Consider the following 48,936-nt stretch of genomic DNA (forward strand, 5'->3'; position numbering starts at 1 on the left):
ATTCGGCTGCAATGTGAGCGCATCGCTCATCGAGCAGACCGCGCTTGCTATGCACAACAACGGAATGCAGGCAGCGGGATACAATTATGTCAATATCGACGACTGTTGGATGAACGGTCGTAACGTGTCGGGTTCGGCCGCGAAGCTCGCCGCCGGACGGGTCAACGGGCACCTCATCGCCGACCCGACCTTCTTCCCGCCCAGCGCGCCCGGCCTGAACGACGGCATCAAGATAGTCGCCGACTACGTGCACTCGCTGGGCATGAAGCTCGGCATCTACGAGGACACCGGCACCGCCACCTGCCAGGGTCTCGCCGGAACATACCAGGGCCCCAACGGTGCCACCTACGACACCGTTGACGCGCAGGACTTCGCCAGCTGGGGCGTCGACTACCTCAAGGACGACTGGTGCAACGTGCCGCTCGGGGACGTACCGGGTGCCACCCGGGACGACAAGGCGGCATACCTGTACACCCAGATGAGCCAGGCGCTGAAGGCCACCGGCCGGCCCATCGTGTTCGAGTCGGCGACGCTCGGCGACACCGGGCTGAAGACGTACACCTGGGCGCCGGCCATCTCCAACCTGTGGCGCACCACCTCCGACATCAGCGCCAGCTTCTCCAGCATGCTGCGCAACTTCACCACCAACTCGGCGCTGGCGGCCTACGCCGGTCCCGGGCACTGGAACGACCCGGACATGCTGGAGATCGGCACCGGCAGCTCCACCACGCTGGCCGGCGCGGTGGCACCGGGCGACACCAACGTCAAGGTGAACAGCGTCTCCGGCGCGGTCGTCGGTGGCGTACTGCGGATCGGCACCGCCGCGGCCGGTGACGTCGAGGGCGGCGTGATCACCTCCGTCGGTACCGCGGCGGGGTCCACCACGCTGCTGGCCGCGGCGGCGGCCGGTGACAACAACGTCAAGGTGGGCAGCGTCGGTGCCTTCGCGGCCGGCCAGCAAATCACCATCGACACCGGCGCGAACGCGCAGACCGCCACGATCACCTCGGTCGGCACCGCGGGGACCAGCACCACCCTGGCGGCGGCCACCGCCGCCGGCGCCACCACCATCCCGGTGGCCAGCGTGGCGAACCTCGCCGTGGGCGACACCCTCGCCGTGGACAACGGCGCCAACGCGGAGACCGTCACCATCACCGCGGTGGGCACGGCCGGAGCCACCGGTACGGGTGTCACGGTGTCCCCCGCCCTCACGCTCGCGCACGCCAACCGGGCGGCGGTCAACGACGCCAGCCAGCCCGGCACCGGAGTCAGCTTCGCACCGCCGCTGACCGCGGCGCACCCGGCGGGTACGACCGCGGCGGGCGCCGGTACCGGCATCACGATCAGCGCGCCGTTGGCCAAATCGCACCCGATCGGCGAATCGGCGGGCAAGAGCGGGCTCACCCTGGCGGAGAGCCAGACCGAGTTCGGGCTGTGGGCGATGGAGGCGGCTCCGCTGATCGCGGGTACCGACATCGTCAACATCGCGCCGCAGAACCTGGCCGTGTACAACAACGCCGGGGTCGTCGCCATCGACCAGGACCCGCTGGGCGCGCAGGCCACCGTGGTCACCGGCTCCAGCACCAACCCCGACTGGACGTTGACCAAGCCATTGGCGAACGGCGACACCGCGGTGGCGCTGTTCAACGCGGGCAGCACTCCGTGGACCAACGTCAGCGCGTCGCTCGCCTCGCTGGGGCTCGACCCGACCCGGGCGTACGCCGCGACCGACCAGTGGTCACACGACACCACGACCGTGGCCGGCGCGATCACGCTGGACTCGATCCCGGCGCACGGCACCGTGCTGCTGCGCCTGGCCCCGGGTCCGCGCGTCGACGCCTCCGCCAGCGCGCTCGGCCGCGACTCGGCGCACGCGAGGTTGACGGCACCGGCGGGCGACCTGATCGTCGCGTACGTGGCGGCCGACTCCCCGGACCGCGCTCACGGCCAGACGACGAAGGTCACCGGTGGCGGTCTGGACTGGCGGCTCGCCGGCCGGGCCAACGGCGTACACGGTGACGCCGAGGTCTGGACCGCGAAGGCAGCCTCCGATCTGAACAACGCGGTCATCAATGTGACCGGTAACGTCCGGGGCTACAACGAGTCGGTCACGGTGACCGCCTACCGGGCCAGCGGCATCGGCGCGGTCACCACGGCCAGTTCCTCGAAGGGCGCGCCGACGGCGAGCCTGAAGACCACCGCCGCCAACTCGTGGGTGTTCGCCAGCGGCGACGACTGGCTGGCCTCGGTCGACCGGACCGTCGGTGCCGGCCAGACCCTGGTGCACCAGGCCACCGACTCGGTGGGCGACACCTACTGGGTGCAGTCGACCACGGGGCCCACCAGTGCCTCGGGTACCCGGGTGACCATCAACGACACGGCGCCTCGCAAGGATCCGTACAACCTGGTCCTCGTCGAGATTCTCTGGTAACTGACAGACGGGTGGTGGGGAGGGTCGCCGCGGCGGCCCTCCCCGTGGTCGCGCACGGGCGCCGAACACGGCGGCCCCAAACACGGCGGCCCCAAACACGGGCGCCCCCGAACAGAACGTCGGCTGGAGACAACGGCCGGATTCGGCTAACGGTTCATCGGGCGAACCATGCGAATCATCACTACTCCGCGGGCCGCCGATCGCTGGAATACGGGCCGGGGTCGCGGCTACCGTATTGCCGCCGGGACAGTACCGGCACCCCGACGGATCGGCGGAGAGTTCGCCGATCGATATCGGTTACAAGAACGAACATTGCGGATTGAAAAATGAGCATACCATTAGCTGGCCTGACGACCGATCCTCGGTATACGACGCGGGGCGGCCTGCACATTCCCGCCAACGAGGGCGTCACCAAATGGTTTTCCGGTGATGTGTACACCGTCCGGTTGCAGGCGTCGGCCGCCAACGGCGCGATCGGGATCGTGGAGGCCAGCGTTCCGCCCGGCAGCGGGCCGGTCGCGCACACCCATGCCAGCGAGGAGGAGACGTTCTACATGCTCTCCGGCGAGCTGGAGTTCCTCGACGGGGACCGGCTCTTTACCGCCGGTCCGGGCGACATAGTCTTCGTCCCGCGCGGGATCCGTCACCGCTTCAAGAATGTCGGAGTGCACGCCGCGAAGGTGCTCTTCTTCTACGCCCCGGGCGGGGCGGAGGGGCTGTTCGTGGAGGGCGGCGACGAGCCGCAACCGGGCGTACAGGTGCAGCCGTGGGGGCCGGAGCGTTTCGACGAGCGCATGCTGGGGATGTTCGCCAAGTATGGCGTCGGGGCGCTTCCCGAGGAATAGCGATGCGAGGGCGCGGCAGCGGACGAGAATTTCCCGCTGCCGCGCCGTCGTCGGCGCCGCGTGTGCCCCGGCGGCCACCGCCGGCAAAACCCGTCCCCGGCATTCAGCGACGCCGGTTCGGAAACCCCCGAGAGTTCATGGCTATTGCGTAAGTCGGATTTCAACTTCGTCAATGTCATTTCGCACCGGACGGCAAGTGAATGCTGGCCGCGCAGGACCCGCCGCGAGCCGGTGAGGCCGCGCAGGACCCGCCGCCGCCCGTTGGGCTCGCGAACGCCCCGTCGCGGGCCGCCCGCGCTCCGGATCTGCCGCGGGCCGTGCGAACCTCCAGACCGCGCCGCAAGGCCCCGCGGCCTCCCAGATCGCGCCGCGGGCCGCGCCGCGTCTCAGACCGGCCGCGGGCCGGCGGCCGTCCAGACCCCGGCCGCTGGTCGGCGGCCTCGGGAAGCCGGCCGCGGGCCGGTGCCGATGAACCGGACGCCTGAGTTCGGCGCACCGGCGCCGGACCCGCGGCCGGCCAGCGTTCATGTCCCGACTGGTTGCCTGGACACGGCCCGCTGTTGGGGGCTCTCCGGTCCGGCCGACCGAATGCCTGGACTAGCTCTACCCGGGGTGAGCCGATCCGGCGCTGACGGTAAGGCCGGTTGTCTTTCGTGGTCAAGAGTCACCGGCGGCCCGCCCGTGACCACCGGGCCGGTGGGTGGGGCCGGATCGGCAGGTCGCCACGTGTACGGGCGTCGATGGGCCGGCGCGCACGTTGCGGAAATGTTACCGCTGACAACATTCGCAAACGTAAGTCTTGCGCACGTCGACAAGAAGGAATATGTTCCGTCACACAACAAAGCCTTCGGCGATCTCCGGCCAGATCGGTGAGGGCGCCAGCGGCGCGATGTACCTGCCGGGCGGCACCGCCGGGCAGGTCGCCTGATCCGCCGCCGGCACACGTCGCCGGGTGCCAGCGCACCCGGATGAGTCATTGCCAGCGCCGTTCCTCACGCCCTGCCGCCCCACGCCCGCACTGACCCACCGCGCCGTGGCGGCGCCGGGCGGAGTCACGCGCCTGGCCGTTCCTGAAGCGAAGCCGCCTGACTCCACGACGTCTCCAGGAGGAACCTCTCGTGTTCCCATCCCGTGCACAGCTACCTCAAGCTTCCAGAAAGGGCAGACGCTGGCGCGTCGCCGCGGTCGCCGCGACCGGCCTGCTCGTCGCCTCGATCCTGCCCACCACCGGCGACGCGGCCACCACCGCCGCGAAGAGCGGGTGGGGGCAGGGCACCCTCACCAGCAGCCAACTGCTGTCCCTCGTCGGCCAGATGACCCTGTCCGAGGAGATCGGCATGGTGCACGGCGAAGGCGACCCGCCCAACAGCGCGGCCGCGACGGCCAGCTGCACCGCCTCCGCGGTCGGGTGCGTCGGTGAGGCCGGCTGGATTCCCGGCGTCGCGCGCCTGGGCATTCCCCCGCTGCGGATGACCGACGGCCCGGCCGGCGTCCGGCTCGCGCACGTGGAGACCGAGATGCCCGCTCCCGTCGGGCTCGCCGCCTCGTTCGACTCGGCCGCCGCGCAGCAGTACGGCGAGACGGTCGGCCAGGCCGGGCGCGCCACCGACCAGGATGTGTGGCTCGGCCCGATGGTCAACGAGGTCAACTACCCCACTGGCGGTCGCAACTTCGAGACCCTCGGCGAGGACCCGTACCTGGCCGGGCAGATCGCGGCCGGCGAGGTGACCGGCGCGCAGAGCCAGGGGCTGATCACCGAACTCAAGCATTTCATCGAGAACGACTTCGAGAACGGTCGCAGCTCGACCAACGTGCTCATCGACGACCAGACCCTGCACGAGACCGAGGCGCTGGCGTTCCAGTCCGCCATCCAGGCCGGGGCCGGCTCGGTCATGTGCTCGTACAACCGCGTCAACTACGTGTACGGCTGCGGCAACAGCACCACGCTCGGCGAGGTGCTGCGCGAGCAGTTGGCCTTCGGCGGGTTCGTGCAGTCCGACTGGGGCGCCGTGCACAAGACGACCGACCTGGTCAACGGCGACGACATCGAGCAGTCCAGCGGCTCGAACTTCAGCGTCACCGCACTGACCAACGCGGTGCAGAACGGCACCCCGGCCGTGGCGGCCACCGCCGACTACCCGGCGTACCCGGCGATCAGCGGCGCCCAGTGGAAGCAGGCCCTCGACACCGCCGTGTATCAGATCCTGACCACGATGAACAAGGCCGACCTGTTGGAGGGCACCCAGTACGGCTCGCACTTCACCGGCGCGCCGACCCCGTGGGTGCCGGCCCGAGCGGACCTGGCAAGCCTGCAGGCCGGCGACGCGAAGGCCGCCGAGTCCATCGCCGAGGACGGCGCGACGCTGCTGAAGAACGACGACACGGTGCTGCCGCTGGCAAAGGCCGACGCGAAGAAGGGCGGCCTGTTGGTGATGGGCCCGACCGCGGTCGCCTCGTACTACGGCGGCGGCGGTAGCGCCCACGTCACCCCGTACGACGGCTCGGTCAGCCCGCTGACCGCTATCCAGGCCACCGCCGGCGCGGCGAACCCGGTGTCCTACGTGCCCGGGTACGACCTGGACGGTCAGCTGGTACCGGCCTCGGCCCTGTCCGCACCCGATCCGGCCGCTGGGTATCCTAACTGGACACTCACCTCGACCGACACCGGATTCGCCGGCAAGCCGGGCCTACTGCGCCAGGAGATCACCACCGCGAGCGTGGCCTCGGGCGCCCAGCCGGTGCTCGATCTGGATCCTGGTGCCACGCCGGATCAGCTGGACGGCACCGTCAACTACACCGGCGCGTCGACCATCCCGGCGAACACCGCGTTCCGCTGGTCCGGTCTGCTCACCGCGCCGGCCAACCCGGGCGGCACCAACTGGCAGCTGAAGGTGTTCGTCGGCAACCAGACCAGCTCCCAGCTGTTCGTGGACGGACTCGCCACCGCGCAGCGCCGCGTCAGCATCGGCGCGTACCCGAAGGCACCATCCTCCTCGTACGCCGGGCTGTCCGAGACCGCGCGGTCACACGACCCGGCCAACCCGGCGCTGCAGCAGGCGAGTTACTCGACCACGCTGACCGCTGGCCAGCAGATCCACCTGGACCTGCGGGTGGTCGCCGGTGCGTCGCCCGCGCAGATCCAACTGCGCTGGGTGCCGCCGGACAACCAGGCCGCCGCGATCAACCAGGCCGTCGCGGCCGCGAAGACGGCCAAGAAGGTCGTGCTGTTCGCGTACGACGACGGGCAGGAAGGCTCGGACCGGGGCGGTTCGGACCAGGCGGCCGGGCTGCAACTTCCGGGGTACCAGAACGACCTGATCGGCGCGGTGGCGGCGGCCAACCCGAACACCGTGGTCGTGCTCAACACCGGTGACGCGGTGCTCATGCCGTGGGCGTCGGCCGTGAAGGGCATCCTGGAGATGTGGTACCCGGGCCAGGAGGGTGGCACCGCGACCGCCAACGTACTGTTCGGCAAGGTGAACCCGGGCGGCAAGCTGCCCATCACCTTCCCGGCCAGCGCCACCCAGCAGCCGATGTACGACCCGAACTGCACGGACACCTCGGCCACCGGCAACTGTCCGATGTACCCGGGTGTGGTCGGACCCAGCCCGTACGTGGCCGGAGCGACGACCAGCTACCGGACCATCACCGGCATGTCCGTCAACGGCATCTACGAGGGCTACCGCTGGTACGACGAGCACGGCGTACAGCCGCTGTTCCCGTTCGGGTACGGCCTGTCGTACACCAGCTTCAGCTACTCCAAGCTGTCGATCAAGGGTAGCGCCTCGGCGAGCGGGGTGGACGTGACCTTCACGGTGACCAACACCGGTTCCGTGAAGGGCTCCGCGACTCCGCAGGTCTACATTGGACCGTCGCCGGACCTGCCGGGAAGCGTCCAGCAGGCGCTGCGGAAACTGGTCGGGTTCAGCCGGATCACCCTCGCCGCGGGCGCCTCGCAGGCGGTGACGCTGCACATCAACCAGCAGCAGCTGTCCTCCTGGGCGGATGCCGCCAACAACTGGATCGTGGGCACCGGGGACCGGACCGTCTACGTGGGTTCTGACTCGCGCGATCCGCGCGTGCAAAAAGGCTTCACCCTCAAGAGCTGACCGCATCGAGCCGGCGGCTGCCGTGGCGAGACAAAGCCACGGCAGCCGCCGCGGTCGTGGCGCGGCAGTCGTGGCGCGGGCAGTCGTGGCGCGGCAGTCGTGGCGCGGCGCCCTCAACCAGCGTCGGCCCGCCGGCGAGTCGATGGCTGGCGAGTCCTCCGCTGACCGGTCGTTGGCCCGCCGGTCGATGATTAATCGGTTGAGGGCCCGTCGGTTGACGGGTCGTCGGTTGACGATGGCGCGGGCATTGTCGCCAGGGTCTGGAAGCAGGGGCGGAGCAGGTCGATGATCTGCTCCGGCGAGGCGTCGGCGAGCTGGCCGAACCGGAGCAGGTAGCGCTCGATGATCACGCCGTGGACGATCGCGCTGAGCAGGTTGGCGCGCAGCTCGGCGTCCGGGGTGGGGATCGCGGCAGCGATCTGGCTGAGCTGGGGTTGCCCCGCGGCCCGGTACCGATCGGCGGCGTCGGCGTTGGTGAGCATGGAACGCAGAACGGCCAGCGAGGCCGCCGGCTCGCTGACGAGGCGCTTGGCGACGCTGTCGAGCAACGCCTCGGCCAGCTGGTCGGCGCTTCCGGTGGGCAACTCATCGGCGGGCAGCATGGCGGCGCGGGAGAACAGCTCGTCCTTCGTGCCGAAGTAGTGCATGACAAGGCCGGCGTCAACGCCGGCCGCCCTGGCGACTGCCCGGATGGTGGTGCGCTCGTAGCCGAGTTCGGCGAACAGCTGGCGGGCCTCGGTGAGGATGCGGGCCTCGGTCTGGCGGCGTTGCTGCGCTCGGGTCGGGCGGGCGCTCGGATCGGTCACCCATTCATTCTACGGGCGTTGACAGGGGCCGACCTTTCGTTCTACGGTCGTTCAATCAACGAGCGTTCAACGAAAGGTCTGGGCGATGACTGTCACCTCACGCGAGATCGTCGAGCGGATGCTGCGGGTGGGCCGCGAAGTGGATGTCGAGGCATTCGTGGAATTGATGGCTCCCGATGGATACATCGAGTGGCCGTATCGGCCCGCCGGCGTGCCCGCGCGGTTGCGGGGACGCGAGGAGATCCACAGGTTCCTCACCGAGACGGGCAAGTCGTTCGTCAGGTTCGACGAATTCCAGGATGTGGTGCTGCACGAGACCACCGATCCGGAGGTGATCATCGTGGAGTACGAGGCGAGGGGAACCGTCATCGCGACCGGCGCGCCGTTCCACCAGACCGTCATCGCCGTGTTCCGGGTCCGGGACGGTCAGATCCAGTCCTACCGCGACTACATCAACCCACTGCCCCTGATGGAGGCGCTCGCCAGTGTCGCGGACTCCACCGCGGCGGCGCCCACCAGGGGCATCTAGCCCGGAGGCGGGGGCATCTAGCCCGGAGGCGGGGGCTTTAGCGCGGGGGCGGGGCCCTAGCGCGGGGGCGGGGGCTTTAGCGCGGGGGCGGGGGCTTTAGCGCGGGGGCGGGGCCCTAGCGCCGGAGGCGGAGGGATTGAGCCCGGAGGCGGGCGCTTGGCCCGGCGCCTGGAGTCGGGATCAGGCGGGTTTTCGAGCATCTCATTTCCTCCGCCATGTCCATCATATCGGCCAGTCAAGTCGCCCGAATCGGCCCGGATACTGATTTTGCGCTCCCGACCGACACATATTCTCGACAAGCCCGCGAGCGGTCGTGCCGGCAGAGGGAGCCCCACGTGTCCGAGACAGAACAGCAGATCGCCTTCGAACAGCAGCTCGCCATCGAGCAACAGGTGGTCGACAAGGTCTACGAGCGCCTGAATTTCATGCGCGCGCAGGCGAGGGAGTTGACGGCGGAGGGGCACAACCGCGCGACGTCCGGCCCGGTCACCGGGCTGGTCGAGCGCGACGCCATGGTCCTGCGCGCCGCCGCCAAACTGTCCGATCTGGACAGTCAGGAAGAAGGCATCGTCTTCGGCAGGCTGGACTTCGACGACGGCGACGTGTACCGCATCGGCCGTCTCGGGGTCCGCGACGAGAACCGGGAGCCGCTGGTGGTGGACTGGCGTACGCCCGCCGCCGCGCCGTTCTATCGGGCGACTCCCGGCGACCCGCTCGGCGTGGATCGCCGGCGCGTCATCGTGTGCGAGGGCCCCTCGGTGGTCGGGCTCGATGACGAAGTCCTCTCCCAGAAGGACGTCGACGGCGTGGTCGGCGAGGGCGCCCTGCTCAGGTCGTTGACCAGGAGACGCGGCGAGCACATGCGTGACATCGTCGCCACTATCCAGCGCGAGCAGGACGAGGCGATCCGCGCCCCCGCCCACGGCGTCACCCTGATCACCGGCGGCCCCGGCACGGGCAAGACGCAGGTGGCGCTGCACCGGGCGGCCTATCTGCTCTACACCGATCGCGGCAGGTTCTCCGACGGCCGGGTGCTGGTGGTCGGACCGTCGACGGTGTTCACCGAATACATCGGCCGGGTGCTGCCCGGGCTCGGCGAGGACAGTGTCCACTTGCGAGCGATCGGCGAACTGTTCGAGGGTGTCACCGCCACGCGCCGCGACCCGGCCGAGGTGGCCCGCGTGAAGGGCGACCTGCGCATGGTGCGGGTACTCGCCGATTTGGCGTGGGACACCCCACCGAACGCGCCGGACCGCCTGCGCAGCCTCGACGCCGACGACCTGGCGAGGGCACGCATCGAGGTCAGGAAGCGCTGCGAGGCGCTCGGAATCAGGCTCAACGGCGGCCGCGCCATTGCGGCGAAGGTGCTGTCCGGAATGCTGGACGGCAAGGAGATCCCGGACGCCTTCCTGAACGCGTGGTGGCCGCCGCTGACCCCGCAGGATGTCCTCCCCGCACAGAATGGGGAGTGGACGGTGGACGACGTTCCGCTGCTCGACGAGCTCGCCGAGATCCTCGGCCGGCCGGAGACGCCGAAGAAGGCGGTGCCGGAGTGGAAGCTGCGGGAGCTGAGCAGCGGCGCCCGCCTGGCCGAGACCTTCGTGGTGAGCTGGAGCCTCAACGACGGCTGGCAGCTGTTCGCGCCCGGCCTGGCCACCCCGATGGCGATGTCCGGACAGTCCATGGACAGCAACGACTACTGGGGCGCGCAGCGCTGGGCGGCCGCGATCATTTTGCGCGAGGGCCACAAGGTGACCGGCTGGAGCGAGGGCTTCGACCCGTACGGCGAGGAGGGCTACGTGCCGGTGCTGGCCGAGCCCCTGCCGGTCGCCGAGGCCGAGGAGCCCGTCGAGGACGTGTACCTGCACGTGATCCTCGACGAGGCGCAGGACCTGTCGCCGATGGAGTGCCGGATGATCGCCCGGCACGCGGCTCACGCCTCGATGACCGTCGTGGGCGACCTCGGTCAGGCGACCCATCCGCTGGCCGTGGAGTCCTGGCCGGAACTGGTGCGGCGGCTGGGCAAGCACGAGGTCAGGACGCTCGACCTGCCCACCGGGTACCGGGTGCCGCAGGTCATCGCCGACTTCGCCGCCCGGGCCCTGGCACCGGGGATCGAACCCACCCGGTCCTTCCGCCCCGGCGGCACCCTGGAGATCCGCCGGGTGGACGACCTGGCCGCGGCGGTCGCCGGGGAGAGCGGTGCGGTGATCGCACCCGATCGGCTCGCCATGTCGTTGAACGCGATCCCGGTCAGCCAGGTCAAGGGTCTGGAGTATGACCGGGTGGTGCTGGTGGAGCCGGCCGACATCGTCGCCGCCGAGCCCCGCGGCATGAACCGGCTCTACGTCGCCCTGACCCGGGCCGTCGGCGAGCTGGTCATCCTTCACACCAAACCGTTGCCGGCCGGCCTCACGCACTGAGCACCGGCGACGCGTCGGGGGCGCGCCGATCTAGTCGATCGTCGCTCGTAGTTGCCAATTCTGCGGCGTCAACGGGGGTGCGAGAGGATGTTCATCACGTGCCCAGCCGGATCGCGGACAAAGAACCGGCGAACTCCCCACGGCTCGTCGGTCAACTCATGGACAATTTCCGCTCCCGCGGCGCGTGCGGCCCGGTAAGCCGCGTCCACGTCGTCGACCTCGACCGAGGCGACCGGAACCACGCCTGCCGACACGTCGTGCGTCATCAGGCTCAGTTGCACCTCTGGCCTGTCAGGATCGGCGAGGGTGACGATCCACCCGTGGTCCATCACGATCTCCATGCCGAGCACCTGCACGTAGAACGTGGTGGCCGCACGCAGGTCGGTTGACTGTAGGTCCGGCACGACGCGACTGACTGCCATCCTCGAATACTAACGGTGGTGGCCTCAGGAGGACGCCACCCGGCGGGCGGACTCCACCGCCGCGCGCATGCACTGGGCCAGACCCACCGCCTGCACGATCGACAACACCGGAGCCACCAACTCGAACGCGAAGCTGTCGGCCCGCAGGGCGAAGACGCCGCTGGTCGTCGCGATGCGGGCGACCGGCAGGCCGGACTGGTCGGTGATGGCGAACCTGCGTCCCGACCAGTTGCCGTTGGCGGAGAGGACCCTGCCGTCGGGCAGCGTCACGGTGGTGCGCCGGGCCGCGCTGAACAGACCCAGTTTGAGGTGGAGCAGCGGTTCCTCGCGCGGGCCGAGCACCTGGTACCGGCGCATCCCCTGCCGGCCGCCGTGCGCCAACTCCACCGCCCCAGCCCCGTCGAGGATCTCGAAGCGGGCCCGCATCGACCAGTTGTGCCACCGGATGTGCGCCACCGGCAGCCCATCGGGCAGCGTCACCGGCGACACCGTCCCGAACGGCGCCCGCCCCGGCATCAACAGAACGCCCTGGAATGGCTGGTACGGCTGCATGGGGTACCTCCGGCGGTCGGTCAGCCCGCCCATTGTGCGCGCCGCGCGCAAGGGGCGGCGCGCACCGTCACGCGCGCGGGTGAACGATCGCGACCGGCCGGTCGGCGTGGCTCAGCAGGGCGCGCCCGACCGAGCCGAGCAGCAGCCCGGCGAACCCGCCCCGGCCACGCGAGCCGACCGTCACCAGGCTCGCCTCCTCCTGCCGACCGACGCGCAGGAGCGCCTCGGTCGGGTTGGACGCCTCCACCACCAACCGCCGCACCCGAACCGGCGGGGACCCACCGAGCCGGTCCGCCAACGCGGCCTCCAGCGCCTCCTCGGCCTGCTCCCTGGTGCGTCGCGGAACCTCGAACACCCGCAGGGCGAGCAGCGGCTCGCCGCGGCTCGCGGCCTCGTCGCACGCGAACCCGATCGCCTCCGCCGACGAGTCCGACCCGTCGACCCCCACCAGGACGGGCCCGGATCGCACCGCGGGCCGCGACTCGACGCGCCCGGGCATCACGATGACGGGGGCGTGCGCGTGGGTCGCGACCTGCTCGGACACCGACCCGCTGAGCAGGCTGCTGAGCCGGCCGAGGCCCCGTGAGCCGAGCACCAGCAGGCTCGCCGAGTTCGACTCGTCGACCAGCACCCCGCTGGCGTCCCCCGACCGCATCACACACTCCACCCGCAGCCCGTGATGGCGGCCGCGCAGGTCGGCGGCGAGCCGGTCGAGATTCGCCTCGGCGTCCCCGGACCCGCCCTCCTCCCCCGCGTCGGCCGGCCCGGTCCCCTCGATGACGTCGGAGGGCAGCACCGGTCGCCGCCCGGCGCCGTACCGCCCGGCACCCTGCTGCCCGTCACCGTCCCGCTCGCCGTCGTGCCGCTCGCCGTCGTGCCGTTCATCGCTGTGGACCAGCCGCAGCCACAGGCCCCGCCGCTCGGCCTCGGCCGCGGCGAACTCGGCCGCCGCCCGGCTGTCCGGGGAGCCGTCGATCCCGGCAACGACCGGGGCGCCCTCCCGCATCTGCACAGCCCTCCGCTTCCGGTACCCGATCGGCACCGTCCGATCCGATCCACCGTCCGATCCCCGGCGGGACAGCAGCCCGCCACGGCGGCGATGCCCGTGACGGACCGCGTTAATCACCGATCGGCCGGGCGAGTGTCGATCGCCATCCGGCCGGCCGATCCGGAGTGATCCACATCGTGGCCGGCGCCGTCACGCGCGCCGGCCGGGCCCCACACGTCGCCGCGTTGCTGGCCAACGACAGCACCGGCCGGCATGGACGATCCTGCGGGCGACGTGCCACCCTGATCCGGGGTTACCGCGCGAAGGAGGATCCCACCGGTGAATCTCGTCAAGCGCCTGCTGTTCGGCACCGGGCAGCTGCCCATCGACCTGCGTGCCGCCCTCGCCGCCGACCAGCCCGCCATCATCGCCGAGGGGCTGAGCGGCACGGTCACCCTCCGGCACTACCGGGCCCCCGGCAAGTTCGTCTCCTTCCAAAAACGTGCGGTGGCCGGCGCCGTGGCGGTCACTCGGCAGCGCCTGCTCGTGTGGACCGGCCGCCACAAGGAGGTCGACGTACCCCTGAGCGACCCGTTGCGCGACGCTGTCCAGGTGCGCGTCGAGAGCCCCGACCGCCTGCTCATCGTCGCCGACGTCGGCCGGTTCAACCCCGCGACCTCCGGCACCATCGAGATCCGGCTGCGCACGCCGGACGCGACGCGCCTCGCCGCGGCCGCGGGCTACGCCGACTGACCGTCCCACCGCGCGAGAACGGGACACCTGGTCCGCTAGCCGCGCGCCACCGCGAGCAGGTGTGCGCTGGCGTGGATAAGCAGCGGGTCCTGCTCGACGGCGCGGGCGGCGCGCAGTGCCGCCTCGATCCGGCCGTCGAACGCCGCGATGCCGGCCGCGTCCAGCGCCGGCCAGGCCGGGCCCTCGACGCCGTACACAGTGACATCCACCAGCCCCGCCGTCTGGACCTCGGCCCGCAGTTCCTCGGCGGTGTGAAAATGCGCCGGTACGAAGCCGACGTGGCCGTCGTAGCTGCCTGAGGTGATGACGGTGCGCACCGAGGGTTCCAGCTCGGCGGTGAGCCGGCCGTCAGAGCCGACCTCGAGCAGCGACATGTACCGGCTGATCCCGGCGGCGGCCAACAGCCCGCCCGGGCGCAGCACACGCACCGCCTCGGCCAGGGCACGGGCACGGTCCGACGCCTCGGTCAGGTGATAGAGCGGGCCGAGCAGCAGGACGGCGTCGACGCTGCCGTCCGCGACCTCAAGCTCGCGCGCGTCACCGAGCTGGGCGCTGACCCCGTCCAGGGCCGCGGCGGCGCGCACGTGAGACGGGACCGGGTCGACCACGTGTACGGCGTGCCCGTCGCCGGCCAGCCACGCGGCGTGGACGCCGGTGCCGCCGCCGACGTCGAGCACCCGGGCGCCGGGCGCGGTCAGCCAGCGCCGGATCAGTTCCCGCGTGCGCAGGTACTCCAGCCTCCCGTGTGGCGACCGGCGCAGGCGGGAGTCTTCGAGGCCGTCGATGCCGTAATGCGTCACCAGTTCGGATTCCATCGGAAGATCGTGATCGATCCTGGGCGAAGAGGCCAACGAATTCTCGCTCGCCGCGACGAGTCCAGACTCGCCGCGACGAGTCCAGACCCCGCCGCGTCGCGGAGCCGCTGGCTGCCGGCTCCGGTCCCCGTACCTGACATCCGGCGCGGAGCGTTGTACGCTGATCGACGATGCCTACCTTCTTGTGCAGATGGGAGGTCCCATCCGCAAACGGTGAGTGCTGATGCGTTCACCTACCGCGGATGAGGAATCCCGCCTTCTCCTCTGGTTGCACGTGCGCGAGTTCGCCGTGCCGCCGCCAATGATCGAATCTGCGACCGCCCGCCGCGCCGTGGGCGACTGGGCCGGGGCGTGCGCCGCCGCACGCGTCGATGTCGACCTGAACCTGCGCGCCGTGGCCCGAACGCGGGGCCGGCAGCTCGCCGACCGGATCCGCGCCGACCTGCGCCGACTGGCCCCCGACCTGCTGCGCTGGCACCTGCCGAGGGTCGCCCCGGACGGCCTGCTACGACCGGGCCTGACCGTCTCCCTGGCCCGCTACGGTCCGGCCGGCTCCCGGGGCGGCGCCGTGCACCTGGTGGCCCGCACGCCACCGGCGTGGGCGGACGCCGGACAACGGATCAGCCTCGCGCTGTGGGACGGCTCGGGCTTCGGGGACGGGCCGTACGCGCACCCGCACCCCCACCCGGACCGACGATTCCGCCTCGACCTGCACCGCCACCTGTGGGATGCGCACCGGGCCGGTGAGCTGCGGGAGCGCTCCGGCGCGGGGCGGCCGGCCACCGTCACCGGCACAGCCACCGGAACCGGCACGGCCACCGCCACCGGCACGGCCACCGGCTCCGGCGCGGCCACTGGCACCGCCGCCCCCGACCCGGTACCGAAGGGCAGCGGCTGCGCCGTGGAGCGGTGGGCGGCCGAGGCCGCGCTGCTGCTCGACGACCGGGGGCGGGGCGGCGACGCCGTCACGGTGCGGCTCGGCGGCCGGCACCGGCTGGTGCTGCGCCTGCGTGGGGACACCGGCGCGGGCGGGCCGCCGGCGATGACCCTCGCACCCGCGCCCGCGAAGGGTGGCGCCGGCGACCTGCCGGTGCTGCCCGACGCGGCCACCTGGGTGCCGCCCGACCTGGAGTTGCTGCGTGCCGGGCTGATCGACGCCGGCCGGCTGCACCCGCTGGTCGCGCGGGCTCTCGTACCGGGCCACCAACCCTCCGGCGCGCCGCGAACGCCGGAGGGCGCGGGCGATCCGCACCTGGTCGAGTGCCGAGGCGACCGCCACCGGATCGGTCTGGTGGACGGCAAGCTCGTCCCGCTGGACCATGACCCGGCCGAGATCCGCCGCGAGGAGCTGCTGGCCGCGCTGGGCGGCAACCCGTTGCCGTGCCTGCGGGCGATCGACGAGGCGCACCGGCACCCGGAGTGCCTGGTGGGTGTCCGCGCCCGCCTGGATCACGGCGACGACGCCGGCGCCCTGGCCACGGTCGAGAGCCTGCTCGGACCCGACGCGCTGCTGCGCGGCGGCGCCCTGCGGGATGAGCTGGAGACGGCCGCGCTCCGGCGGGTCAGCCACGGGCTGTTCCGGGCCGGACTGGCCGGGCTCGGGCCGCCCACGGACGTTCGGGACACCCGCCGTGAGGTGCGGACCCACCCGCGCCACGCGCGGCACCCGCGCCGCCCCTGACCTCACTCCCCCGACCTCCACTCGACTGACTCCACTCCACTGGCTTCTCTCGTTTCCGGCCGCCGCGCGGCCCCAAGACCCCCCAAGGTGATGCCGCATGCCCATTTCTGCCCCGTCCGTTGCCACCGGCCTACTGCCCGCCACCCAACTACTGCCCACCACCCAACTACTGCCCACCACCCAACTGCTGCCCGCCGCCGAACTACTATCCAACGCCGAACTGCTGCCCGCCACCGATCTACTGCCCAACGCCGAACTACCGTCCAACGCCGAGTCACCGTCCAATGCGGACAACGCCCTGCGGCTGGAGGTCTCCGCCGAGTTGCTTTCCCTGCTTGCCCAGACCGTCACCGAACCGCGCCCCGACCCGCAGCTTGAGGCGCTGACCCTGGCCGTGGCGGCCGATCTGCCGGTGTTGCTGTGGGGAGAGCCGGGGATCGGCAAGACCGCCGCGCTGAATCAGCTCGCCGAGGCCCTCGACCTGCCGCTGACCACGGTGATCGCGAGCGTGCACGAGCCCTCGGACTTCTCCGGGCTGCCCGTGGTCGGCGACGATCCCGCGGTCCAGGGCGTCCCGATGGCCCCGCCGGACTGGGCGGTACGCCTGGTCCGGGCCGGCCGGGGACTGCTGTTCCTGGACGAGTTGTCCACCGCGCCGCCGGCCGTGCAGGCCGCCCTGCTGCGCCTCGTGCTCGAACGCCAGGTCGGCGCCCTGCGGCTGCCGCCCGGCGTGCGGATCGTGGCCGCCGCCAACCCACGCTCCTCCGCGGCCGACGGCTGGGAGCTCAGCGCCCCGCTGGCCAACCGGTTCGTCCATCTACAGTGGACGTACGAGCACGAGGTGGTGGTGCGCGGGCTCGGCGGGACCTGGCCCCGGGCGGCGCTGCCCCGGCTGGATCCGGGGCGGCTGCGGGAGTCCGTGGCGTTCGCACGCCGGGCGGTGTGCGGGTTCCTCACCGCCCGGCCCGGGCTCGTGCACCGGCTGCCCAGCAACGAGGCCCGCCGGGGCGGACCCTGGCCGTCGCCGCGCAGTTGGGAGATGACCCTGCGGCTGGTCGCGTTCGCCACCGCGGCGGGCACCTCCCGGGACGTGCTGTCCATGCTCGTGCGGGGCACCGTCGGGGACGGACCCGGGCTGGAGGTGCTGGCCAGCCTGGACCGGATGGACCTGCCCGACCCCGAGACGCTGCTGGCGGACCCGTCGGTGGCCGTCCTGCCGGAGCGGGGAGACCTGCGCCAGGCGGTGCTCGACGGCGTGGTGGAGGCGGTACGCAAGCGGCCGGAGCAGTCCCGCTGGGACGCCGCGTGGGCCCTGCTGGTGCTGGCGCTGGAGACCGGGGCCCCGGATCTGGTGGTGGTGCCGGCCGCCACGCTCGCCGCGCTGCGCCGCGACGACTGGGAGGTGCCGGCCGCGATCGACCGGCTGGCGGGGGCGGTGTCGCTGTCGCGCGAGGCGGACCGGGCCGGAGCGCGCACCAAGGCACGGGAAGAGGCACGGGCCGGGGCACCGCTGGCGGCGGGCGCAGGTACCCGCCGATGACGGCGCGCACGCTGGACCTGGAGAAGCTGTACGCCGCCCGGCTGTACGCCGCCCGGGCCCGGCCGTACCTGGCGGCGGCGCTGTTCGCGCTGCACCCGGTGGAGTCGCCGACGGTGCCGACGATGGCGGTGGACCCGCACTGGCGTTGCTATGTCTCACCCACGTTCGTGCACCAGACCCCGCTGGAGGAGTTGGCCGGGGTGTGGGTGCACGAGGTCTCACACCTGCTGCGCGACCACCACGGGCGCAGCGACCGGGTGGCGCTCGCGCGCGGGCTGACCGGACCCGGCGAGCGGCTGCGGATGAACATCGCCGCGGACTGCGAGATCAACGACGACGTGTACGGGGACGGGCTGGCGCGGCCCGAGGGAGCCGTCCGGCCGGAAGACCTCAGGCTGGGCCCGGGTCAACTGATGGAGGACTACCTGAGCAGGTTTCGGCTCGGGCCGTACACGCAGCGCCTGGCCTGGCTCGACTGCGGCAGCGGCGCCGACGGGCGCCAACGGGGTTGGGACCTGGGGCCGGACGGCGCGCACGGGCTGAGCGCGCAGGAACGGGACGCGATCCGGTTCCGGGTGGCGCGGGGCATCACCGGCCGGCCGGGCAGCGCACCGGATGGCTGGCGGCGGTGGGCCGAAGAGGCGTTCCATCCGCCGCAGCCGTGGCGGGAACTGCTGGGCGCCGCCGTCCGTTCGGCGGCCACCGCCCCGGGAGTGGGTGAGGACTACTCGTACGGCCGGCCGTCGCGCAGGTCCACCGCGCTGCCCGGTGTCGTCCTGCCGATCCTGCGGCGCAAGCCGCCCCGGGTCTGCGTGGTCATCGACACGTCCGGCTCGGTCAGCGACGCCGAACTGGGCAGCGCACTGCTGGAGGTCGCCGCGATCGGCCGGGCGGTGGGTGGCCGGCGGGACCTCGTCTCCGTGCTGTCGTGCGACGCGGCGGCCTCGGTCGCGTACCCGCTGTGCCGCGCCGAGGGGGTCCCGCTGATGGGCGGCGGCGGCACGGACCTGCGCAGCGGCTTCGCCCGGGCGATGCGGACCAGCCCCCGCCCGGATGTGGTGGTGGTCCTCACCGACGGGCAGACACCCTGGCCGGAAACGCGGCCGGCGTGCCGGACGGTGGTGGGGCTGTTCCCCCGCAGCGGAAACTCGGGCGAGGACGATCCGGACTACGTGCCGCCCGCGCCGCCCGACTGGGCCCGGGTGGTGACCATCGGGTGACCGGGTGCGGGAGGGCGGTGACCCGGGCGCGGACGATCCGCCGGGTGCGGGAAAGCACAGCCTTTTCATCTTCCCGAAAGCCGGCCACCGCGCGGCGGAATCGGAATAATCTCCCTTATGTCCGGATCGGCCCCCCTTCGCCGACCCGAACGGCACCCGTGCCCGCGCCGGTCATCAAGGCCGGCGCGGGCGCGAGGACCCGTCGCCGATCGCCCATCGGCCGTCACGAGGGAGCTTGCCCGTGCGGGAGTACAGGTTGGGAGGGCTGCGCCTGCCGGCGCTGCGCTCGTCGTCGCTGCGCTCACCGTCGCCGCGGTCATCGTCGCCGCGGTCATCGTCGCCGCGGTCATCGTCGCCGCGCCCATCCTCTCGGGAGCCGCGGGGACCGGGCCGGGGGCGGCCAGCGGGGTGGAGCCTGCCCAGGCTGCCGCTGCCGACCCTGGCGGACCGGTACTCCCCGCACCGCAACGCGTTCGGCCTGTTGCGCATGGTTCTCGCGTGCAATGTGATCATCGCTCACGCCAAGCCGCTGGGCTTCGGGCTGCCCAGCATCGGCGACGGCCTGACCTCCAGCCAGAGTGACCTGGGCACCGTTTCGCTCTACGGCTTCTTCCTGGCCTCCGGGTTCCTCATCACCGAGAGCGCGCTGCGCACGTCGTTCTGGCGCTACGCCTGGTCGCGCTTCCTGCGGGTCTTCCCCGGCCTCTGGGTGTGCCTGCTGGTCACGGCCCTGGTGCTGGCCCCGCTCGCCGCGCTCTACGAAAACGGGACGCTGCACGGATTCTGGGGTCACTCGCAGGGCCCGTTCCACTACCTCACCACCAACTGGTTCGGCTCGATGAACCAGTTCCCGATCTCCGGGTTGCTGTCCGGAACCCCGTACGGGCGGGAGGGCCACGGGCCGTCCGCGTTCGACGGCTCGCTCTGGACGCTCCGGTACGACCTGGTGTTCTACGCGTCGATCGGCGCCCTGATGGTCACCGGCGTGCTGCGCCGCGCGCCCCGGGCCCTGCTGCTGCTCACCGGGGTGTGCTACCTGCTCATCGTCAAGGACCTGGTCAGCGCCTCGGACTGGACGACCCGACCGCTGCCGCGCGGCGCGATCGGCCCGTTCCCGTTGCTCGGGTACCTGGCCGCCCAGTGGATGCTCTACCTCGGCTTCCTGTTCCTGCTCGGTACGGTCGCCCGGCTCTACGCGCACCGCATCCCCATGCACGGCTCGCTCGCCACCATCGCCGCCGCGCTGCTGGGGCTGTCCCTGTGGCGGGGCGGTTTCATCGCGATCGGCCCACCGGTGGTCGCGTACCTGGTGCTGTACCTGGCGGTCGCGCTGCCCTCGCGGGTGGCCCGGCTGGGCCGGGGTCGGGACTACACCTACGGCATCTACATCTACGGCTTCCCGGCCCAGCAACTCGTCGTGCTGTTCGGCGGCGCCCGCTGGGGGCTGATCCCGTACATCGTGTTCAGCCTGCTCGGAGCGCTGGCGCTCGCGGTGCCGTCATGGCATCTGGTGGAGGCCCCGGCGATGCGGTGGAAACGGCGCGGCAAGACCAGCGATCCGCGCCTGCGCGGCCCGGTGCCCGACGCCGCCCCCGTGGCGGCGACCGCGGGCGCCCCGCGATGAATCCCGCTCCGGACGCTCTCCCGGCCGTCCGCGCCGGGAGAGCGCCCGCGAGTTCGCCGGAACGCTGGCGCTCCTCCGGCGCTCAGGCGTCCCGGACGATCTCGTAGGTCAGCAGGACGAGGCCGCTGCCGACCGTCCGGCTGCCGGCGAGGCGGAACGGCCTCGCGCCGCTGGACTCGCCGAAGAGGCGCTTCCCGGCCCCGACCACGACCGGGAAGAGGACCAGCCGCAGCTCGTCCACGAGGTCGTGCTCGATCAGCGTGCGCCCGAGCTCATAGCTGGCGTAGCAGACGATGTCACCGTCCAGCTCCTGCCTCAGCCTGGTGACCTCGTCGACCACGTCGCCCTTGAGCACCGTCACGTTGGTCCAGCTGGGCTCCTGGAGGGTCGAGGACACGACGTACTTGGGCAGGCTGTTCAGCCGCTCCGCCCACTCGCCGGGCCGGGACGCCCACCGCGCCCCGAACCACCCGTCGCTGCGCCGGCCCAGCAGCAGGGCCTCGGTGCTCAGCGCCTCGGCGTGCTCGAGCTTGCTCCACTCGTCGAGGTCCGCGCCCCCGTACCGGACGAACCAGCCGCCCCGGTCGAAGCCTTCCGCACCGTCCGGATCCTGGACCACTCCGTCGAGCGACACGTTGCTGCTGATGACGATCTTTCCCATCTTCGGCTCTCCTTCGTTGTTCACGGGGTGGTACGTCACGGGTGGTGCCGCAGCCGCGGCTGCGGCCGGGGCGCCACGCGGGCGGCCGCACCGTCCGGGCGGCCGCACCGTCCGGGCGGCCGATGATGGATACCCCGCGGACCCGGAAAACTGGGCGCTCGCGGGCCGCCCAGTTCGCGTCCCGAGCGGTGTACATACCGGAGCGGAGACACGACAGGTGCGGGATGAGGGAGGCGCTTGTGAAGGCGGCGGGATCGGACCTGATGGCACGGGCACGGGCCGGGGATGGCGGCGCGTTCGGGGAGCTGACCGAGCCGTACCGCCGGGAACTGCACGTGCACTGCTACCGGATGCTCGGATCGTTCCAGGACGCCGAGGACACGCTCCAGGAGACGCTGCTGGCCGCCTGGCAGGCCCTCGCCGGCTTCAGCGAGGAACGAGCCTCGCTGCGCACCTGGCTGTACAAGATCGCCACTAACCGGTGCCTCAACGCGCGCCGCGCGGCGGGCCGGCGAGCCGCCAAGGAGTGGAACGTGCCCAATCTGGAAGCGCCCGAGCCGACCCGGCTCGGCGAGGTCGTATGGCTGCAGCCGTACCCCGACTTCCTCCTGGAAGCCACGGCCGACGCGCCGCCCGGCCCGGAGGTCCGCTACGAGCGGGCCGAGGCCGTCTCGCTGGCGTTCGTGACCGCCCTGCAGGTGCTGCCGCCGCGCCAGGTCGCCGTGCTCATCCTGCGCGACGTCCTGGGATTCCAGGCCAACGAGGTGGCCGGCATGCTGGAGGTGACCGTCGAGTCGGTCACCAGCGCCCTCAAGCGGGCACGTGCCGGCCTGCGGCACCGCCTGCCGCCCGCCGAAGGCCGACAGCCGCCGGTCGCCGCCGGCTCCCCCGCCGAGGAGGCGATCGTGGCGCGGTTCACCCGCGCGTGGGAGTCCGCGGACGTGGCCGCGCTGGTGGCCCTGCTGACCGACGACGTCTTCATCTCGATGCCGCCGATGCCCTTCGAGTACGAGGGCCGGGACGTCGCGGGTCGGTTCTGCGCCGCCCTGTTCGGCGCGGGCCGCAGGTTCGACCTCGTGCCAACGCGGGCCAACGGCCAGCCGGCGTTCGGCGCCTATCTGCGCGGCCCGGACGGTATCCGGCGGGGCACCGGCCTGTACGCGCTGACCCTGGCCGGCGACCGGATCAGCGCCATGACCCGCTTCGAGGCCAGCGTGCTGCCCTGGTTCGGGCTACCGCGATCGCTTCCCGCGAAATGACAGGCTCGCGGTCAGAAACGGCGTGAGCCTGTCGGATCCGACCGGTAGCTTGTCGGGATGGCAAGCCTGTTCCGCGAGCGCGACTTCGCCCTGCTGTGGTCCGGACAGAGCGTCAGCGAACTCGGTTCGTCCGTCACCTACGTCGCGTTGCCTCTGGTCGCGGTGGTGGCGCTGCACGCCCGCGCGTTCGAGGTCAGTGTGGTCACGGCCGCGTCGTCGATCGCCTGGCTGATCGTGGGGCTGCCGGCCGGCGTCTGGGTGGATCGGCTGCCCCGCCGGCCGTTGCTGATCGGCGTGGACGCGGGGCGCGCGCTGCTGATGGGCACCGTGCCGGTCGCGTGGTGGCTGCACGTGCTCAGCCTGGCCCAGCTAGTGGTGGTGGCCTTCGCCGTGGGCTTGCTGTCCGTGTTCTTCGACGTCGGGTACCCGGCCTACCTGCCCTCGGTGGTCCCCCGGGACCGGCTGGTCGAGGGCAACGGAGCGCTGGCCGCCAGCGAGTCCGCCGCGAACATCGTCGGGCCCGGCCTCGGCGGGGTGCTCGTCCAGCTGGTCGGCGCGCCGATCGCGCTGCTGGCCGACGCGGCCAGCTTCGTCGTGTCGGCCGTGAGTCTCGCCGCCATGCGCGCCGGCGGCGGGCCACCCGGGCCCGGGGAGCGCGGCCGGAGCCGGTCCGCGGCGGGGGCGGGCACCGGCCGCGCCCTCCAGCGGCCACCGCGGCAGCGGTTGAGCCGGGACATCGCGAGCGGAATCCGGTACGTGCGCGCCCATCCGCTCCCGCGCACTGTCGCGGTGGCCGGCGCCCTCGGCAACTTCGTGCTGGGCGGCTATCAGGCCGTCATCTTCGTGTTCCTCGCCCGGCAGGTCGGCCTGTCGGCGGGGCCGATCGGAGTCCTGCTGGCGCTCAGCTCGTGCGGCGGGTTGCTGGGCGCGCTGCTCGCCGGCCCGCTGAGCAGGCGGGTCGGCGACGCCCGGCTGATGTGGGCCGCGCCCTCGGTGATGGCAGTCTTCGGCCTGCTGGTGACGCTGACCGGAACGGGCCCGAGGCTGGCCTGGTACGTGGCGGGGGCGCTGCCGATGAGCCTGGGCGTCGCCGCGTTCAACGTGTGTGTCCGGGCCGCCATGCAGGTCGCCGCGCCGGACGCCATGCTGGGTCGGGTCACCGCGACGGCCCGCCTGCTCAGCCGCGGCGCGACGCCGGTCGGGGCGCTCGTGGCCGGCGCGCTGGCCGGCGCCATCGAGCCCCGGGCCACCCTGGTCATCCTGCTGCTGTTGCTGGTGGCCCTGCCGGTGTGGCTGCTGCTCTCGCCGGTCGGCCGGGTGCGCGAGGTCGCGCAGCTGGCGCCGGCGCCGACCGAGCGGGCGCGCGAGCCGGTCGGGTGAGCCCGATCGCGAATCGGGCCCGTCGCGAACCGGGCCCGTCGCGAATCGCCGGACGGATCGCCGCGTGGACGGTTGACGATGCGGCGGGGCCAGGTGATAGCTTCTCCCAGATTGATGTATGCATACAGCTAATTATCGGGAGCGCCATGCCACGCCTTCGCATCGAAGACGCGATTCACGACGCCTTCGTCGAGCTCACCACGCTGGGTGAGCAGTATCTGTCCGACTTCGCCACCCGGCTTTCACCAGGCCTGCGCCGCGGTGCGGTGCAGCCCCTGCTGCGGCTGCACCGCACCGGCCCCGAGCGGATCAGTGAGCTGGCGCTCGAGCTGGGACTGGACCCCACGACCGTCACCCGGCACCTGGACGAACTCGAGTCGCGCGGCCTCGTGGCGCGGCACTCGGATCCGACCGACCGGCGCGCCACCCTCGTACACCTGACCGCGAAGGCGACCGCCCAACTCGACGCCGCGGAGGCCGGCCGCCGCACCCGCCTGGCGGGCATGCTCGCCGACTGGCCGGAGGCCGACCGCGAGGCGTTCGCCCGGCTGCTCAGCCGGTTCGTGCACCGCCCACAGCTGGCGCGGGAGATCGCGGTCGGTGCGGGAGAACGCGCTGGGGCGGAGGGCTGCCGTGACTGAGGCGATGCTCGGCCGGCGAACCGACCAACAGCAGCCACGGGAGCACGCCTCGCCGGGACGGGCCTGGCTCGAGCTGGGTGTCGTCGGCCTCGGCGCGCTGATGGTGTCCCTGTCGCAGTCCCTGCTCGTGCCGGTGCTGCCGATCCTGCCGCAGCGGCTGAACACCTCCTCCGGCAACGTGGAGTGGCTGCTGACCTCCACCCTGCTCGTCGGCGCGGTCGCGGTGCCGGTGTTCGGCCGGCTGGGCGACATGTTCGGCAAGCGGCTGATGCTGATGGTGGCGCTGACCGCGCTGGCCGCCGGCTCGCTGCTGGACGCCGTCACCAGCAACGTGCCGCTGCTGATCGCCGGCCGGGCCGTGCAGGGCGCCTCGCTGGCCGCGATCCCGCTGGGCATCAGCCTGCTCAGCTCGGTGCTGCCACCGCAGCGGGTACGCGGCGCCATCGCCCTGGTCAGCGCGATGCTCGGGGTCGGTGGCGCGCTGGGGCTGCCGCTGGCCGGGCTGGTCGGTGAGCACGCCGACTTTCACGTGCTGTTCTGGATCACCGCGGTGGCCGGTGCGGCGTCCCTGGCGGCCACTCCCCTGGCGGTACGGGAGGCACCGAGCCGCTCGGGTGGCCGCGTCGACATCCCGGGCGCCGTGCTGCTGTCGACCGGCCTGGTGGCGCTGCTGCTGCCGCTGGCGCAGGGTGAGAGCTGGGGCTGGGGATCGCTGCGCACCGTGGGGCTGCTCGTGCTCGCCCTGGTACTGCTGGTGGTGTTCGTCGTCGTCGAGCGCCGGGTCGTCGCTGCCCTGGTCGACATCTCGGCGATGTCCCGCCGGCCCATCATGCTGACCAACCTGGCCTCGCTGCTGTTCGGCTTCGCCCTGTTCGCCAGCCTGATCGGCACCTCGTCCTTTGTGGAGGCACCACGCGCCGCCGGCTACGGGTTCGGTTCGTCCATTGTGGTCGGTGGCCTGTGCCTGCTGCCGAGCGGTCTGCTGATGCTGGCGTTGGCCCCGGTCGCGGCCCGGCTGATCGGGCTGTGGGGGGCACACCGCACGCTGGCCCTCGGCGCCCTCATCGTGGCGGCGGGCTGGCTGATGCGCGTCGTCGCGACCGGCTCGGTGTGGGAGGTGGTGATCGGCAGCACGATCATCGGTGGTGGCACCGGGATCGGGTACGCGGCGATGCCGACGCTCATCAACCGCAACACGCCGGTCTCCGAGATCGCCGCCGCCAATGGCCTCAACTCGCTGTCCCGCAGCCTGGGCAGCTCGCTGGCCAGCGCGGTGGGCGGGAGCATCCTCGCGGCGAGCACCGTCACGCTCGGCGGCTTCGCGCTACCGTCGCTAGCGGCGTACCGGGTGCTGTTCGCCGTGTGCGGCGCGGCGGGCGTGGCGGCGGCCGTGGCGGCACTGTTCATCCCGCCGGGAGAGCCGGACAGGTAGGACACTCGGACAGGTAGGACACCCGGACGGGCCGGCCGGCCCGGAAACCACCGGAATCCGAGCGTCGCGACGGGCGCGCCCGGGAGCCCCGGAACACCGGCCCGCCGCCGACGCGAGCTCTTCCGTCAACGCACACTCCCAGCACGCGCGGGTCGCCGGTCCAACGATCGGGCGGCCCGCGCGTGGCTTCTGTTACCGGAAAACTTCCGGCAACATTGATATTCGCAACTGTCACGCGAGCCACCGGTGGGCGCGACCCCCACCGACCGATCGACCCGCTCGCCACGGGCACGCTCCTGTCATCCGCAGTTCCGGCTGCGAGAGAGGTCGCCAGATGAAGACTGTTGGGCGGATCAACGGTTGGACCATCCGTTGGACCTTCCCAATGGGCAGACCATGACTCAGCTCTGGAGCGGCAGCTACACCGCCAGCGGCTCCGGCGTCACGGTACGCAACCTGTCCTACAACGCCGCGGTGCCGGCCAACGGCACCACCACGTTCGGCTTCCTCGGCAGCTGCAACGGCACCAACTCGGCGCCCGCCTCGCTGTCCTGTACCAGTCCCTGAGCCGGGACGCGCAATGCGCCCGGGTGGGGTGACTCCCCCACCCGGGCGCACGCCGCCGTCCGGTCCCGCCCCGGCTGGCGCTCTACTCCGCCGATCCGGTCCCACCACGGCCCCGGGCCGGCGCTCCGCCCCCGGCGCGCCGGCCCGACGCGGCGCACCGCCGGCGGACGGGTTACTTCAGTGCCTCGGCGGACGCGGTCAGCAATTGTGCTTCCTGCGCGGTCAGCGCCGCGCCGGATTGGGCGCCGACCTGGCGCTCGAACGCGGCCAGCAGGGTGTCACGGACGTGCCCGGTTGGCGCGTCGGACGCCTGACTCAGCAGGTTGTTCAGGTCGTGCGTCACGGCGGGATCCGAACTGGCGGCGACCACCAGTGCCTCAGCCTTCGTGAAGCTGATGGTGATGTCGTGGCCCAGCCCGGCGCTGCCGCTCCCGCCGAAGGCTCCACCGCCCGCGTAGACGGCCGTGATCGTGTGTGCTCCGGGGAGCAGATCGGAGGCCGTGTACTGCGCCCGCCCGTTGTTCAGCGGCACCGGCGCGCCGATCGGCTTGCCGTTGTCCTCGAACTGCACGGTGCCCGTCGGCGTACCCAGGCCGGCAAGGCCCGAGACCTCGTCGGACGGCAGCGCCGGCGCCATGTAGTCGGGCAGCCCGGCCGGGGTCATCGCGGCGTCGTTGGACGCGACCGTCGCGGTGAAGGTCGTCCCGTCGCCGTACCCGGTGGCGTTGGCGTCCTGGCTGACCGAGGTGGTGGTCGCCTCGGTGCCGCTCAGGCCGGCCGCGGCCGCCGCCTGCTGGCCCCCGACGATGGGCAGCACGATCTTGCTGCTCTTGAGCGAGAACGTGATGTCCGCGGGGTTCGGAGACGCGCTGCTGCCGTAGTCGCGGTAGCTGCCGACGATGACGACACCGATCTGGTGACCGGCCGGGAACGTGTAGTCCTGCGGCAGCAGCGGGAAGCTGAACGGGTAGGTCTGCCCGACCACCAGCGGCGTCGGCGTGGTCAGCGACGTGCGGTGCTGCCCGTCCAGGATTCCCTTGGACACCCGCCACGAGGTACTGGTCGTGTCGAGCAGCTCGCCGACGTCCTTGAAGCAGGCGCTGTCGGTGGGGCTGCTCTCCCCCCAGCAGTCCGATGTGGACAGCGTGGTGACACCGTTGTTGTTGATGTTGTCAACGACCCTGGGGAACGCCGGTCCGTAGTCGACCAGGATCGCGCCCAGGTGCGTCTCCGGCGCGTCGACCGAGGCGGTCAGCTGCACCAGCGCGGTACCCGACAGCCGTAGCGGCGCGTTTAGCACCGGTGAGAGGAAGACTCTCCGGTTGGCCGTCACCGTCGTCGGGTTGGCCAGCATGGTCGTCTCGCGTTGCGAGGCGCTGTCGGCGAACGTGGTCGTCTGCTCGGCTCCGGCCGCCGGAGCGAGGCCCAGCGTGCCGGCGTTGGATCCGGGCTGCAGGAAGACCTGGGTGGGCGCCGAGGTCGGCACCGGCCAGCTCGCCGCCGTCTCCCACTGCCCCGGGTGGGTCTCGATGTTCACCTGGGGCTGGTCCATGATGCCGTTGGGTACGTTCCAGAGCCAGTAGTCGAACCAATGGTGCAGCTCGTTCACCCAGGCGGCGCGGTCGTCGTCGAACGGGTCCACGTGGCCGACCTGCATGAGCCACGCCTTGCGCGGAACGTTGAGCGCCGACAGCGCGTACCACCACTTGCTGAACTGGTCGGGCCGGACGTTCTCGTCCTCCATGCCGTGCGTCGCGAGCACGCTCGCGCGCACGTTGCCCGCGTCCTTGACGTAGTTGCGCTCGTCCCAGAAGGCGGAGGAGTTGCCGGTCGCGTCCTCGTCGTGGGCCGACAGGTCGTTGCGGGTCGCCAGGCAGTGCGCCTGCGACGTGCCCGGTGGCGGGGCGAGGTTGGTGGGGTTGGTGACCGTGTCCGACAGGCTGGCGACGTAGTGCCCGCTGCGCTGGATGACGCCGTTGCTGCGGGTGTAGTCGTAGTAGTCGTACGGGCCGGACTCGTCCACGATCGTGGTCAGGCCGGGTACGCCGGTCACCGCGGCCGCCGCGGACAGCGAGCTGTCGTAGGACTTGCCGATCATGCCGGTCTTACCGGAGAACCAGTCGGTCGCGCTGACCGCGGCACCGTCCTTGTCGTGCGCGACCCGCCGACCGTTCAACCAGTCGATCACCTCGACGGCCGCCATGTTGTCCGTGTCGCCCTGGACCGTCGGGCACCCGGTCGAGTGGCTGGTGCCGGTCATGTCGACCAGCGCCACGGCGTAGCCGCGCGGCACGAAGTAGTTGTCCAGGAACAGCGGGTACTGGGCGAGCAGCCCATCGCCGTTGGCGTCGTCGACCTTGAGCTGCGACTCGTTGCCGCGGCCCAGGGTGGTGTAGTACGGGCTGGCATCCATGATGACCGGGACCTTGAGGCCCTGGTCACTGGCTGCCGGGCGCATGATGTCGACCGCTATGCGGTCGTTCTGCCCGTCGTTGTCGCTGTCGAAGTCGGACTCGACCCAGACCCGCTGCCGGATGGCGTCGGTGTAGCCGAACGCCTCCTGCGTCTCACCGCCCTGCACCACGATGCCGGGCGGGGCGGCCGTTGCGGCCTCGGACGTGCCTGCGATGGCGACTGGCGCGATGAGAGCGCCTAAAGCACACATGATTGCCAGCCGGCGGCGGCGCGGAGGGGCCATGCGATCCTGTCCTTCCCTGGGGGGCAGCGCATCGAGCAGCGTAGGAGCCGATCACCGGTCCGTCATCGAACAGCTGTCGGGAAACCGGGCCGCGCGCTCGCACAGGAAGCGGGAAAGATCAACTACTGCCCATGGGCCCCGCCCGCTCCGTCATCGGACTCGCCGGCAGGTGACCGTGTGCGACCATCTATGGAAAATGGGCAGATCGAGCCTTCTCGGCCAATCGGAGAGCGCGGGTGATGAGGGTCGACCACGACGCCGCACCGTCCGGGTTTGACGCCATCCTCTGTGAAGACGGCGACGGTGACGGGCCCTCGCGCGGACCGCGGCGGGCGCCGCGGGCCGGAGTACTGCTCGCGGTGTGCCTCCTGGTGGTGGGCGGGCTCACCACAGCGACCGTCGTGGTGGTCGGCAATTTCCTCAACCGCGCACAGTGGACCAATCAGCCCCCGCCCGCGCCGCACGGAGCGATCCCCGGAGTGCCCCTGAGCTCCGCGCTGAAGGACCTGCAACGGATCACCGGTGCGCGGCTGACCGCGGCCGCCGCCATCCACGCCGGGCACAACCGCCGCACCGTCACCGCGGCGGGCCACCAGTTGACGGTCGACGTGGTTCCGCTCAGCGCGCACAGCAGGTACCTGAGCAGCGCCTCCTGCGAATACCACACGGACGGACCGCAGTCCGTGGACGCCGCGATGGTCGCCCTCATCCAGTCATGCATGTTCGCGCTCGTACCGGACATACTGGTCACCTCGATCGTGCGACCGGATCTGATCTCCATGGCCTCCAGGGGCTACCCGGATCCGTGGGAGGTCGGCTTCCACGAGACCCTGACGTTCACCGATGACGCCTCGACCTACGGCGTGGTCGCGACCGGCCGCTAGCCGCCGAGCCGCTGCGCGACAGCGCCACCCCGCGCGGCGCCACCCCCGCAGAGCGCCACCCGGCCCGGCGTCGACCGGGATTGCCCTGTTCACGGCCGTTCCCAGCGATGCTTGCCGAAAAGTACGGACCGCCGGAAAGTGAGCTAGATCGTAGCTTCATCACGATCGGACGAGTTACTGTGACCTAGGTCCGCCTAACTCATGCTAAGCTGACTATCGATGTGGATCGATATATTGCTGCTGTCGAAGCTCGCCGGCGGACCGCTGCACGGCTACGAGTTGCGCAAGGCCATCGAGGCGTCGACGGGGCGCACCCTGTCGAACAACTCGCTCTACCCCACGCTGCGCCACTTCGTCGACGCGGGCGCGGTGACGCGCAGCGCGGAGCAGCAGGAGGCCAAGCCGCCCCGCCACGTCTACGCGATCACCGACGTTGGCCGGGAGTTGCTGCACGACATGCTCGTGGACTTCCCCGACGACCTGGCGCCGCACGAGCCCGAATTCCTGGCCAGGCTCGGCAATCTGGGCTGGTTGGACCGGGCCGAGCAGTTACGGATCCTCGACACCCGCGACCGTGCCCTGGCCCAGAAGCGCGAGCGGCTGGCCGCGCGGGCCTCGACCCAGCCGGACCCGTGGAGCCGAGCGGCGCTCGACCACTTGTGCCGGGGACTCGACGCCGAACGCCGGCGGCTGGCCGAACTCCGCGACGACCTTCCCACACCGGAGGCGCTCGACGCCGCTCGCCCGCGCCTCCCTCGAATTGATCAGGAACGCCGGCCCGACCCACACCTCGGCCCGGCTGCGCTTGAGAACCAGGAATCCGGCAACCACGACGAGGAGGAGCCCCATGACCGCCACCGTCCCGGCCACGCCACGACTTCCGTTTGACCGGCCCAACGCGCTCGATATCGCGCCGCTGTACAGCGTGCTGCGTCGAGAGGAGCCGCTGACCAGAGTGACCACCCCGGCCGGCGATCCGGCCTGGCTGGTGACCGCCTACGCGCAGGCGCGACAGATCTTCGCCGACTCCCGGTTCGGCCGCTCGCACCCCGCCCCGGAACAGGCCTCCCGGGTCTCCGACGCGGCCGTACTGGGCGGCCCGTCCGGCGAGTACGAGACCGAGGAGCGCGAGCACGGCCGGATGCGCAAAATGCTGGTACCGGCGTTCTCGGCGCCACGGATGCGCCGGTTGAGCGACCGGATCCAGGAGCTCACCGACCGTTGCCTGGACGACATGCGGGCCGCTCGCGAGGCCGACCCCGAGGCTCCGGTGAACCTGCACGACCTGCTGGCGTTCCCGCTGCCGGTGCTGGTGATCTGCGAACTGCTCGGCGTGCCGTACGCCGACCGGGACCACTTCCGGACGCTGTCCACGCGGATCGGCATCATCGACTCGGGCGGCGACGCGCAGGAGGCGATGGAGGAGTTCAAGGCCTACACCGCGCGGCTGGCCGCGGCCAAGCGGGAGCACCCGGAGGCCGACGTCATCTCCGACATGGTGGCCGTGCAGGCGCAGGACCCCACGTTCACCGACGACGACCTGTCCCGCCTGGCCGCGGGCCTGCTGTTCGCCGGCCACGAGACGACCTCCACCCGGATCGACTACGGCGTGCTGCTCCTGCTCGGCGACCCGAGCCGGCGGGACCGGTTCGTGGCCGACCCCGACGGTCAGGTGCAGGCGACCGTGGAGGAGATCCTGCGGATCTCCGCGCCCGGTGGGCTCGGCCTGCTGCGGTACGCACACGAGGACGTGGAGGTCGGCGGGGTCACCATCGCCCGCGGTGACGCGGTCATCATCTCCAGCAACGCGGCCAACCGCGACGGCACCGTGTTCGCCGATCCGGACGAGTTCGACCCCGACCGCAAGCCGAACACGCATCTCGCCTTCGGGCACGGCGCGCACGTCTGCATCGGCGCGAATCTGGCGCGCACCGAACTGCGGACCGTGTTCCCGGCGCTGTTCCGCCGGTTCCCGGGGCTGCGCCTGGCCGTCGACCCCGCCGAGATCGAGGTCAGGCACAACCGGCTCTCGGGCGCCTTGGACGAGGTTCCGGTGCTGTGGTGAGCCGCGGGACGACCGGACGGAGGCGACGGCGATGAGGGTCACCGCGGACACGGGCAAGTGCGTGGGCTCCGGGCAGTGCGTGCTGCTCGTGCTGGAGGTCTTCGACCAGCGCGAGGAGGACGGCCTGGTGGCGCTGGTCGACGAGCGGCCCCCGCCCGAGCGGCGGGAGGCCGTCCGTCAGGCGGCCCTGTCCTGCCCCGCGGGCGCGATCGAGGTGGCGGACGACTGATTCGTACTCTCAGCCGCGGATGGCCCCCGGCGTGCGCGCCGGGGGCCATCCCGTGTTCACTTCATCGTGAGTCGCGGGTGTGGGTCAGGAGACGACCACGGACAGGGATTGGCTGACCGTCTGCCCCAGGCCGTTGGTGAACTCCACGACGTAGTCGTAGACCCCGGCAGGCCTACCCGTCACGTCAAGCGACGCGTGCTGCGCCCCCGGCGTCGCCGCGGTCAGATCACCCTCACCAACCTGCACCCCGTTCTCCAGGAACCGGTATTGCGTGGCATTGGTCCCCCACCACAGATCCGCGCTCACCGTGAAATCACCATCGTGATCCCAATTGTCATCACTGAGCGTCGGCGCACCCGGACTCGCATCCCTGACCGTCACCGTCAACGGACCGACCTCCGTGGTCCCCTTCGAATTGACCAACTCACCCGTATACACATACGAACCATCAGCCTTCCCCGAAATCGGCACCGAAACCCGCTGCGCACCCGGAGACTTCACCGCCAACGGCGTCGTACTGACCAGATTGCCATCCTCAAACAGCTTGAACTGGCTGGCATTCTGACCCCACCACAGGTTCATCGTGACGTTGTAGCTCCCATCCAGCAGACCCGTGTCCCAACCATTGTCCGATGACAGGACCCCGGCGGCCGGCGCGGCGGTGGCACCGTCGTCCGTGATCCCGCCACCGTTGTCGCCCCCACCGTTGTCGCCCCCACCGTTGTCGCCGTCGCCGTCGCCGTCGCCGGTCGTCGGGGTGGTGACCGTCCAGTCGCTGAAGTTGTACACCACCGACTGACCGTCCACAGTCGCCGTGAACGTGTCGCCCAACTGCTCCTGCTGAAGATACGGAGTGTCGAACAACTTGAACGAGTCATAATCGATCGGCGTACCGTTAATCAAATGCGTGGCACCCGGCGCCTGCGCCGGACTGTCGTACGTCAGATCCAACGTGTCACCGTGCAAACTGTGATACACCAACCGCGGACTCGCATCACCAACGTGACTGGTATCCAGACTCGTCTTCGACGTAATCGCGGCAGCGAACGCGTCCAGACTCGCATACTCCGACGCGTCCGCCGTGTCCAGAACCCAGCCGTTCCTGTCCGCCTGACTGCGCAGGATGTCGTAGGTCCAGCCGAGGGTGGTGGTCGGGTGGATCTGCGTGGTCGTCTTCACCTTGTTCGACGGGTCGCTCGGCGTCTGGTGGTACCAGGTCGCGGGGTCGGCCATCCGGAAGGCGAAGTACGACACCCCGGTGTTCACGAGCGTCCAGCCGTCGACGTCCTCCTTCTGCACGATGGCACCGGTGTCCGGGAACATCGCGCTCAGGTAGTTCTCGGTCTCGTCGCCGTTGGACTTGAACACGGCCAGGGCCGCGCCGTTGTCCTGCATGACCCGCTGCTCGTTGGGGTCGTCGTAGCTGCCGATCTGCGCGTTGCCCTGGTCGACCCCGACGCGGAACACCGAGGCCGCGGCGTCGGACTGCCAGCGCAGCACCATCGGCATGTCCTCGATCCAGTTGTCCACCCGCCGGTACTGCACCTCGGTGCCGAGGCCCCAGGTCGGCCGGACATAGCTCGTGCGGTAGATGTCCATGGCGTTACCGCCCGAGTTTTGCAGGTTCGTCTTGAACGAGGTGTAGGACTTGTCGGTCTTCTGGCCGAGCTGTACCGCCAGCGGCGGCGGCGTGTACTTCGTCCCCGACCAGGCGACCAGGCCGATGTACTCGAGGTCCGGGCGGTACGCCGATGGCGCCGGGTTGTCCGAGTCGCCCTCCGCCAGCTGCTGCCGGTCCTCACCGAAGTACGTCCACGCCAGCAGCGCGTTGTCCGACGTGCGCCAGCTCGGATCGTCCACGATGACGCCGTCGCCCTTGGCCCGGCTTTCCGACGAGATGGTGTACCCGTTGATCCAGTCGTTGGCCCACTCGAACCACATCACGTCCATGGCCATTTTGACTTCCTGGACCAGCTGCGGATCGGTGGCCCACTGGTAGATGGCGTTGAGACCGAAGTACGTCATGAACGTGTACTCGGGGCTCTCGTACTCCGCCCAGCCGCTGTGCACCGCCTGATCGACCATGGCGAGGATGTTCGTCTTGTCCTCGGCCATCAACGCGGCACCGGACTTGCCGTCGGTGTCCACCACGTCGGGCAGGTACTGACCCAGCAGGTACCCGGTGACGTAGGTGCTCATCCGCAGGTTCTCGGTCTGCGAGAGCTGCTTGTAGCTGTACTGCGCGAAGTAGCTGTTGACGTGCGCGAGCATGGCCGGGCTGTACTGGTCCCCGATCATGAGGTACGCGTACATCTTCGACAACATCTTGTACTGCTCGGCGTCGTACACCTGGTAGAGCTTGTCGAGCTTGGTGAGGTTCGTCGCCGCGTTCTGGTTGTCCTCGGCCTGCGCGATGTAGGAGGCCACGTTGATCGGGCCGTCCTCCTCCGTCTCCGCCTTGGCCTCGTCCCACAGCCACTGCGACCGGGTCTGCTGGGTGCCGGGGAACGGCGCCGGGTTGGGCGGCACGAACGGGCCGGTCGTCATCGACAGCGGTGCGCTCTGCGCGCTCACCTTCCCGCTGGCGTCCTTGGCCGCCACGGTGATCTGGTAGGTCGTGGACGGCACCAGGTTGGTCACCACCGCCTGGGTGGTGCCCGCCGTGGTGGAGGTGGCCAGGAAGCCGTCCCGGTACACGTTGTACCCGCTGACCCCGACGTCGTCGGTGGACGGCGACCAGGACAGCGAGGCGCTGGTGGCGGCCACCTGCCCCTTGGTCAGCCCGGTGGGCACTGTCGGTGGGCTCTGGTCGACCACCCCGCCCGGCAGTTCGACGACCGACGGATTGTCGATGTCGATCGCCTCATCGATGGTGGCGGGGGTGTCGACCCTGATCTCCCAGCCCAGTTCGACGGTCGTCACCAGGCGCGCACCGCCGTTGGGCACGATGGTGAACTTGTACTGCGAGATGTCGCCGTCGTCCACCTGGGTCAGGGCCCCTGAGGTGTTCTTGAAGGCGGCGGTATTGGTGAGGCTCAGCTCCGGCGCGACGGGGAACCGGGGCACCAGATTGTTGTCCCAGTTGCCGAACGTGATCTGGGTGAAGATGTCCTTCGCCACCGGCTTGTCGCTGGCCTGGGCCTGCCGGAGGTCGAACGACAGCACGAACTGGCGCGACGGGCTGCCGACCGGCTCCTTGTAGACATCGTTGATGGCCTCCATCAGGGGGCCGGTGAAGCGGTGGTAGAAGTAGCTGGGGTTGGCCGCGCCCAGCGACGAGTCGCTCAGTTCGATCGCGCTGTCGCCATTGACGGTGACGAACTGCTGCGCGCCTCCGCTGGTCGTGCTGGCCGAGGTCAACGGGCTGGTCGGGCCGTTGAACTGGGTGTCCATTTCGGCGGCGAGCAGGTTGGTTGGTGCGGGATCCGCCGCCTGGGCTGGTGCGGCGCCTAGTTGTGCCGCGATGAGCGCGGCGGCGCACAGGGACGCGAGCGCCCCTCTCAGGATGCGCATGAAACATCCTTCCATAGGGTGTGGGGTTGAGCCATGGAGCGGGCGAGCCATGGTGCGGATGAGCCACGGTGCGGATGAGCCACGGTGCGGATGAGCCACGGTGCGGATGAGCCACGGTGCGGATGAGTGTTGTGCGGTCACCGAGGGCCCGCGCCGGGCGGCGGGCCGAGCCAGACCGGTCGGTGACCTTGCGAGGGTGGCGGTGACTTCCCGGGGTTGGCGCGACCTACTTGATGGATCCCGTCGCGAGACCCTTACTCCAGAAGGACTGCAGCGACAGGAACATCGCCACGACCGGCACGACGGACACGAACGCGCCGGTCACGACGGTGGTGTAGCTGATCGGGTAGCCCTGCAGTTCACGCCAGCTGATCAGGCCCACGGTCACCGGTTGGAGCCGGTCGTTGGCCAGCATGAGCGACGGCAGCAGGTAGTTCGTCCAGATGGCGACGAACTGGAACAGGAAGATGGTGACCATCGCGGGCACCATCAGCCGCAGCCCGATGCCGAAGACGCGCCATTCGCCGGCGCCGTCGATCCGACCGGCCTCGATCAGCTCATCCGGGATCGACGACGCGGCGTAGATCCGGCTGAGGTAGACGCCGAAGGGGCTGACGATGCTCGGGATGAACACCGACCAGAAGGTGTTGACGACGCCGGTGTAGCTGAAGACGAGGTAGAGCGGGATGGCCAGCACCGGGGCGGGCAGCAGCACGGCGGCGAGTACCGTGCCGAAGACCGCCTCGCGACCCGGGAACGGGAGCTTGGCCAGCGCGTACCCGCACATGGCCGCCAGCAGGGTGGCGACGATCGCACCGCCCACCGCGTACAGCAACGAGTTGAGCAGCCAGCGCGCGTAGATTCCGCCCTGGGCCTCGAACAGGACCTGCACGTTGTGGATGAGGGCGAAGTGCCGGCTGAACCAGAATCCGTTGCCCGAGAAGATTTCCCCCTGGGCCTTGGTGGCCGCGACGAGCAGCCACCACACCGGCACCAGGAAGTAGATGGCGAACAGGCTCATGACGATGAGCACGAAGACGCGCGAGACCGGATTCACCGTTGAGAGTGGACTGTTGCGGGCACGGCGCGCGGGCGGCGGCGCGGCGGCGGTCTCGGTCCGCGCCGACGGCGGCGCGGTCACCCGGTCGCCACCGGCGTCGAGGGCCGGAACGTCGCGGTCGAGCGACCGGTCCAGGGACGTCATTCGTCGACCCTCCTCGCCGAGAAGCGGAACACCAGGACGGACAGCACGCAGATCACGGCACCGAGTACCACGGACTGGGCCGCCGCGTAGTTGTAGTCGTTGGCCGACAGCGAGCGCATCGCGGCCATCATGGGTGTGTAGGTGGACTCCAGGTTCGGTGCCACCGCCTTCATCGTGACCGGCTCGTTGTACAGCTGGAATGTGCCGATGATGGAGAAGACCAGGGTGAGCAGCAGGGCCGGCCGGATCAGCGGCACCTTGATGCGCAGTGCGGCCTTCCAGCCCGAGCAGCCGTCGATGGCGGCGGCCTCCAGCGGCTCCTCGGGTATGGCCTGCAGGGCGGCGAAGATCAGGATCGTGTTGTACCCGGTCCACGCCCAGGTCAGAATGTTGATGATCGAGAACGGCAGGGCGCCGTCGCTGACGAAGCTGACGTGAATGCCCATCGACGCGAACAGCCGGGTGACGGGGCTCAACGTCGGCGCGTAGAGGAAGGACCACACCAGGGCCGCGATCACGCCCGGCAGCCCGTACGGCAGGACATAGGCCACCCGGAAGAACCTGCGCGCCACCGACACCTTGGAGTCCAGCAGCAGGGCGAAGAAGAGGGCGAGGCCGAGCATCACCGGCACCTGGATGATGCCGATGAAGGCCACCCGACCGAGCGAGCCGACGAACGCACTGTCCCGGAACACCCGCAGATAGTTGCCGAAGCCGGCGAACACCGTCTCGGCACCGCCGAGGCCGAGTCCCGAGCGCTTCTCCGTATACAGGCTCTGCTCGATGGAATACCCGGTGGGTATCAGGTACACGACGATAAAGAGCAGGACGAACGGCAGCACGAAAGGCGCGGCCCGCCGAAGCTCGCGCAGGCGGCGCCGCCGCCTGATGGTCACGGAGGACACGGTCACCCTATCTGTGGAAGGACCGGATTTCTGTGGGCCCGTGCTCGGCCGGCCACCGTGGGCTCGGCTTCGCTCAGGCATGCGGGGGTTCGCGGGGACCGCGTACCACGGCGGCCCCCGCGAGGTCACTAGTTGCTGACGGTGAAGCCCTGCGTCTTCAGCGCGGAGACCGTCGCCTTCTGGGCGTTGGTCAGTGCGTCGGAGTAGGTGCCGCCCTTGGTGTGCACCTTGCCGAGACCGTCACCGAGCGACGCGGCCGTATCGTTCATCACCGGGCCCCACTGCCAGTTCGGGTTCACCTTGGCGGACTCGTCCCGGAACAGCTGGTAGATGGGCTGGTTGCCGTAGAAGGGTTGCGGCTTGTCCAGGGCGGGGTTGGTCAGCCCGGTCTTCGAGGCCGGGAACAGGCCACCCTCCGCGATCAGCGTCGACACCGAGTCGGCGTTGGTCGACATCCACATGGCGAACTCGGTCGCCTCCTTCGGGTGCTTGCAGTCCTTCATCACCGCGGTCGAGGAGCCACCCGAGTTGCCGACCGCGTCCGTGGTGCCCCACCGGGGCATGGGAGCGACGGCCCACTTGCCGGCGGAGTCGGCGGCGTTGTCACTGATGAGTGAGGCCTCCCAGACCGCGCCGACCTCGGCCCAGATCTGCCCCTTGTTCAACGCCGAGTAGAACGACGCGTCGGAGGCCGGGTAGGTGGCGACCAGATCCTGGCTGAACAGCCCCTGCCAGTACGAGGCGACCTGAGCGTTGGCGGCGCTGTTCATCGAGACGGTCCAGGAGTCGCCCTTGGTCCCGAACCAGGGTGCGCCGGCCTGCCAGGCGAAGCCCGAGTAGAGGTACGGGTCGGTGGGCAGGTTCATGATGCGGTCCGCCGGGTTGGCGGCCTTCACCTTGGCGGCGGCCGTGGCGAAGTCCTGCCAGGTCTTCGGCACCGGGATGCCGGCGTTCTTGAACAGGTCCGCGCGGTAGTACATGGCCATCGGGCCGGTGTCGACCGGCACCGCGTACGACTTGCCGCCGACCCCGACGTTGTTCCACACCCAGTCGGGGAACTCGTCGTGCTGCGGCTTGACGTACTGGCTGATGTCCTGCAGGGCACCGGCGGCCAGGAAGGTCGGCAGCGTCTCATACCCGACCTGGGCCAGGCACGGCGCCGAACCCGCCTTCGCGGCGGTCAGCATCTTGTCGTACCCGCTGGCGCCGCCGCTGGGCAGCCCTTCCCACTTCACCTGGATGTTCGGGTGGGACTGGTTCCAGAGCGAGACGACCTTGTCGTACTGCGCCCATCCCCAGAAGCTGACCTGCACCGGGCCGCCGCTGCTCGACGCGGCGTTGCCGCCACCACAGCCGGCCAGCACGATGCTCGCGGCGGCGGCGATCGCGACCACCGCGAGCCGTGCCTTTCGTCTCATCATCGCTTTCCCTCTCGACTCCTATGTGGGCGGTCCGGTCCGGTCCGGGGGTCGGGCCGCGCGGGATTATCTGTTGGCAGCGCCCGAGGGCGTGCGTCACCGGTCTCGCGGGTAGCTCTCGTCAGCCGCGAGCCTCATGGGCTGCTGTTGATGCGCGGGACGTGCCTGGTGGTCGGGGGTCCCTGACGGAACGGGGCCGACGACGAAGGGACGCGCTGCGAATGGGCACGTTGCTTCCCTTCCGAGGGCGAGCAGTTATTGGTCGGAATACTTGCATACAAGCACGCTGGCATGCAAGGATCAATTTGTGCGAGGATCTATGTCGTGAGTCCCCACCAAGCGCTCATCCCTGAGCCGACCCCCGTCGATTCGACCCCGACGCTGTCGCCGGTCATCCGGGGTCGCGTGGCCACCCGGACCTCCGACCGCGTCTACGACGAACTCGTCTCGGCAATCCGCGAGTTGCGGCTGGCGCCGGGGGCGTCGCTGTCGGAGACCGACCTCGCCGAGCGGCTGCACGTCAGCCGGACCCCCGTGCGCGAGGCCCTGGCGCGGCTCGCCGACGCCGGCCTCGTGCACGTCGTTCCCCAGGTCGGCACCCGGGTCGGGCTGATCGGACTGCGCGAGGTGGACGAGGCACGCTTTGTCCGCGAAAGCCTGGAGGTCGCCGCCTTCGAGGTGGCCTGCGCCGACCGGGCGCCCGACGTCAGCGCGCTGCGCGACCTGCTCGAACAGCAGGAGCACAGCTACCAGACGGAGAACTACAACGCGTTCTTCGCGGCCGACGAGGCGCTGCACAGCAAGATCTTCACGCTCAGCGGCTACCCCGGGGCATGGCAGACCCTGCAACGGACCAAAATTCAGCTCGACCGGTTGCGGCGGCTCGCCCTGCCCGACCTGTCGGCGGTACGCGTGCTGATCGACGAGCATCGGTCCATTGTGGACGCGCTGGAGGCCGCCGACGCCGTCGCGGGCCGCGCCCTGATCAGCCGGCACGCCAGGCGCGCCATCGAACTCGCCCCCTCCCTGCGCGCCAAATATCCGGACTATTTCACTGATTGACCATTGTGGATAGACTCCATAGCGGCCGGTGCCCGTGACCGGCGCGGGCTGACCCATGCTCGCCCATCGCCACTCGGTCATCGACGCCAGGTCGTTCGCCGGTTGACAACCACCCCAACCAACGAAAATCGGGCAGGCATGAGCATTCGCATTTCCCTCGGCCACATCGACAAGTACGACTCCCGGATCGCGACCTTCGCCCATCAGCTCGGGCTGTCCGGCGTGCAACTGCACACGCCCGACCTGCTGCCCGGGGCCGGCGGCCACTGGAGTCTGGCCGAACTGCGGGCGCTTCGGGAACGATGCGACGCCGACGGGTTGGCGATCGACGGCCTGGAGAACGTTCCGCTGGACCATTTCTGGAAGATCCAGCGCGGCCTGCCCGGCCGGGACGAGCAGATCGAGAACTACCGCAGGACCATCCGCAACCTCGCCGAGGTCGGCATCGACCTGCTGGGCTACAACTTTCTCGGCACCTACGTCTGGCGCACCGACATGTCCGCGCGGGGGCGCGGCGGCGCGATGGTCACCGCCTTCAACCTGGCCGACGTCCATCGCGGCAACGCGCTGGCCGGATACCGGCTGACCCCTGACCAGCCCGTCGCCGAGCCGATCACCGCCGAGCAAATGTGGGCCAACCACCAGTATTTCCTGGACGCGGTGCTGCCCGTGGCCGAGGAGGTCGGGGTGCGGCTCGCCCTGCACCCCGACGATCCGCCCGTCGATGAGCCCCTGGGCGGGGTGGCCCGGATCTTCACCTCCCCGGCCGCCATCGCGCGAGCCCGCGAGCAGGCCGGCCACAGCCCGTCCTGGGGGCTGAACCTGTGCCTCGGCACGGTGTCGGAGATGAACGGCGAGCAGAGCGTCAACGAGATCATCGACCTGCTCGGCCCGGCCATCTTCTACGTACACTTCCGCGACGTCCTGGGCACCGTCCCGCACTTCCGCGAATGCTTCATCGGCGAGGGGAACTTCGACCCGGCCCGCGTGGTACGCCGGCTCCGGGACTCCGGCTTCAACGGGTTCCTCATCGACGACCACGTTCCGGCGATGCTCGGCGACGTGGACACCTGGCGGGACACCTCGTCCGAGGCGTACTGCAGCCGCGGGCGGGCCCACGCGATCGGCTACCTGCAGGGCGTCCTGAACGGCCTGGGGCTGGACGAGCCGGACGCGGCCCGGGCGGACGGTCGACTCGCCGCCCGGGCGGGGTAGACCGCGCCGTCAAACACCCCCCGCGGCGTCTTCGCCGCGCACGACCCGCACCCCACCGGCCGGCACCTCGATGGCGCCCTCGTGGACGGAGCCGTCCAGCAGGTCGGTGCCCGACCCCGCCACGGTCGCCGCGGCCTCGCCGTGGTTGATGAGGAACAGGTAGTCGTGCGCGCCCGACCGGCGCACCACCGCCTCGAGCCCGCCGGCCGGCGGCGCCGCGATCTCGTGCCGCCGCGCCAGCTCCGCCACCAGGCGCCGGCGGGCGTCATCGCCCAACTCCACGCCGACGTACCACGCCTCGCCGCCGCCCCGGGTCGCGCGGGTGACCGCCGGGCCGCCCGCGAAGTCACCGCTGGCGTAGCTTGCCTCGGCCACCGCGTCCGTGAGGTCGATCTGCTCGTGCCAGGTAGTGACCGTGGCCGGGCCGGTGAGCCCGTCGATGTCCACCCGGTCCCCGTCCGCCAGTGGCGCGAACTCCTCCACGCGCACTCCGAGCAGCTCACGGAACGCGCCCGGGTAGCCGCCGAGCCGCACCCGGTCGAACTCGTCCACGATGCCGGAGAAGTAGGTGACGAGCACCGTGGCGCCCGCGTGGGCGGCCTGCGCGATGGCGGCCGCGTCGCCGTCGCGGACCAGATACAACATGGGTACCACGACCAGCCGGTACCCGGACAGGTCGGCCGACGGGGGCACCACGTCAACCGTGATGCCCGCGTCCCGCAGGCTCCGGTACCAGCGCAGGGCGCACTCCGCGTACGACAGGCCGTTGTGCGGGTGGCCCTCCCGCTCGGCGGCCCACCACGACTCCTCGGAGAACAGCAGCGCGGCCGGCGCGACCACCCGGGCGCCCAGCACCTCGGCGCACCGGGCCAGCTCGGCACCAAGCGCCGTGACCTCCCGGAATTTCCGGCTGTCCGGCCCGGCGTGCGGAAGCATCGCCGAGTGGAACCGTTCGGCCCCGCCCCGCGCGGCCCGCCACTGGAAGAAGCAGATCCCGTCGGCCCCCCGGGCCACGTGCCCGAACACGTCGCGGCGCAGCTGGCCGGGGCGCTTGGCCGGGTTGACCGGGCGCCAGCTCGTGGCGCCGGTGGCCGTCTCCATCAACAGCCACGGCCCACCCTCCGACAGGCCGCGCGCCCGGTCGGCCGAGAAGGACAGCTCGACGTGCGCGTCCGGCGTCGGTCTCAGGTAGTGATCGCTGGCGATCAGGTCGACCTCACCGATCCACGAGCTGTAGTTCAGGTTCTTGCCGGCGTCGAACAGCACGAGGTTCGTGGTGACCGGCACGTCCGGAGTGATCCGGCGCAGCACGGCGGACTCCGCGCGCAGCTGCTCGCGCAGTTGGTCGGAGCTGAACCTGTCGAAGTCCAGCAGCTGCGTCGGGTTGGAGTCGGTGAACGTCAGCCGTGGCGGCTGGATCTCCTCCCACGCCGAGTACGTCTGGCTCCACCCAGCCGCCGTCCACGCGGCGTTCAGCTCATCGAGCGAGTCGTGGTACCGCCGCGCCAGCCACCCCCGGAACGCCACCGCCGTCGCGTCGTCGTAGCACCGCGAATTGTGCCCGCCCAGCTCGTTCGAGACGTGCCACAGGGCGAGGGCCGGGTGCCCGCCGTAGCGGCGAGCCAGCCGCTCGACCAGTGCGAGCGAGTGTTCGCGATACACCCGCGAGGACGGCGACCAGGCCTGGCGTCCACCCTGTGACATCGTCCGGCCAGCTCGATCGACCGGCAACACCTCCGGAAACCGGGTGGTCAGCCATGGCGGCGGGGACGCGGTGGCCGTGGCGAGGTCGACCGCTATGCCGCCGGCGTGCAGCAGGTCGAGCACCCGGTCGAGCCAGCCGAAGTTCCAGGTCTCGGGTGACGGCTGCAGGGTCGACCAGGCGAACACACCGACCGTGACGAGGTTGACTCCGGCCTCGCGCATCAGCCGGACGTCCTCGGGCCACACGCTCTCGTCCCACTGCTCGGGGTTGTAGTCACCGCCGAAGGCAACGGGTTCGCCGCCGAACCGGGCCAGCACGCTTTCGGGCCACCGGATCCACTGGGTCCTCACGGACGCCTCTCCTTCTCTGCCCGCCGAACGACCATCCCCGCTGGATTTTCGAGGCCAGCACAACGAATCCACCACCGCCGGGGGGCGCGAACGGTGGGTTGAGGATCAGGCCACACAGACTAGCGGCGTGATACAACGTTGCCTAGACTGTGGCCCACGCAGCTGGCTCACAGCGCCCGTCGCGGCACGACAGTTGCGCGGTCGTTCTAAAGATGCCCATCGCGGCTGAGTTCTGCGTATTACCCGACGCGGGTCGACGCGCGACATCGAGGGAGTCCACTGTGGAGTTTGATGGCAAGGTCGCGATCGTCACCGGCGGGTTGAGCGGCATCGGACGCGCGACCGCCCGCGTACTCTCGGCGCGCGGCGCGACTGTCGTGGCGGCCGGTGTGCCACCGACGCGCGACTGCGAGGAGCCGCTGTCCGGTGTCGAGCAGTGCCGCCTCGACGTCACCGACGAGGCGGCCATCCAGCGACTCGTCTCGGAGGTGGTCACCGCGCACGGTGGGCTCGACATTGTCGTCGTCGCCGCCGGGATCCAGCGCTACGGCACGGTGACGGAGACCACCGCCGAGGAGTGGAACGAGGTGCTCGCGGTGAACGTGACCGGGGCGTTCCACACCGTCAAGCACACCCTGCCCCGGCTGCGCGCCCGCGGGGCGGGCTCGATCGTGCTGGTCTCCTCCGTCCAGTCCTCGGCCACCCAGAGCACCGTCGCCGCGTACACCACCAGCAAGGGCGCCATCAGCGCGCTCACCCGATCCATCGCCATCGACGAGGCGCGGCACGGGATCCGGGCCAACACGGTCTGCCCCGCCTCGGTGGACACCCCGATGCTGCGCGCGTCGGCCCGCGACTTCTCCGACGGCAGCGACCAGGGCGCGCAGGCGTTGATCGAGTCGTGGGGGCGGATGCACCCGCTGGGCCGGGTGGCCCGGCCGGACGAGGTCGCCGAGGCCATCGCCTTTCTCGCCAGCGACCGGGCCAGCTTCATCACCGGCATCGCGCTGCCCGTCGACGGCGGGCTGCTCGCCAACCTCGCGGTGGCACTGCCCGAATGACGCCCCGGCAGGCATCGACGACGCGAGCCAGGGTGGCGATCCACGGCACGGCCAAGGTCGGTGAGGGGCCGGTGTGGGACCCGGCCGGCGACCGCCTGCACTGGGTCGACATCCCCGCCGGGCACGTACACACCAGTGACCCGGCGACCGGGCGGACCAGCACCATCGCCCTGCCGACCCACGTCGGCGCCGCGGTACCGCGCCGCGAGGGTGGCTTCGTCGCCGCGACCTCGGCGGGCTTCGCGGCCGTCGACGCGGGCGGGGCGATGACAGTGCGGCGCGCGATCCTGCCCGACGGCCAGCGCATGAACGACGCGAAGTGCGACCGGCACGGCCGGCTCTGGGCTGGCAGCACCACCATGGACTTCCAACCCGGCGAGGGCGCCCTGCACGTCCTCATGCCGGACTGGACCACCCGGGTCCTGCTCAACGGGCTCACCCTGCCCAACGGGCTCGACTGGAGTCCCGACGGGCGCACCTTCTACCTGGCCGACACGATGGTCGGCGAGATCTCGGCCTTCGACACCGAGCCCGGCGACACCACCATCCGTCGCCGGCGCACCCTGTTCCGGATCCCCAGCGAGCGGGGCATGCCCGACGGGCTCAGCGTGGACGCCACCGGGTGCCTGTGGGTGGCGATGTGGGGCGGTGACCGGGTGATCCGCCTGTCCCCCGACGGCGACCTGCTCGGCGAGGTGCCGATGCCCGTGCACCAGCCGTCCTCGTGCGCGTTCGGCGGGCCGCGGCTGGACGTCCTGTACGTCACGTCGGCCCGTGACGGGCTCGACCTGCCCGCCGGCGACCCGGCGGGTTCGGTGTTCGCGATCGACCGGCCGGGCGCCGTGGGCCTGCCCTCGACGCCGTTCGCCGGATAGGCCGCCGGACCGGGGCTACAGCCAGCCGGGTCGCGGTCGCAGCTGCGAGAACAGCAGACCTTCCGCCACGGCACGCTCGACGTCCGCGTCGACACCGGTGATGCTGTGCCGCCCGGGCTCGTCGTCATGGCGGCGCAGCGCGCCCGCGGCCACGGGCAGCACGGGCCGCCCGGCAAGGCGCTCCACCACGGCGACGAACGGCCGGGTATCCGCGATCGGGCAGCACGGGCCGGCCTGCGCGTCCCGGGCCGCCCGCAGCAGGTCCTCGAGCAGGTCGACCCGGGTCAGCTCCTCGGTCACCGTGGGTTGCCCGGAGCGCCGGATCTCCAGCCGATCGGTCTCGTACCACCACCGGGCGCTGCCCGCCTCGCCCCGCACCAGCACGTACGCCGGCTGCGGAACCTCCGCGCACAGGGTGACCGCGACCATCATCCGGGGGCGGCCGTCGGCGGTCATCCGCAGGCACCCGGTGTCCTCCACCTCGACGGGCCGGGTCCGGTACAGCTCCGCCTCGACGCGCGGCGCATCCGCGGCGCCGAGACCGGCCAGCGCCAGCACGTTCATCACCGCGTGCGCGAACGGGTTGGACAGCGCCCCATCGCCGACCGGCACGCCGTCCAGCCAGCGGCGCCCGGCCCACGGCGCCCGCGCGTAGTAGGCGTCGGTGCGCACCCAGCAGCCGATCGCCGCGATCTGCTCCACCTCACCCAGTTCGCCCCCGTGGATCAGCTCCCGCAGCCGGGGCACCACCGCCGAACCGAGGCTCTGGAAGCCCACCTGGCAGATCCGGCCCGCCTCGGTGGCCGCGGTCGCCATCGCGTCCAGGTCGGCCAGCCGCACCGCGGGCGGCTTCTCCACCAGCACGTGCGCGCCCGTGGCGAGCGCGGCGCGGGTCATCTCGCGGTGCAGGTGTGGCGGCGTGGCCAGCACGACGACCTCCGGCCGCGCCTCGCGCAGCAGCGCGTCGTAGTCGTCGTAGAAGACGCCGCCGAGCCGGTCGATCCGGCCGGCCAACGCCGGGTCCGGGTGTCGCACATCGGTGCAGCCGGCGAAGGCCAGCCGTCCGCCGCCGGCGAGCCGCTCGAGGTTGTCGAGGTGGACGGCGCCATACCCGCCGGTGCCCACCAGCGCGACCCGCGGCGGCCTCGTGCGGCGAGGTCCATCCGGTGAGTTCGTCGGCCCGACCGCCACCACGTGACCGCTCCTCTCCGGCCCGTGGCCGGGGTTGGGGGTAAGCGTTTTCCGCCCGTCGTTGGCCACCGTAGGGCCCCGCACGCCTCTTCGACAAGGCGCCACCGCCACGCCACCGCCGCGCCGCCGCCACGCCACCGCCGCGCCGCCGTCGCGCGGGCGGCACCACCGTGGCCGGAGCGGCCGGACCAAGCCGCCGGTCGCGGGATACGCCGGTCGTGGAGTGCGCCGGTCACGGAATGCGGCCATCGCGGAATGCGCCGGTCACGGAATGCGGCCATCGCCGAATGCGGCCTTCGCCCGGATTTGGCGATGGGATCGACCGCGCGCGGGCGAAGTCAACCACCAACGGTCGTTGTTTCCCGTCTGATTCCGTTGAAGGATGTCGGTCAATCATCATCATGGACCGGCAGGTGACGCGAGCAGCAACCGGCGCAGCGCACGCACCAGACCACCGGAATCCGGCCAGCCCGTCGCGCTCGCCGGCCGGATGACTGGTGCGAGACAACGTGAGTACCGTGAGATCCTCAGACCCGCCGCGATGAGGAGTCACGAGTCCGATGAGCACAACCGGTGAGGGTCCCTACCGTCCCACGATGTCCGACGTCGCCCGGGTGGCCGGGGTGAGCCTCAAGACCGTGTCGCGGGTGGTCAATCACGTTCCAACGGTCGACCCGACGCTCGCCGAACGGGTCCTGGCCGCGGTCTCCGAACTGGGATTCCGGCGCAACGACCTGGCCCGCAGCCTGCGCTCGCGCAGCACCTCGGGCACCGTCGGCCTGCTCATCGAGGACCTGGCCAACCCGTTCTACTCCACGATGGCGGCGGGCGCCGCGCAATGCGCGCTGGAGCACGACACCATGCTCATCACGGCCAGTTCCGAGGAGGACGGCGAGCGGGAGCGCACGCTGCTGCTGGAGATGTGCGAGCGGCGGGTCGGCGGGCTGCTCGTCGTACCGGCCGGCGCCGACCAGACGTACCTCCGCGCCGAGATCGAGGTGGGCACACCGGTCGTGTTCCTCGACCGCCCGCCCACCAATCTGCGGGCCGACGCCGTGCTCATCGACAACGGGCAGGGCGCCCGCAGTGCCATCGAGTACCTGCTGGCCAGGGGGCACGAGCGCATCGGCGTACTGTCAGACTGGCTGCGGATCTACACGATGCGCGAACGGCTGTCGGCAGCGGAGGCGGCGCTGGAGCGCGCGGGGGTGCCGTACCGGCCCGATCTGATCAGGGATGGGCTGCACACGGTACCGGAGACGCAGGCCGCGGTGCAGCGCATGCTCGACTCCCCCAATCCCCCGACGGCCCTGTTCGCGCTCAACAACCGGCTCACCCTCGGCGCGCTCGGTGTGCTGAACCGCCGGCACAGCGACCTGATGCTCGTCGGCTTCGACGATTTCGAGACCGCCGCGCTGATGCCGCACCCGCTGACCATCGTGTCCTACGACGCCCGCGAGATGGGTCGGGTCGGCGCCGAGCTGCTGTTCCGCCGGATCGACGGAGAGGGCTCGCGCCCCCAGACCGTGGTGCTGCCGACCACCCTGGTGGAGCGCAGCGCCGGCTAACCCCGGTGCACGATCGGCACAGCGCCGATTGACCCGGCGCGCCAACGGCACAGCGTCGATTGACCCGGCGCGCGAACGGCACAGCGCCGGTTGACCCGGCGCGCCAACGGCACAGCGCCGATTGACCCGGCGCGCCAACGGCACAGCATCGGCCGCGGAGCGCGCGAACAGGCACATTGCCCGCTGACCCCGGCGCGCGAGCAAAGGCACAGCGCCCGCTGATTCCGGGGCGCCGACGGCGCGCAGACGGCACAGCGCCGGCCGCAAGGCGCGCGGGACGCACAACGCCGGCCGCGCCGGCGTGCGGCGGTCGCC

At 71.0% G+C, this 48,936-nt stretch carries 37 protein-coding genes (1 of these 37 running past the window's edge); 24 read left to right on the forward strand and 13 right to left on the reverse strand.

Features of this window, described 5'->3' with window-relative positions; translation table 11 throughout:
* From ABEA87_RS18015 to ABEA87_RS18025, 3 genes are all read left to right on the forward strand, one after another.
* Positions 1–2,431, forward strand: partial view of a hypothetical protein gene (locus ABEA87_RS18015; RefSeq protein WP_345630977.1) — the 3' portion only. The gene continues 23 nt to the left of window position 1, outside the view; the window shows 2,431 of its 2,454 coding nt (coding positions 24–2,454); its start codon lies off the left edge, out of view; its stop codon occupies positions 2,429–2,431.
* A 326-nt stretch (positions 2,432–2,757) separates the two neighbouring features.
* Complete coding sequence (locus tag ABEA87_RS18020; protein ID WP_345630979.1) at positions 2,758–3,276, forward strand: cupin domain-containing protein; 519 nt, start codon at positions 2,758–2,760, stop codon at positions 3,274–3,276.
* A 1,118-nt stretch (positions 3,277–4,394) separates the two neighbouring features.
* Entirely contained in the window at positions 4,395–7,385 is a 2,991-nt protein-coding gene (locus ABEA87_RS18025) for a beta-glucosidase (protein WP_345630981.1), read from the forward strand.
* 191 nt (positions 7,386–7,576) lie between these two features.
* Here ABEA87_RS18025 and ABEA87_RS18030 read toward each other — a convergent pair whose 3' ends face one another.
* The gene (locus ABEA87_RS18030) at positions 7,577–8,191 is read right to left on the reverse strand and encodes a TetR/AcrR family transcriptional regulator (RefSeq protein ID WP_345630983.1); all 615 of its coding nucleotides are present in this window, start codon (positions 8,189–8,191) and stop codon (positions 7,577–7,579) included.
* Positions 8,192–8,276: 85 nt separating this feature from the next.
* Between ABEA87_RS18030 and ABEA87_RS18035 the strand changes: the two genes are divergently transcribed.
* Positions 8,277–8,720, forward strand: a complete 444-nt coding sequence (locus ABEA87_RS18035; protein WP_345630984.1) for a nuclear transport factor 2 family protein — start codon at positions 8,277–8,279, stop codon at positions 8,718–8,720.
* 335 nt (positions 8,721–9,055) lie between these two features.
* Positions 9,056–11,143, forward strand: a complete 2,088-nt coding sequence (locus ABEA87_RS18040) for a HelD family protein (RefSeq protein WP_345630986.1) — start codon at positions 9,056–9,058, stop codon at positions 11,141–11,143.
* Positions 11,144–11,211: 68 nt separating this feature from the next.
* Here the strand turns inward: ABEA87_RS18040 and ABEA87_RS18045 are convergent, their stop codons facing one another.
* The 3 genes from ABEA87_RS18045 to ABEA87_RS18055 all read right to left on the reverse strand — a co-directional run bounded on the left by ABEA87_RS18045 (position 11,212) and on the right by ABEA87_RS18055 (position 13,123).
* Positions 11,212–11,565, reverse strand: a complete 354-nt coding sequence (locus tag ABEA87_RS18045; RefSeq protein WP_345630987.1) for a VOC family protein — start codon at positions 11,563–11,565, stop codon at positions 11,212–11,214.
* A 24-nt stretch (positions 11,566–11,589) separates the two neighbouring features.
* Positions 11,590–12,117, reverse strand: a complete 528-nt coding sequence (locus tag ABEA87_RS18050) for an LURP-one-related/scramblase family protein (protein ID WP_345630988.1) — start codon at positions 12,115–12,117, stop codon at positions 11,590–11,592.
* A gap of 67 nt (positions 12,118–12,184) precedes the next feature.
* Entirely contained in the window at positions 12,185–13,123 is a 939-nt protein-coding gene (locus ABEA87_RS18055; protein WP_345630989.1) for a universal stress protein, read from the reverse strand.
* A 321-nt stretch (positions 13,124–13,444) separates the two neighbouring features.
* On the opposite strand from ABEA87_RS18055, the gene ABEA87_RS18060 reads away from it, so the two are divergent.
* The gene (locus ABEA87_RS18060) at positions 13,445–13,858 is read left to right on the forward strand and encodes a hypothetical protein (protein ID WP_345630990.1); all 414 of its coding nucleotides are present in this window, start codon (positions 13,445–13,447) and stop codon (positions 13,856–13,858) included.
* 35 nt (positions 13,859–13,893) lie between these two features.
* Here ABEA87_RS18060 and ABEA87_RS18065 read toward each other — a convergent pair whose 3' ends face one another.
* Positions 13,894–14,673: a class I SAM-dependent methyltransferase gene (locus ABEA87_RS18065; protein ID WP_345630991.1), complete on the reverse strand. Its 780-nt coding sequence runs from the start codon at positions 14,671–14,673 to the stop codon at positions 13,894–13,896.
* Between the two features lie 223 nt (positions 14,674–14,896).
* On the opposite strand from ABEA87_RS18065, the gene ABEA87_RS18070 reads away from it, so the two are divergent.
* From ABEA87_RS18070 to ABEA87_RS18085, 4 genes are all read left to right on the forward strand, one after another.
* Positions 14,897–16,354 (forward strand): hypothetical protein, encoded by a 1,458-nt coding sequence (locus ABEA87_RS18070; protein ID WP_345630993.1) that lies wholly within the window; start codon positions 14,897–14,899, stop codon positions 16,352–16,354.
* A gap of 97 nt (positions 16,355–16,451) precedes the next feature.
* Complete coding sequence (locus ABEA87_RS18075) at positions 16,452–17,894, forward strand: AAA family ATPase (protein ID WP_345630995.1); 1,443 nt, start codon at positions 16,452–16,454, stop codon at positions 17,892–17,894.
* Positions 17,891–19,114 (forward strand): vWA domain-containing protein, encoded by a 1,224-nt coding sequence (locus tag ABEA87_RS18080; protein ID WP_345630997.1) that lies wholly within the window; start codon positions 17,891–17,893, stop codon positions 19,112–19,114. The genes ABEA87_RS18075 and ABEA87_RS18080 overlap by 4 nt, the downstream gene beginning before the upstream one ends.
* A 241-nt stretch (positions 19,115–19,355) precedes the next feature.
* Complete coding sequence (locus ABEA87_RS18085) at positions 19,356–20,738, forward strand: acyltransferase family protein (RefSeq protein WP_345630999.1); 1,383 nt, start codon at positions 19,356–19,358, stop codon at positions 20,736–20,738.
* Between the two features lie 82 nt (positions 20,739–20,820).
* On the opposite strand, the gene ABEA87_RS18090 is transcribed toward ABEA87_RS18085, so the two are convergent.
* Complete coding sequence (locus ABEA87_RS18090; RefSeq protein WP_345631001.1) at positions 20,821–21,399, reverse strand: dihydrofolate reductase family protein; 579 nt, start codon at positions 21,397–21,399, stop codon at positions 20,821–20,823.
* 224 nt (positions 21,400–21,623) lie between these two features.
* On the opposite strand from ABEA87_RS18090, the gene ABEA87_RS18095 reads away from it, so the two are divergent.
* The 5 genes from ABEA87_RS18095 to ABEA87_RS18115 all read left to right on the forward strand — a co-directional run bounded on the left by ABEA87_RS18095 (position 21,624) and on the right by ABEA87_RS18115 (position 26,678).
* Entirely contained in the window at positions 21,624–22,658 is a 1,035-nt protein-coding gene (locus ABEA87_RS18095; protein WP_345631002.1) for a sigma-70 family RNA polymerase sigma factor, read from the forward strand.
* 57 nt (positions 22,659–22,715) lie between these two features.
* Positions 22,716–24,038 carry an MFS transporter gene (locus ABEA87_RS18100; protein ID WP_345631004.1) on the forward strand — a complete coding sequence of 441 codons (1,323 nt, stop codon included), beginning with the start codon at positions 22,716–22,718 and terminating at the stop codon, positions 24,036–24,038.
* A 146-nt stretch (positions 24,039–24,184) separates the two neighbouring features.
* Complete coding sequence (locus tag ABEA87_RS18105; RefSeq protein ID WP_345631005.1) at positions 24,185–24,679, forward strand: MarR family winged helix-turn-helix transcriptional regulator; 495 nt, start codon at positions 24,185–24,187, stop codon at positions 24,677–24,679.
* On the forward strand, positions 24,672–26,111 hold the full coding sequence (locus ABEA87_RS18110) for an MFS transporter (RefSeq protein WP_345631007.1): 1,440 nt from the start codon (positions 24,672–24,674) through the stop codon (positions 26,109–26,111). The genes ABEA87_RS18105 and ABEA87_RS18110 overlap by 8 nt, the downstream gene beginning before the upstream one ends.
* Before the next feature lie 360 nt (positions 26,112–26,471).
* Complete coding sequence (locus ABEA87_RS18115; protein WP_345631008.1) at positions 26,472–26,678, forward strand: cellulose binding domain-containing protein; 207 nt, start codon at positions 26,472–26,474, stop codon at positions 26,676–26,678.
* A gap of 172 nt (positions 26,679–26,850) precedes the next feature.
* Here the strand turns inward: ABEA87_RS18115 and ABEA87_RS18120 are convergent, their stop codons facing one another.
* On the reverse strand, positions 26,851–29,343 hold the full coding sequence (locus tag ABEA87_RS18120; RefSeq protein WP_345631010.1) for a CocE/NonD family hydrolase: 2,493 nt from the start codon (positions 29,341–29,343) through the stop codon (positions 26,851–26,853).
* A 272-nt stretch (positions 29,344–29,615) separates the two neighbouring features.
* Here ABEA87_RS18120 and ABEA87_RS18125 point away from each other — a divergent pair, with 272 nt between their 5' ends.
* From ABEA87_RS18125 to ABEA87_RS18140, 4 genes are all read left to right on the forward strand, one after another.
* On the forward strand, positions 29,616–30,260 hold the full coding sequence (locus ABEA87_RS18125; RefSeq protein WP_345631012.1) for a hypothetical protein: 645 nt from the start codon (positions 29,616–29,618) through the stop codon (positions 30,258–30,260).
* A gap of 219 nt (positions 30,261–30,479) precedes the next feature.
* Entirely contained in the window at positions 30,480–31,148 is a 669-nt protein-coding gene (locus ABEA87_RS18130; protein ID WP_345631014.1) for a PadR family transcriptional regulator, read from the forward strand.
* Entirely contained in the window at positions 31,108–32,325 is a 1,218-nt protein-coding gene (locus tag ABEA87_RS18135) for a cytochrome P450 (RefSeq protein ID WP_345631015.1), read from the forward strand. The genes ABEA87_RS18130 and ABEA87_RS18135 overlap by 41 nt, the downstream gene beginning before the upstream one ends.
* Before the next feature lie 31 nt (positions 32,326–32,356).
* Complete coding sequence (locus ABEA87_RS18140; protein ID WP_345631017.1) at positions 32,357–32,554, forward strand: ferredoxin; 198 nt, start codon at positions 32,357–32,359, stop codon at positions 32,552–32,554.
* Positions 32,555–32,638: 84 nt separating this feature from the next.
* Here ABEA87_RS18140 and ABEA87_RS18145 read toward each other — a convergent pair whose 3' ends face one another.
* The 4 genes from ABEA87_RS18145 to ABEA87_RS18160 form a co-directional block, all read right to left on the reverse strand.
* Positions 32,639–36,067 carry a fibronectin type III domain-containing protein gene (locus ABEA87_RS18145; RefSeq protein ID WP_345631018.1) on the reverse strand — a complete coding sequence of 1,143 codons (3,429 nt, stop codon included), beginning with the start codon at positions 36,065–36,067 and terminating at the stop codon, positions 32,639–32,641.
* Between the two features lie 226 nt (positions 36,068–36,293).
* Positions 36,294–37,271 (reverse strand): carbohydrate ABC transporter permease, encoded by a 978-nt coding sequence (locus tag ABEA87_RS18150; protein WP_345631020.1) that lies wholly within the window; start codon positions 37,269–37,271, stop codon positions 36,294–36,296.
* Positions 37,268–38,167, reverse strand: a complete 900-nt coding sequence (locus tag ABEA87_RS18155; RefSeq protein WP_345631022.1) for a carbohydrate ABC transporter permease — start codon at positions 38,165–38,167, stop codon at positions 37,268–37,270. The genes ABEA87_RS18150 and ABEA87_RS18155 overlap by 4 nt, the downstream gene beginning before the upstream one ends.
* A 137-nt stretch (positions 38,168–38,304) precedes the next feature.
* Complete coding sequence (locus ABEA87_RS18160) at positions 38,305–39,594, reverse strand: extracellular solute-binding protein (RefSeq protein ID WP_345631023.1); 1,290 nt, start codon at positions 39,592–39,594, stop codon at positions 38,305–38,307.
* A 324-nt stretch (positions 39,595–39,918) separates the two neighbouring features.
* Here ABEA87_RS18160 and ABEA87_RS18165 point away from each other — a divergent pair, with 324 nt between their 5' ends.
* A complete protein-coding gene (locus ABEA87_RS18165; RefSeq protein WP_345631025.1) occupies positions 39,919–40,656 on the forward strand; it encodes a GntR family transcriptional regulator in 738 nt (245 codons plus the stop codon).
* A gap of 138 nt (positions 40,657–40,794) precedes the next feature.
* Positions 40,795–41,871: a mannonate dehydratase gene (locus tag ABEA87_RS18170; protein ID WP_345631027.1), complete on the forward strand. Its 1,077-nt coding sequence runs from the start codon at positions 40,795–40,797 to the stop codon at positions 41,869–41,871.
* Positions 41,872–41,880: 9 nt separating this feature from the next.
* Here ABEA87_RS18170 and ABEA87_RS18175 read toward each other — a convergent pair whose 3' ends face one another.
* Positions 41,881–43,926 carry a beta-galactosidase gene (locus tag ABEA87_RS18175; protein ID WP_345631029.1) on the reverse strand — a complete coding sequence of 682 codons (2,046 nt, stop codon included), beginning with the start codon at positions 43,924–43,926 and terminating at the stop codon, positions 41,881–41,883.
* Positions 43,927–44,207: 281 nt separating this feature from the next.
* On the opposite strand from ABEA87_RS18175, the gene ABEA87_RS18180 reads away from it, so the two are divergent.
* Both ABEA87_RS18180 and ABEA87_RS18185 read left to right on the forward strand, forming a co-directional pair.
* Complete coding sequence (locus ABEA87_RS18180) at positions 44,208–44,987, forward strand: SDR family NAD(P)-dependent oxidoreductase (protein ID WP_345631031.1); 780 nt, start codon at positions 44,208–44,210, stop codon at positions 44,985–44,987.
* Complete coding sequence (locus ABEA87_RS18185) at positions 44,984–45,862, forward strand: SMP-30/gluconolactonase/LRE family protein (RefSeq protein WP_345631033.1); 879 nt, start codon at positions 44,984–44,986, stop codon at positions 45,860–45,862. Before ABEA87_RS18180 ends, ABEA87_RS18185 begins: the two co-directional genes overlap by 4 nt.
* 15 nt (positions 45,863–45,877) lie before the next feature.
* Here the strand turns inward: ABEA87_RS18185 and ABEA87_RS18190 are convergent, their stop codons facing one another.
* On the reverse strand, positions 45,878–47,056 hold the full coding sequence (locus ABEA87_RS18190; protein WP_345631035.1) for a Gfo/Idh/MocA family protein: 1,179 nt from the start codon (positions 47,054–47,056) through the stop codon (positions 45,878–45,880).
* A gap of 593 nt (positions 47,057–47,649) precedes the next feature.
* Between ABEA87_RS18190 and ABEA87_RS18195 the strand changes: the two genes are divergently transcribed.
* Positions 47,650–48,621 (forward strand): LacI family DNA-binding transcriptional regulator, encoded by a 972-nt coding sequence (locus tag ABEA87_RS18195; RefSeq protein ID WP_345631036.1) that lies wholly within the window; start codon positions 47,650–47,652, stop codon positions 48,619–48,621.
* Positions 48,622–48,936 lie beyond the last annotated feature (315 nt).

Origin of the sequence: Rugosimonospora acidiphila (genome assembly GCF_039543385.1) — a bacterium.
Taxonomy (GTDB): Bacteria; Actinomycetota; Actinomycetes; order Mycobacteriales; family Micromonosporaceae; genus Rugosimonospora; species Rugosimonospora acidiphila.

What these genes read in the sequence shown, in the direction of transcription:
- ABEA87_RS18185 (WP_345631033.1), top strand. Translation starts at nt 44,984, where the DNA reads ATGACGCCCCGGCAGGCATCGACGACGCGAGCCAGGGTGGCGATCCAC.
- ABEA87_RS18090 (WP_345631001.1), bottom strand. Translation starts at nt 21,399, where the DNA reads ATGGGAAAGATCGTCATCAGCAGCAACGTGTCGCTCGACGGAGTGGTC.
- ABEA87_RS18050 (WP_345630988.1), bottom strand. Translation starts at nt 12,117, where the DNA reads ATGCAGCCGTACCAGCCATTCCAGGGCGTTCTGTTGATGCCGGGGCGG.
- ABEA87_RS18055 (WP_345630989.1), bottom strand. Translation starts at nt 13,123, where the DNA reads ATGCGGGAGGGCGCCCCGGTCGTTGCCGGGATCGACGGCTCCCCGGAC.
- ABEA87_RS18070 (WP_345630993.1), top strand. Translation starts at nt 14,897, where the DNA reads ATGCGTTCACCTACCGCGGATGAGGAATCCCGCCTTCTCCTCTGGTTG.
- ABEA87_RS18080 (WP_345630997.1), top strand. Translation starts at nt 17,891, where the DNA reads ATGACGGCGCGCACGCTGGACCTGGAGAAGCTGTACGCCGCCCGGCTG.
- ABEA87_RS18100 (WP_345631004.1), top strand. Translation starts at nt 22,716, where the DNA reads ATGGCAAGCCTGTTCCGCGAGCGCGACTTCGCCCTGCTGTGGTCCGGA.
- ABEA87_RS18130 (WP_345631014.1), top strand. Translation starts at nt 30,480, where the DNA reads ATGTGGATCGATATATTGCTGCTGTCGAAGCTCGCCGGCGGACCGCTG.
- ABEA87_RS18150 (WP_345631020.1), bottom strand. Translation starts at nt 37,271, where the DNA reads ATGACGTCCCTGGACCGGTCGCTCGACCGCGACGTTCCGGCCCTCGAC.
- ABEA87_RS18020 (WP_345630979.1), top strand. Translation starts at nt 2,758, where the DNA reads ATGAGCATACCATTAGCTGGCCTGACGACCGATCCTCGGTATACGACG.
- ABEA87_RS18195 (WP_345631036.1), top strand. Translation starts at nt 47,650, where the DNA reads ATGTCCGACGTCGCCCGGGTGGCCGGGGTGAGCCTCAAGACCGTGTCG.
- ABEA87_RS18135 (WP_345631015.1), top strand. Translation starts at nt 31,108, where the DNA reads ATGACCGCCACCGTCCCGGCCACGCCACGACTTCCGTTTGACCGGCCC.
- ABEA87_RS18105 (WP_345631005.1), top strand. Translation starts at nt 24,185, where the DNA reads ATGCCACGCCTTCGCATCGAAGACGCGATTCACGACGCCTTCGTCGAG.
- ABEA87_RS18145 (WP_345631018.1), bottom strand. Translation starts at nt 36,067, where the DNA reads ATGCGCATCCTGAGAGGGGCGCTCGCGTCCCTGTGCGCCGCCGCGCTC.
- ABEA87_RS18075 (WP_345630995.1), top strand. Translation starts at nt 16,452, where the DNA reads ATGCCCATTTCTGCCCCGTCCGTTGCCACCGGCCTACTGCCCGCCACC.
- ABEA87_RS18125 (WP_345631012.1), top strand. Translation starts at nt 29,616, where the DNA reads ATGAGGGTCGACCACGACGCCGCACCGTCCGGGTTTGACGCCATCCTC.
- ABEA87_RS18160 (WP_345631023.1), bottom strand. Translation starts at nt 39,594, where the DNA reads ATGAGACGAAAGGCACGGCTCGCGGTGGTCGCGATCGCCGCCGCCGCG.
- ABEA87_RS18045 (WP_345630987.1), bottom strand. Translation starts at nt 11,565, where the DNA reads ATGGCAGTCAGTCGCGTCGTGCCGGACCTACAGTCAACCGACCTGCGT.
- ABEA87_RS18170 (WP_345631027.1), top strand. Translation starts at nt 40,795, where the DNA reads ATGAGCATTCGCATTTCCCTCGGCCACATCGACAAGTACGACTCCCGG.
- ABEA87_RS18140 (WP_345631017.1), top strand. Translation starts at nt 32,357, where the DNA reads ATGAGGGTCACCGCGGACACGGGCAAGTGCGTGGGCTCCGGGCAGTGC.
- ABEA87_RS18065 (WP_345630991.1), bottom strand. Translation starts at nt 14,673, where the DNA reads ATGGAATCCGAACTGGTGACGCATTACGGCATCGACGGCCTCGAAGAC.
- ABEA87_RS18095 (WP_345631002.1), top strand. Translation starts at nt 21,624, where the DNA reads ATGAGGGAGGCGCTTGTGAAGGCGGCGGGATCGGACCTGATGGCACGG.
- ABEA87_RS18120 (WP_345631010.1), bottom strand. Translation starts at nt 29,343, where the DNA reads ATGTGTGCTTTAGGCGCTCTCATCGCGCCAGTCGCCATCGCAGGCACG.
- ABEA87_RS18035 (WP_345630984.1), top strand. Translation starts at nt 8,277, where the DNA reads ATGACTGTCACCTCACGCGAGATCGTCGAGCGGATGCTGCGGGTGGGC.